Source organism: Arthrobacter sp. Z4-13 (genome assembly GCF_054792705.1).
Map to the genome: position 1 here is coordinate 3,476,757 of NZ_CP096459.1, position 54,214 is coordinate 3,530,970.

At 63.4% G+C, this 54,214-nt stretch carries 58 protein-coding genes and 1 pseudogene (1 of these 59 running past the window's edge); 34 read left to right on the forward strand and 25 right to left on the reverse strand.

From position 1 onward, the window contains the following. The 7 genes from M1E07_RS17835 to M1E07_RS17865 all read left to right on the forward strand — a co-directional run. On the forward strand, positions 1-576 hold the 3' portion of the coding sequence (locus M1E07_RS17835) for a nucleotide kinase domain-containing protein (protein ID WP_461187956.1). The gene continues 435 nt to the left of window position 1, outside the view; only the last 576 of its 1,011 coding nucleotides appear in the window; its start codon lies beyond the left edge, outside the window; it ends in the stop codon at positions 574-576. Between the two features lie 182 nt (positions 577-758). Beyond that, positions 759-1,127 (forward strand): hypothetical protein, encoded by a 369-nt coding sequence (locus M1E07_RS17840; protein WP_461187957.1) that lies wholly within the window; start codon positions 759-761, stop codon positions 1,125-1,127. 260 nt (positions 1,128-1,387) lie between these two features. After that, positions 1,388-1,990 carry a hypothetical protein gene (locus tag M1E07_RS17845; protein WP_461187958.1) on the forward strand — a complete coding sequence of 201 codons (603 nt, stop codon included), beginning with the start codon at positions 1,388-1,390 and terminating at the stop codon, positions 1,988-1,990. Between the two features lie 32 nt (positions 1,991-2,022). Continuing rightward, complete coding sequence (locus M1E07_RS17850) at positions 2,023-2,382, forward strand: holo-ACP synthase (RefSeq protein WP_461187959.1); 360 nt, start codon at positions 2,023-2,025, stop codon at positions 2,380-2,382. Continuing rightward, positions 2,369-2,743 carry a helix-turn-helix domain-containing protein gene (locus tag M1E07_RS17855; protein WP_461187960.1) on the forward strand — a complete coding sequence of 125 codons (375 nt, stop codon included), beginning with the start codon at positions 2,369-2,371 and terminating at the stop codon, positions 2,741-2,743. The genes M1E07_RS17850 and M1E07_RS17855 overlap by 14 nt, the downstream gene beginning before the upstream one ends. Positions 2,744-2,835: 92 nt before the next feature. Next, complete coding sequence (locus M1E07_RS17860) at positions 2,836-3,807, forward strand: protease inhibitor I42 family protein (RefSeq protein WP_461187961.1); 972 nt, start codon at positions 2,836-2,838, stop codon at positions 3,805-3,807. Positions 3,808-4,138: 331 nt separating this feature from the next. After that, positions 4,139-4,486: a C1 family peptidase gene (locus M1E07_RS17865; RefSeq protein WP_461190430.1), complete on the forward strand. Its 348-nt coding sequence runs from the start codon at positions 4,139-4,141 to the stop codon at positions 4,484-4,486. Positions 4,487-4,640: 154 nt separating this feature from the next. Here M1E07_RS17865 and M1E07_RS17870 read toward each other — a convergent pair whose 3' ends face one another. The 3 genes from M1E07_RS17870 to M1E07_RS17880 form a co-directional block, all read right to left on the reverse strand. Then, a complete protein-coding gene (locus M1E07_RS17870) occupies positions 4,641-4,922 on the reverse strand; it encodes a DUF4031 domain-containing protein (protein ID WP_461187962.1) in 282 nt (93 codons plus the stop codon). Positions 4,923-5,085: 163 nt separating this feature from the next. Then, complete coding sequence (locus tag M1E07_RS17875) at positions 5,086-5,229, reverse strand: hypothetical protein (protein WP_461187963.1); 144 nt, start codon at positions 5,227-5,229, stop codon at positions 5,086-5,088. An 11-nt stretch (positions 5,230-5,240) separates the two neighbouring features. Next, positions 5,241-5,393: a hypothetical protein gene (locus M1E07_RS17880; protein ID WP_461187964.1), complete on the reverse strand. Its 153-nt coding sequence runs from the start codon at positions 5,391-5,393 to the stop codon at positions 5,241-5,243. A gap of 319 nt (positions 5,394-5,712) precedes the next feature. Between M1E07_RS17880 and M1E07_RS17885 the strand changes: the two genes are divergently transcribed. Further along, positions 5,713-6,972, forward strand: coding sequence for a prolyl oligopeptidase family serine peptidase (locus M1E07_RS17885; RefSeq protein ID WP_461187965.1), 1,260 nt, complete (start codon positions 5,713-5,715; stop codon positions 6,970-6,972). Between the two features lie 161 nt (positions 6,973-7,133). On the opposite strand, the gene M1E07_RS17890 is transcribed toward M1E07_RS17885, so the two are convergent. Together M1E07_RS17890 and M1E07_RS17895 are read right to left on the reverse strand one after the other, a co-directional pair. Then, positions 7,134-9,185, reverse strand: a complete 2,052-nt coding sequence (locus M1E07_RS17890) for an ABC transporter ATP-binding protein (RefSeq protein WP_461187966.1) — start codon at positions 9,183-9,185, stop codon at positions 7,134-7,136. After that, entirely contained in the window at positions 9,182-10,930 is a 1,749-nt protein-coding gene (locus tag M1E07_RS17895; protein ID WP_461187967.1) for an ABC transporter ATP-binding protein, read from the reverse strand. Before M1E07_RS17895 ends, M1E07_RS17890 begins: the two co-directional genes overlap by 4 nt. A gap of 276 nt (positions 10,931-11,206) precedes the next feature. On the opposite strand from M1E07_RS17895, the gene M1E07_RS17900 reads away from it, so the two are divergent. Continuing rightward, positions 11,207-12,712, forward strand: coding sequence for an MFS transporter (locus M1E07_RS17900; protein ID WP_461187968.1), 1,506 nt, complete (start codon positions 11,207-11,209; stop codon positions 12,710-12,712). Positions 12,713-12,737: 25 nt separating this feature from the next. Here M1E07_RS17900 and M1E07_RS17905 read toward each other — a convergent pair whose 3' ends face one another. The 4 genes from M1E07_RS17905 to M1E07_RS17920 form a co-directional block, all read right to left on the reverse strand. Further along, complete coding sequence (locus M1E07_RS17905; protein ID WP_461187969.1) at positions 12,738-13,013, reverse strand: hypothetical protein; 276 nt, start codon at positions 13,011-13,013, stop codon at positions 12,738-12,740. 72 nt (positions 13,014-13,085) lie between these two features. Then, positions 13,086-13,727, reverse strand: coding sequence for an RraA family protein (locus tag M1E07_RS17910; RefSeq protein ID WP_461187970.1), 642 nt, complete (start codon positions 13,725-13,727; stop codon positions 13,086-13,088). 28 nt (positions 13,728-13,755) lie between these two features. After that, entirely contained in the window at positions 13,756-14,745 is a 990-nt protein-coding gene (locus M1E07_RS17915; protein ID WP_461187971.1) for a hydroxyacid dehydrogenase, read from the reverse strand. A 10-nt stretch (positions 14,746-14,755) separates the two neighbouring features. Then, positions 14,756-16,072, reverse strand: coding sequence for an MFS transporter (locus M1E07_RS17920; protein WP_461187972.1), 1,317 nt, complete (start codon positions 16,070-16,072; stop codon positions 14,756-14,758). A 161-nt stretch (positions 16,073-16,233) separates the two neighbouring features. Here M1E07_RS17920 and M1E07_RS17925 point away from each other — a divergent pair, with 161 nt between their 5' ends. Beyond that, entirely contained in the window at positions 16,234-17,832 is a 1,599-nt protein-coding gene (locus M1E07_RS17925; protein WP_461187973.1) for an IclR family transcriptional regulator, read from the forward strand. 62 nt (positions 17,833-17,894) lie between these two features. On the opposite strand, the gene M1E07_RS17930 is transcribed toward M1E07_RS17925, so the two are convergent. Then, on the reverse strand, positions 17,895-19,001 hold the full coding sequence (locus M1E07_RS17930; RefSeq protein WP_461187974.1) for an LLM class flavin-dependent oxidoreductase: 1,107 nt from the start codon (positions 18,999-19,001) through the stop codon (positions 17,895-17,897). 96 nt (positions 19,002-19,097) lie between these two features. Between M1E07_RS17930 and M1E07_RS17935 the strand changes: the two genes are divergently transcribed. Next, entirely contained in the window at positions 19,098-19,685 is a 588-nt protein-coding gene (locus tag M1E07_RS17935) for a CGNR zinc finger domain-containing protein (RefSeq protein ID WP_461187975.1), read from the forward strand. A gap of 85 nt (positions 19,686-19,770) precedes the next feature. Here M1E07_RS17935 and M1E07_RS17940 read toward each other — a convergent pair whose 3' ends face one another. From M1E07_RS17940 to M1E07_RS17955, 4 genes are all read right to left on the reverse strand, one after another. Continuing rightward, positions 19,771-21,171: an MBL fold metallo-hydrolase gene (locus M1E07_RS17940; protein ID WP_461187976.1), complete on the reverse strand. Its 1,401-nt coding sequence runs from the start codon at positions 21,169-21,171 to the stop codon at positions 19,771-19,773. A gap of 143 nt (positions 21,172-21,314) precedes the next feature. Continuing rightward, on the reverse strand, positions 21,315-21,689 hold the full coding sequence (locus M1E07_RS17945) for a rhodanese-like domain-containing protein (RefSeq protein WP_461187977.1): 375 nt from the start codon (positions 21,687-21,689) through the stop codon (positions 21,315-21,317). Positions 21,690-21,714: 25 nt separating this feature from the next. Then, the gene (locus M1E07_RS17950) at positions 21,715-22,608 is read right to left on the reverse strand and encodes a sulfite exporter TauE/SafE family protein (RefSeq protein ID WP_461187978.1); all 894 of its coding nucleotides are present in this window, start codon (positions 22,606-22,608) and stop codon (positions 21,715-21,717) included. Beyond that, positions 22,605-23,225, reverse strand: a complete 621-nt coding sequence (locus tag M1E07_RS17955; RefSeq protein ID WP_461187979.1) for a rhodanese-like domain-containing protein — start codon at positions 23,223-23,225, stop codon at positions 22,605-22,607. Before M1E07_RS17955 ends, M1E07_RS17950 begins: the two co-directional genes overlap by 4 nt. 121 nt (positions 23,226-23,346) lie before the next feature. On the opposite strand from M1E07_RS17955, the gene M1E07_RS17960 reads away from it, so the two are divergent. The 3 genes from M1E07_RS17960 to M1E07_RS17970 all read left to right on the forward strand — a co-directional run bounded on the left by M1E07_RS17960 (position 23,347) and on the right by M1E07_RS17970 (position 24,496). After that, positions 23,347-23,604 carry a metal-sensitive transcriptional regulator gene (locus M1E07_RS17960; RefSeq protein ID WP_461187980.1) on the forward strand — a complete coding sequence of 86 codons (258 nt, stop codon included), beginning with the start codon at positions 23,347-23,349 and terminating at the stop codon, positions 23,602-23,604. Between the two features lie 233 nt (positions 23,605-23,837). Continuing rightward, a complete protein-coding gene (locus M1E07_RS17965; protein ID WP_461187981.1) occupies positions 23,838-24,050 on the forward strand; it encodes a YegP family protein in 213 nt (70 codons plus the stop codon). 74 nt (positions 24,051-24,124) lie between these two features. Further along, positions 24,125-24,496, forward strand: a complete 372-nt coding sequence (locus tag M1E07_RS17970; RefSeq protein WP_461187982.1) for a hypothetical protein — start codon at positions 24,125-24,127, stop codon at positions 24,494-24,496. Between the two features lie 77 nt (positions 24,497-24,573). Here the strand turns inward: M1E07_RS17970 and M1E07_RS17975 are convergent, their stop codons facing one another. Both M1E07_RS17975 and M1E07_RS17980 read right to left on the reverse strand, forming a co-directional pair. Beyond that, complete coding sequence (locus M1E07_RS17975; protein ID WP_461187983.1) at positions 24,574-25,173, reverse strand: hypothetical protein; 600 nt, start codon at positions 25,171-25,173, stop codon at positions 24,574-24,576. Between the two features lie 114 nt (positions 25,174-25,287). Then, positions 25,288-26,241, reverse strand: coding sequence for a GlxA family transcriptional regulator (locus tag M1E07_RS17980; RefSeq protein ID WP_461187984.1), 954 nt, complete (start codon positions 26,239-26,241; stop codon positions 25,288-25,290). 134 nt (positions 26,242-26,375) lie between these two features. Between M1E07_RS17980 and M1E07_RS17985 the strand changes: the two genes are divergently transcribed. From M1E07_RS17985 to katG, 4 genes are all read left to right on the forward strand, one after another. Next, positions 26,376-27,014 (forward strand): isochorismatase family protein, encoded by a 639-nt coding sequence (locus tag M1E07_RS17985; RefSeq protein WP_461187985.1) that lies wholly within the window; start codon positions 26,376-26,378, stop codon positions 27,012-27,014. Between the two features lie 117 nt (positions 27,015-27,131). Then, positions 27,132-27,488 (forward strand): DMT family transporter, encoded by a 357-nt coding sequence (locus M1E07_RS17990; protein WP_461187986.1) that lies wholly within the window; start codon positions 27,132-27,134, stop codon positions 27,486-27,488. Continuing rightward, positions 27,485-27,805 (forward strand): DMT family transporter, encoded by a 321-nt coding sequence (locus tag M1E07_RS17995; protein WP_461187987.1) that lies wholly within the window; start codon positions 27,485-27,487, stop codon positions 27,803-27,805. Before M1E07_RS17990 ends, M1E07_RS17995 begins: the two co-directional genes overlap by 4 nt. Before the next feature lie 166 nt (positions 27,806-27,971). Next, complete coding sequence (gene katG, locus M1E07_RS18000) at positions 27,972-30,266, forward strand: catalase/peroxidase HPI (RefSeq protein WP_461187988.1); 2,295 nt, start codon at positions 27,972-27,974, stop codon at positions 30,264-30,266. A gap of 108 nt (positions 30,267-30,374) precedes the next feature. Here the strand turns inward: katG and M1E07_RS18005 are convergent, their stop codons facing one another. Next, positions 30,375-31,517: a LacI family DNA-binding transcriptional regulator gene (locus tag M1E07_RS18005; protein WP_461187989.1), complete on the reverse strand. Its 1,143-nt coding sequence runs from the start codon at positions 31,515-31,517 to the stop codon at positions 30,375-30,377. 189 nt (positions 31,518-31,706) lie between these two features. Between M1E07_RS18005 and M1E07_RS18010 the strand changes: the two genes are divergently transcribed. From M1E07_RS18010 to M1E07_RS18030, 5 genes are all read left to right on the forward strand, one after another. Beyond that, a complete protein-coding gene (locus M1E07_RS18010; protein ID WP_461190431.1) occupies positions 31,707-32,537 on the forward strand; it encodes an ABC transporter substrate-binding protein in 831 nt (276 codons plus the stop codon). 106 nt (positions 32,538-32,643) lie between these two features. Continuing rightward, positions 32,644-33,432 carry an amino acid ABC transporter permease gene (locus M1E07_RS18015; protein WP_461187990.1) on the forward strand — a complete coding sequence of 263 codons (789 nt, stop codon included), beginning with the start codon at positions 32,644-32,646 and terminating at the stop codon, positions 33,430-33,432. After that, positions 33,429-34,211: an amino acid ABC transporter ATP-binding protein gene (locus tag M1E07_RS18020; protein ID WP_461187991.1), complete on the forward strand. Its 783-nt coding sequence runs from the start codon at positions 33,429-33,431 to the stop codon at positions 34,209-34,211. Before M1E07_RS18015 ends, M1E07_RS18020 begins: the two co-directional genes overlap by 4 nt. Continuing rightward, entirely contained in the window at positions 34,211-35,254 is a 1,044-nt protein-coding gene (locus tag M1E07_RS18025; RefSeq protein ID WP_461187992.1) for a Gfo/Idh/MocA family protein, read from the forward strand. The genes M1E07_RS18020 and M1E07_RS18025 overlap by 1 nt, the downstream gene beginning before the upstream one ends. Before the next feature lie 82 nt (positions 35,255-35,336). After that, positions 35,337-36,518: an NAD(P)/FAD-dependent oxidoreductase gene (locus tag M1E07_RS18030; protein WP_461187993.1), complete on the forward strand. Its 1,182-nt coding sequence runs from the start codon at positions 35,337-35,339 to the stop codon at positions 36,516-36,518. A 71-nt stretch (positions 36,519-36,589) separates the two neighbouring features. Here M1E07_RS18030 and M1E07_RS18035 read toward each other — a convergent pair whose 3' ends face one another. Both M1E07_RS18035 and M1E07_RS18040 read right to left on the reverse strand, forming a co-directional pair. Then, positions 36,590-37,693, reverse strand: coding sequence for a LacI family DNA-binding transcriptional regulator (locus tag M1E07_RS18035; RefSeq protein ID WP_461187994.1), 1,104 nt, complete (start codon positions 37,691-37,693; stop codon positions 36,590-36,592). 136 nt (positions 37,694-37,829) lie between these two features. After that, positions 37,830-38,672, reverse strand: coding sequence for a PfkB family carbohydrate kinase (locus M1E07_RS18040; protein ID WP_461187995.1), 843 nt, complete (start codon positions 38,670-38,672; stop codon positions 37,830-37,832). A gap of 319 nt (positions 38,673-38,991) precedes the next feature. Here M1E07_RS18040 and M1E07_RS18045 point away from each other — a divergent pair, with 319 nt between their 5' ends. After that, on the forward strand, positions 38,992-39,822 hold the full coding sequence (locus M1E07_RS18045) for an ABC transporter substrate-binding protein (RefSeq protein ID WP_461190432.1): 831 nt from the start codon (positions 38,992-38,994) through the stop codon (positions 39,820-39,822). Between the two features lie 101 nt (positions 39,823-39,923). Continuing rightward, positions 39,924-40,940, forward strand: coding sequence for an SIS domain-containing protein (locus M1E07_RS18050; protein WP_461187996.1), 1,017 nt, complete (start codon positions 39,924-39,926; stop codon positions 40,938-40,940). 145 nt (positions 40,941-41,085) lie between these two features. On the opposite strand, the gene rlmN is transcribed toward M1E07_RS18050, so the two are convergent. Further along, positions 41,086-42,327 (reverse strand): dual-specificity RNA methyltransferase RlmN, encoded by a 1,242-nt coding sequence (gene rlmN / locus M1E07_RS18055; protein ID WP_461187997.1) that lies wholly within the window; start codon positions 42,325-42,327, stop codon positions 41,086-41,088. Positions 42,328-42,521: 194 nt separating this feature from the next. On the opposite strand from rlmN, the gene M1E07_RS18060 reads away from it, so the two are divergent. The 5 genes from M1E07_RS18060 (at position 42,522) to M1E07_RS18080 (ending at position 46,695) form a co-directional block, all read left to right on the forward strand. Continuing rightward, positions 42,522-43,508, forward strand: coding sequence for an aldo/keto reductase (locus M1E07_RS18060; RefSeq protein ID WP_461187998.1), 987 nt, complete (start codon positions 42,522-42,524; stop codon positions 43,506-43,508). Positions 43,509-43,717: 209 nt separating this feature from the next. Further along, positions 43,718-44,194: a hypothetical protein gene (locus M1E07_RS18065; protein WP_461187999.1), complete on the forward strand. Its 477-nt coding sequence runs from the start codon at positions 43,718-43,720 to the stop codon at positions 44,192-44,194. Next, the gene (locus M1E07_RS18070; RefSeq protein ID WP_461188000.1) at positions 44,191-46,080 is read left to right on the forward strand and encodes a glycoside hydrolase family 15 protein; all 1,890 of its coding nucleotides are present in this window, start codon (positions 44,191-44,193) and stop codon (positions 46,078-46,080) included. Before M1E07_RS18065 ends, M1E07_RS18070 begins: the two co-directional genes overlap by 4 nt. Continuing rightward, complete coding sequence (locus M1E07_RS18075) at positions 46,080-46,262, forward strand: DUF2231 domain-containing protein (RefSeq protein ID WP_461188001.1); 183 nt, start codon at positions 46,080-46,082, stop codon at positions 46,260-46,262. Before M1E07_RS18070 ends, M1E07_RS18075 begins: the two co-directional genes overlap by 1 nt. Positions 46,263-46,518: 256 nt before the next feature. Continuing rightward, positions 46,519-46,695: a CsbD family protein gene (locus M1E07_RS18080; protein ID WP_461188002.1), complete on the forward strand. Its 177-nt coding sequence runs from the start codon at positions 46,519-46,521 to the stop codon at positions 46,693-46,695. A 305-nt stretch (positions 46,696-47,000) separates the two neighbouring features. Here M1E07_RS18080 and M1E07_RS18085 read toward each other — a convergent pair whose 3' ends face one another. The 3 genes and pseudogenes from M1E07_RS18085 to M1E07_RS18095 form a co-directional block, all read right to left on the reverse strand. Beyond that, positions 47,001-47,171 (reverse strand): hypothetical protein, encoded by a 171-nt coding sequence (locus M1E07_RS18085; RefSeq protein ID WP_461188003.1) that lies wholly within the window; start codon positions 47,169-47,171, stop codon positions 47,001-47,003. Positions 47,172-47,382: 211 nt separating this feature from the next. After that, a complete protein-coding gene (locus M1E07_RS18090; RefSeq protein ID WP_461188004.1) occupies positions 47,383-47,571 on the reverse strand; it encodes a hypothetical protein in 189 nt (62 codons plus the stop codon). Between the two features lie 192 nt (positions 47,572-47,763). Further along, positions 47,764-47,845, reverse strand: a pseudogene (locus tag M1E07_RS18095) (YkvA family protein); the annotation flags it as partial. Between the two features lie 424 nt (positions 47,846-48,269). Here M1E07_RS18095 and M1E07_RS18100 point away from each other — a divergent pair. Then, a complete protein-coding gene (locus tag M1E07_RS18100) occupies positions 48,270-48,743 on the forward strand; it encodes a sensor histidine kinase (protein WP_461188005.1) in 474 nt (157 codons plus the stop codon). A gap of 80 nt (positions 48,744-48,823) precedes the next feature. Here the strand turns inward: M1E07_RS18100 and M1E07_RS18105 are convergent, their stop codons facing one another. Then, positions 48,824-49,435 carry an NADPH-dependent FMN reductase gene (locus tag M1E07_RS18105; RefSeq protein WP_461188006.1) on the reverse strand — a complete coding sequence of 204 codons (612 nt, stop codon included), beginning with the start codon at positions 49,433-49,435 and terminating at the stop codon, positions 48,824-48,826. Between the two features lie 209 nt (positions 49,436-49,644). Here M1E07_RS18105 and M1E07_RS18110 point away from each other — a divergent pair, with 209 nt between their 5' ends. The 3 genes from M1E07_RS18110 (at position 49,645) to M1E07_RS18120 (ending at position 51,783) form a co-directional block, all read left to right on the forward strand. Then, entirely contained in the window at positions 49,645-49,794 is a 150-nt protein-coding gene (locus M1E07_RS18110; protein WP_461188007.1) for a hypothetical protein, read from the forward strand. Positions 49,795-49,978: 184 nt separating this feature from the next. Beyond that, positions 49,979-50,680 carry an SRPBCC family protein gene (locus tag M1E07_RS18115; protein ID WP_461190433.1) on the forward strand — a complete coding sequence of 234 codons (702 nt, stop codon included), beginning with the start codon at positions 49,979-49,981 and terminating at the stop codon, positions 50,678-50,680. Positions 50,681-50,865: 185 nt separating this feature from the next. Beyond that, positions 50,866-51,783 carry an SRPBCC family protein gene (locus tag M1E07_RS18120; RefSeq protein ID WP_461188008.1) on the forward strand — a complete coding sequence of 306 codons (918 nt, stop codon included), beginning with the start codon at positions 50,866-50,868 and terminating at the stop codon, positions 51,781-51,783. A gap of 123 nt (positions 51,784-51,906) precedes the next feature. Here M1E07_RS18120 and M1E07_RS18125 read toward each other — a convergent pair whose 3' ends face one another. After that, positions 51,907-53,904, reverse strand: a complete 1,998-nt coding sequence (locus M1E07_RS18125) for a rhamnogalacturonan lyase (RefSeq protein ID WP_461188009.1) — start codon at positions 53,902-53,904, stop codon at positions 51,907-51,909. Between the last annotated feature and the right edge of the window lie 310 nt (positions 53,905-54,214).

Sequence of the window (54,214 nt, forward strand, 5' to 3'; positions counted from 1 at the left end):
AAGCATCTGAACCACGTGGACCTCTTCACCGATATGTTTGTCAAAAATTCCTTGGCTAAACAAGTACTGGAAGCCCCAAGTTTGAAAAGCATTTATGGATTGCTTCATTCCTATCCGCTCATGGGCGATTTCATGTCATATCAGACGGCAATCGATATCAACTACTCTGAATTGATCAACTTCTCGGAGAACGATTTCACGCAGCCAGGTCCGGGGGCCCTACGAGGCATTGCAAAGGTCTTTGTCGATACAGGCGGTCTTTCACCTAGCGATATAGTCATGTGGATGGTCGACCGCCAAGACGAAGCGTTCGAGAGACTCGAACTCGACTTCCATGGCCTCTGGGGACGGCCCCTACAGGCAATCGACGTACAAAACCTCTTTTGTGAAACTGACAAGTACTGTCGAGAGGCTCTTCCTCACCTTACTTCTGCAAGAACCCGTATCAAGTCAAAGTACGTTCAGACGCCCGAAGAAATAGCCTGGTACTTCCCGCCCAAATGGGGAATCAACGGTCGACTGCCGCAGAATGAGTTGGGTGAATTGCGGAAGAACCCCCAACTTACGTCGGCGTGAGCTACAGAGGCGCATCTTGTGGCGTAGCGAAACATGCTTCCGTGGAGACTGCGAGGTCAAGCCCGCGAAAGGTGTTAGGGGGTATCCCAGAACCTGCGTGACCGTTGGCCTTCGTCCGAGTGACCTGGAATGAGGAGAGCTAACACCTTGACAGCGATGTTGGAATATCGGACACTGATGTCATGGATCCTGACAATGCGGTGGACGACATCAGTACTACCTCCGACTTTGACGACCGCGGGGTGCCCCTGACGCTGCAGGCTGCTCAGTTGATGAGCGAGGACGAACTCGTTCAGGCTGTCACGGATGTCATCGCGGAATTAGAAGCCACTAGCTTCGAAGACGTGAAGTCTTGGGAAAAAGCCGATGACGGAACCGTTTCCCTCGACAGCCACCTAGCTGTGGACGTTTTCAACGAATTTACCGCGCATCTGTCAGCATTTTCCATAGATCTGGCCAATGTGGCCCAAGAAAAATGGACAAGTATTGGCGGGGTTGTGCAGGTCATTATGGAGGCCTATCGCAGCCTTGAACCCGGTGCCGTACGGTGAGCGTGTACATTACTCCTCAGCCAAACCTTTCGCTCGCCTGGCTCGAGACCCTAGATGTTGTTTCCGGCACTGGAGGACGTGCCATAAACGTCCTCACAACTGTCACTGACCCTGGGGCAGCAGAGACGCAAGGGATTCGTGACGTCTTGGACCGGCACCTCGTCCCTCTCCGAACAGGTATCCAACCTGTTCAAACCGTGGCCAATACGATCTTTCCGCAGGCAAGATATAGGTACTCAGGCCCAGACTTTTCCCCCAGCTTGTCGGCAAGCGATGTCGAACAGCTCGATGACGCGGCACAGCGACTCTACGAGGGTTATGCACGCGCCCTGCCGACCCTTCGTAAGTTCAACGGCAACAAAAGCGGTACCTATTTCTCTCGCATGATTTCATGGCCAGGAAAGACCTCCGGGGGACGCAACCAATTGGCCGACCGCATCCGAGCATTGAGGGGGCAACATGGGAATTCCGCATACAACGCGAGTGACATCGTCATTGGCGGGGAAGCGATGCACGAAAGTGCTGAACCAGAAAATCTCCGCGGGGTGCAGGTGTACTCGGAGACGGACGGTCGTACCCGAGGTTTCCCCTGCATGGTCCATATTGACTTGACCCTGCATGATGGAAAACTCAGTCTCATCGCCACGTACCGGCACCAATACTTGGTGACCAAAGCCTACGGAAACTTGCTCGGCCTGGTGCGGCTGCAACGGTTCTTAAGCCAGCAAACGGGTTTCCCCATGGGTGAACTAGCTGTTATGGCTACCCTTGCTGATGCCGAACATGGCGGAGCTTGGAGCAAGACCAAAGTCAAAGCGATTATTCAATCAGCGTCCGCCGCTAATGGGGGCGGCCTGTTTTGAGTGCTCCTCTTAAGGTCTGTTGCGGGACGGATTTGGTTAACATAGAGACGTTCGGTCGCCGGGTTAATAGGTCCCGAAACGATTTCATTGCTCGCTATATGACCGCTGTCGAACGCCGTGATGCTGCCGGGCGCATCAGCAGTCTGGCAGCGCGCTGGGCGGCCAAGGAAGCGACGATGAAGGCGTTGGGCATAGGGATCGGAAGGCTTGACCCTACCGATGTAGAGGTAGTTTCAAAGAACGGACAGCCAACGCTCAGACTGCATCGGAATGCTGCACACCGGGCGGCTGCGCTCGGTCTTGACCGCTGGAGCGTATCCCTGACGCACGAGTCCGGGTGGGCAATGGCATTCGTGGTCGCCATCGGAGGTATGGAAAATGGAAGACACTGAACACAGCCAAGACGCGAGGCAGGAAGACCAGCGAGATATCGGCCGGCGGGTGAGGATCGCGCGGGAGACGCTCGGCCTAACACAGGAGGAGGCTGCGGCCGCCTTGGGCATGAAACGCACGAGCGTCACTCAAATGGAGCTCGGAAAACGCAGCATTACTGCTACTGAACTCGTTCACCTTGGGAAGCTGTACCGCCGGAGCGTCGAATGGCTGCTGGGGCAGGAAGATGACTCGGTGACATCGGCGGCCGCGCTATTTCGGGCCACGAGAGAGCTCTCGGACCACGACAAGGAGCAGGTCCTCCGCTTTGCCCGGTTCCTCGGTTCCGCCGGCCCCGCTCCCGACGGGAAAGCCCAGTGATGGCGCGGCAAAGCCGGCGAGCGGAGGTGTTAAGGGCAACCACCGCAGCTTCAAATCTCCTGTCGGAGCTGAATATCCCGAAGGACGAGCGTGTGGACGTCTTTGCCGCGATTCGCAAGCTCGGAATATGGCTCACGTTTCAACCACTGGATAATCTTCTGGGAGCCACTGTCCGCCATGGTGTGGGTGGCATGCTGATCACCACGGAAAGGCCGCTGAGTATCCAGCGGTATACGGCTGCACACGAGCTGGGACATTGGGTCCTGCACGATGACGAGTACACGTGGGATACGGACGCGACAGTTATTCACGGATCGTATTCACTGCGGGAGCACATGGCGCAGGTGTTCGGAGCCGCCTTCCTGATGCCGCGTCAGCTCGTCCAAACAACTCTCCGGCGTCTTGGCTTGGAACGGGGCGGCTCGGTCTCGCCCGCGATCGCATATCAGGCTTCCCGTGATATGGGTGTCAGTTACGAGGCGGCGCTCACTCAGATGATGTTGTTGAGAATCATCAACGAGTCTGAGTACGCCTCGCTCAAGTCCGTTACTCCAATATCCATAAAGACGGAACTTACGGGTGGCCGACGACCTGCGAATGCCAACGCTAATGTTTGGGTGCCCGATCCAAACCAATTGGGCGGGTTGAACATCGGCGTAGGTGACGAAGTTGTCGTTGTCGTCCCCGAGAATCGCACTACTGGTTACCGGTGGAGCATCCCAAATTCAGTTGAAAGTGTCGACTTCACGCTGAACCGAGGTGACAAAGCAGGGGGAGTCGAGTTGGTGCAAGACGACTTTACGCTTGGAAAAGCGAGTTCGGCAGGTGAAGCGGTCATCGGCGGCCAGGGCCGCAGACGCATGATCCTTCGTGCCAACTCTCCCGGAGAGTGGGCGCTGCCGCTGACCCTCACCCGTTCCTTCCAACCGGGTTCGACCCCGATAGACCAAATCACTGTTGGCGGACGGGTACAGCTGGATGCGGCCCGCGTCCAAGCTAGAATCAACGCCGGCTTGGATCCTGATGTGTTGTCACCTACTCCGACTGGGGCCGCTGATGCTTAGCCGTCTGACAACCAGAGTCGACCTTCGACTAGTGAGCCCTTTTCCTGTCTCAGACCAAGGCATCCGACCAATTTGTGTCGCAATGGCGGTGACGGGCGCCCATGAGATTGTTCGTATAAATGCTTACGGGCCTCCGCTGAATCAGTTGGCACCCGACGCTCTCTGGACCCACGCTTGGAACCGACGGCTAGCTGGACCAGCCGGTGCGTACCTTTTCGCCATCGGTGACGCACTTGAGGACCAGGGTCAACCCGAGCTGGCAAGTTGGCCCTTGGACAGCCAAACTATGGAAGCATCTGCAACGCCTTTCGGCGCGGGTTCGCCTCCATGGATGCGTGCCACACTAACAGAGCACAACTTGGACCGGGTGGGGCTGTTTACTGAGCTATCGGAGGGACGCCCCGTCGTACTGCTTGTGCACGTGACCGACGAGTTCCACTATGCGGACCCAACCACGGGAAGAATCAAGTCGCCAGAACCGTCCACCGCCGGACAAGGCCTACACGCGGTCCTGTGCATGGGCTTCGCTGAGGACGAAGATGCGAAAGTGCATTTTCTTATCCGCAACAGCTGGGGCGAAGGTTGGGGGGCGCAAGGCTACGCTTGGCTTCCTGACGACTACATTGATAATTTCTGCCTGCAAATGGGATTCCTAAGCAATCCCCTTAGTTTTCCTTGAGCACAACAGAGTCCCCATCACGCACGTACATAGCTTCGCTAAGGGGATCGCCGTAAACTGATGTCCCCTCCCTATTGCCCTGTCCCGAGCTGCCACCAGCTGCGATTTGAGATACGAATAGATCGTAGTGACGTTTCGGGCTTACTCAGCATGTTCAGCCGGGATTGCGGACTCCTAGGAGCCTAGCCGTGACGACGGGGAGGTCGGTATAACTGATTTGCTCGGCCCCGAGGATTATGGCTTTCGCACGGACCGCATCTGTGACATCAAAGTGTTCCGTCCTCGTACCGGCTTTCTGTATCCAGGAGGCGGACAGACCCAGCCGGGTTCCGAATTCACGAAGCTCCTCGGGAGTGTCGGCAATGAGATGCGACCAGCGCCGACGTAACCCCCGAACAGTAGCTGTTCGTCGCATGTCGTCTACATAGACCGTCACGAGCTTCCTTTCTCGACCGAGCTGTATAAAGTGTGGAGGCCATCGGATATCCACGCAAGGGCGGTAACAGCGCCCGAATCAGCATAGTAAATAAAAAATGTACCGGGTCGTTCTAAGGAATATCGGCTCGAGGATTCTCGCCGTCCAGTAGGGCGCTGGGGCCCTACATCTCCGCAACCGGAGCCGCGAACTTGGCCTCGTACAGCCGCGCATACGCACCGCCCGCCGCCAGCAATGAAGCGTGCGTCCCCTGCTCCACGACCCACCACGGCGATCCCACGTACACCAGGTTCCCGATGAACGTCATGGCCAGCATGATCAGCCCGGAAATGAACTGCGCGCCAAGCTCAATTGGGCCCGGCGGGGCTCTTCCTCGCTCATGTCGTCCGGTCTGGGGGCGCAGCTCAGGCCGATGACCTCGACGCCGAGCGGCTCGAGCGCGGTGAGCGCCGGAACGATCTTGGAACCCATATGCATGGGTTCAGTGGTCTGTACGTCCCTTAAACGAAGATTGGGAGCCGGGCTTCACCCGACACGTCTAAGCAGCGCTCTATGCGGCACAACAGCGGTTTTCGCTGTTAAAACCTCCTGCCGACGATTCCTCTGCGGTACCGGCCCTCTGCGGGTTGTCGCGTCATCGACAGGCAATAAACAAGTTTATGACCGACTTTGTTTACTCAGTAAACAAAGTGGTGTTAGCCTCATCACTCAGGAATCGTTTGGCCGTCCTACCCCATTTTCGAATCGCCCACTCAAAGCCACTATGCCGTGTCTGAACAAAGGAGTTCCGTTGACTAACCCCGTGTCCCGCCGCACGTTCCTCACAGCTGGCACCGCCGTCGTTGTCGCCAGCCTCGCTCCCACTGCTGCCTTCGCCGATGATGGAGGTAATAACTCGTCCGTTGGCTCCGCGCCCTTCACCCTTAACGCGAGCGTGCTCGATGGCGGAGAGCAAGTCACCTCGCTGACCATCGAAGCCTCGCGACAGGGCGGCCTGATGGAAGGCGATCTGCCCACTTCCGCATTCACCGTCCACGCTCGCGGAACCAATCCGCTCACTGGCACAGTGGCGTACGACTTGGACCGCACCGTCACGGCAGCACGGGCTGACAGCCGTGGTCGGATCGTCCTCGAACTCGAACACGGTGTGGGTGTCCTGGGAGGCGCCACCCTTGGTTACATCGGCAGCGCAGGCCGCAACGTCATGCTTGACCTCGAATACACAATCACGCAGGTCCAACCGCTCCCGCGGCAGGGAAAGGGTGCACCTAAGATCGCGTCGTTCACCCAGGGCACCCTCGTGGACCCCGAAGTGGATGCTTTCACCCACCATGTGGCAGCCTCCGGCACCAAGTATCGTCTGTTCACCCCTCCGGAGCGGGGTCGCTCCCAGAACCGTCCGCTCATCGTGTGGTTGCATGGCGGCGGCGAAGGCGGCCTTCTGACCGGCGGGTACAACTACTACGACAACGAAACCACTCTCCGTGCCAACCGCGGGGCCCTGGGGTTCATCACGGACGAAGCGCAGGATCTCTTCGGCGGCGCATACGTGGTGGCCCCGCAATGCCCCGCGTACTGGCTGGCGGACGGACCCGCATACGCACCTCTTATCTCAGAAGTTATCGAGGAAGTATGCGCGGCAAATTCCGTGGACCGCGACCGCATCCACGTGGTGGGCTGCAGCAATGGCGGCTATATGACCCTAAAGATGATCGTTGAGAACCCGAGTGCTTTTGCATCCGCGGTGCCAATCTGCCCCGTGGTCGTCCCGTTCAACTCCACCGCCCCAATGGTGACCGACGAACAGCTTGCCGCGATCGAAACCCCCACTTGGCTGATCACCGCTGCCGACGACACAACCGTTGACCCGCAAGCTAACACGGTACATGCCCACGAACTGATCCCCGGGTCGATCATGAGCCTGTACGAGAACGTCACTTGGGACGGGAACAGGTTCCCGGGGCACTGGTCGTGGATCTACCCCGCTCGCAACGACCCGTCGCACCAGGGTGTCGACCTGTGGACATGGATGGCTGAGCAGCAGCGTTAGGAGCCTTCTCGAAAATTATGGTCATTCCTTAGCGACGCTTGGCTTTAGGCCAGAAGGAAGGATCCCGTCGGCAGATGCCTGCGGGATCCTTCTCTGCTCACGGCATAACTGTGACATCAGGCAGCGGTGTTAGCGCCTAGCCCTATGCTGTGATTATGCCCTTAAAGTTCCGCCGCAGGCGCCGCGAACTGCGCCTCATACAGCCGCGCATAGGCCCCGCCGGCAGCCAGCAGTGAAACGTGCGTCCCCTGCTCCACGATCTGGCCGGCCTCCATGACCAGAATGAGGTCGGCGTCGCGGATGGTGGACAGGCGGTGCGCGATCACAAAGGAAGTCCGGTCGGAACGCAAAGCACGCATGGCCTTCTGCACCAGCACCTCGGTCCGGGTGTCCACAGAAGAAGTCGCCTCGTCCAATATCAAAACAGAGGGCCGCGCCAGGAACGCCCGCGCAATCGTCAGCAGCTGCTTCTCCCCCGCGGACACATTCGAGCCCTCGTCGTCCAGCACCGTGTCGTACCCGTCGGGCAGTGACCTCACGAACCGGTCCACGTAAGTCGCCCTGGCAGCCTCAAGAATTTCGGAGTCGGTAGCCCCAGGCCGCCCATATGCAATGTTGTCCCGGATGGTCCCGCCGAACAGCCACGTGTCCTGCAGCACCATCCCCAGCCGCGAGCGCAGCTCGCGCCGCGGCACCGAGGTGACGTCCACGCCGTCGAGCGTTATCCGCCCCGCATCAATCTCGTAGAACCGCATCATCAGGTTCACCAGCGTGGTCTTCCCCGCCCCGGTGGGCCCCACGATCGCCACCGTCTGCCCCGGCTCCGCCACCAACGAAAGAGAAGAAATCAGCGGCTGCTCCGGCGAATACGAGAACGACACATCCGAGAACACCAGCCGTCCCCGCCCAAACACAGGCCCGTTGGAAGGAGCAGGTTCAACAGACTCCTCGTCCTCATCCAACAACGAGAACACCCGCTCGGCCGACGCCACCCCGGACTGCAGCAGGTTCGCCATGGACCCCAACTGCGCCAACGGCATGGTGAACTGCCGCGAGTACTGGATAAACGCCTGCACATCGCCCAGCTGCATCGCCCCGGACGCCACCTGCAGCCCGCCCACCACGGCGATCCCCACGTACACCAGGTTCCCGATGAACGTCATGGCCGGCATGATCAGCCCGGAAATAAATTGGGCGCCAAAACTGGCCGAGTACAGCTCCGCGTTCTTCTGCCGGAACCGCTCCCCCACCTCCTGCTGCCGGCCGAACACCTTCACCAGCGCATGCCCGGTGTAGGTCTCCTCGATCTGCCCGTTCAGCTCCCCCGTGTGCTTCCACTGCGCCACAAACAGCTTCTGCGAGCGCTTGGCGATCAGCGCCGTCAGCCCCAGCGTCAGCGGAATGGTCACCAGCGCGATCAGCGCCAGCGTGGGCGAGAGGATCACCATCATCACCAGCACGCCCACCACGGTCAGCACCGACGTGACCGCCTGGCTGATGGTCTGCTGCAGGCTCTGCGAAATGTTGTCCACGTCGTTGGTCACCCGGCTGAGCAGCTCGCCGCGCTGGATCGAGTCGTAATACCGCAGCGGCAGCCGGTTGATCTTCGCCTCGATCCGCGCCCGCAGCCCGAACACCGTCCGCTGCACCACCCCGTTAAGCACATACGCCTGCACCCACATAAACGCCGACGACAGCACATACAGCACCAGCGCCCACGTCAGCACGCTGCCCAGCGCCGTGAAGTCGATCCCCTGCCCCGGCACCAGGTCCATGGCACTGAGCATGTCCGCGTGCTGCCCCTCCCCGGACGCCCGCAGCTGCGCAATCACCTGCTCCTTGCTCACCCCGGCCTGCAGCTCCCGGGACACCACACCGGCAAAGATCAGGTTGGTGCCCTCCCCCAGCAGCCGCGGCCCGATCACGGACAGTGCCACCCCCGCCACCGCCGTCGCGAACACCAGCAGCAGCCACGCCCGCTCCGGCCGCAGCGTCCCCATCAGCCGCTTGGCCGAAGGCCAGAAGTTCATCGCCTTCTCCGCCGGGACGTTCATCCCCGCAAACGGCCCGCCGCGCCCCGGCCCGCCTGCCGGACGGGGAATGCGGACGACGTCGGCGCTTGCCGTCTTGGCCCCGGGTGCGGTCCCGGAGCTGGTTCCTGGAGCGCCGCTTCCGGAAGAGGCGGACGACGGCGGGCGGTGCGGTGCGCTCATACCGTTTCCTCCGCCGCCAGCTGGGAGGAGACGATCTCGCGGTACGTCTCCGAGGTCTCCAGCAGCTCACTGTGCGTTCCGCGCCCGACGATCCTGCCGTCGTCGAGCACTAAAATCTGGTCCGCGTCCACGATGCTGGAGACGCGCTGGGCGATGATCACCATTGTGGCGCCGGAGGTTCTGCGCTTGAGGGCCTGGCGGAGGCGGGCGTCGGTGCCGGTGTCCAGGGAGGAGAACGAGTCGTCGAAGATGTACAGCTCGGGGCGTTTCACCAGCGCCCGGGCGATGGCCAGCCGCTGCCTCTGCCCGCCGGAGACGTTGGTGCCGCCCTGGCTGATGGGCGCGTCCAGCCCCTCCTCCGTTCGCTCCACAAAGTCGCGGGCCTGGGCGATCTCGAGCGCGGTCCAGAGCTCGTCCTCGGTGGCGTCCGGTTTGCCGTAGAGCAGGTTGCTGCGGACGGTGCCGCTGAACAGGTAGGGCCGCTGCGGCACCAGGCCGATGTGCCCCCAGAGCAGGTCCGGGTGCAGCTCGCGGACGTCCACGCCGTTCATCCGGACCGAGCCTTCCGTGGCGTCGAAGAGCCGGGGCATGAGGTTCACCAGGGTGGTTTTGCCGGCGCCGGTGCTGCCGATGATCGCCGTCGTCTGCCCTGCTTTGGCGGTGAAGCTGATCCCGGTGAGGACGGGCTGATCGGCACCCGGGTAGGCGAATCCGACGTCGCGCATCTCCAGCTCGCCGCGGCGGCGGCCGTCCTGTCCCGCCGTCGTACTCACGGGATGAAGCGGCGGCCGGACGCTCGACTCCGTCCGCAGCACCTCCCCAATCCGGTCCCCGGACACCGCGGCGCGCGGGATCATCACGGCCATAAACGTGGCCATCATGACGGACATCAGGATCTGCAGCAGGTAGCTCAGGAACGCGATGAGCGTGCCCACCTGCATGGAACCGTCCTGGATGCGGAACGAGCCGAACCAGATGACGGCCACGCTCGAGACGTTCAGGACCAGCATCACCACCGGGAACGCGAGCGCCATGAGCCGGCCGGCGCGCAGGGCGGTGTCCGTGACGTCCTCGTTGGCGCGGGCGAAGCGCTCGGCCTCGATGTCCTCACGCACGAAGGCGCGCACCACGCGGATGCCGGTGAGCTGTTCGCGGAGGACGCGGTTCACGGTGTCGATCCGCTTCTGCATCTTGCGGAACAGCGGCACCATCCGGACGGTGATCAGGCCGACGCCGATCAGCAGCACCGGGACGGCGACGGCGATCAGCCAGGACAGCTGCGCGTCCTGCCGCACGGCCATGATCACCCCGCCGATGCTGAGCATGGGCGCGGTGACCAGCATGGTGGCGGACATCAGCACCAGCTGCTGGACCTGCTGGACGTCGTTGGTGGACCTTGTGATGAGGCTTGGTGCGCCGAACTTGGTGACCTCCTGCTCGGAGAAGTCCCCCACCCTTGTGAAGATGGCATCCCGGAGGTCCCGGCCCACGCCCATCGCCGCCTTCGCCGCGAAGTAGACCGCGATCACCGCGCAGACGATCTGCAGCAGGGTGATCCCCAGCATCACCCCGCCCAGGCTGAGGATGTACCCGACGTTGCCCTTGGCCACGCCCTCGTCGATGATGTCCGCGTTCAGGGTGGGCAGGTACAGGGACGCGATGGACTGCGCCAGCTGGAAAACCACGACGGCGGCCAGCAGCTTCCGGTGCGGCCGGACGTATTCAACAAGCAGCTTCCAGAGCATGGGCGGCTCCTGGTCCTTGGCTCACGGGACGTGATGCGAAGGTCAGTTTACGTCCGGCGGCTGGGGTGGGGCCGTGCCTGTGGAGGAGAAGTTGGGCCGGTTCTCGGACAGCATCGGTCTGGATCTTCGCTCCGGGTCACAGTGCGGCGGAGACCGTGGTGCTCGCCGAATTACTGCAACCTCCGCTTTGACACAGATACCCCGCGGGGGTATAAAAGTTCCTGGCAGATACCCCAAGGGGGTATCAGTATGCCTACCAAAAATTAGGGAGAATCCATGTCAAGGGCAGTTGCCTCCATTGGGACCAAAGCGATAGGGCAACCAGCAGAACGGCGTCTGGGCGTCGCGCTTCTTGTCATTGCGACCGCCCAACTGATGCTGGTGCTCGATGACTCCATCGCCAACATCGCTTTGCCGACCATCCAGAACGAACTTGGCATCCCGGCCGCAACCCTGCCGTGGGTCATCAACGCCTACATCCTCGCCTTCGGCGGGCTGTTGATCTCTGGCGGCCGGGTCGGGGACCTGATGGGCCGCCGTCGGATCCTCCAGCTCGGCATCCTGCTGTTCACCGCTGCCTCACTGGCCGCAGGCCTGGCACCGACCGGTCCCGTGCTGATCGTGTCACGTGCCCTTCAAGGCATCGGCGCCGCGCTGGTTGCACCAAATGCGCTGGCACTGATCGCCACGACTTTCCCTGCCGGGGAAGCCCGCAACAAGGCCTTGGCCATTTACGGGGCCATGTCGGGGCTGGGCATCACCGTCGGACTGCTGCTGGGCGGAGTCCTGACCGGAACCCTGGGCTGGAGGTGGGTGTTCTTCATCAACGTGCCCATTGGACTGGCCCTGCTCGCCGGAAGCCGCATCCTTGTCGACGCCCAGAGGCACCAGGGCCGGCTGGACCTCGCCGGGGCACTGACTGGAACGGGAGGCCTCACCGCCCTCGTCTTCGCGATCATCCGCGGTGGTGAGCACGGCTGGACCGATGCCCTCACTGTGGGCAGCTTCGCCCTCGCAGTCGTCCTGATACCTGTCTTCGTCAGGCTGCAGGCCCGCAGCAACGATCCCCTCCTGCCATTGCGGCTGTTCCAGGACCGGAACCGCTCCGGCTCCTATTTGGCAATGCTCCTGGTGTCCTTCGGCCCCATGGGAGCCTTCTACCTGCTCACCCTCTTCATGCAGCACATCCTCGGCTACAACCCGATCCAGACCGGTCTCGCCTGGCTCCCGTTCGGCGTCGGAATCGTGCTGGGAGCGGGGGTGGCGTCCAAACTCGTAGTCCGCTTCGCCCCCCGCATCATCTCCACAACCGGGATGCTGATCGCCAGCGCCGCGATGCTCTGGTTTTCCACCATCCACAGCGGCACAACCTACCTCGAGCTGCTGCCGGGCACCTTCGCTTTGGCCTTTGGCTTCGCCCTCAGTTTCATACCGCTGACCCTCACCGCGGTGAACAAAGTTCAGGCCCAGGATTCCGGCATCGCGTCAGCGCTGCTGAATTCCGCGCAGCAAGTCGGCGTGGCCCTCGGCATTGCAGTGCTCTCCACCATCTCGGTAAGCATCACGGAATCCAGCTTCCCCGGAGCATTAACGGCGCTTTCCGCATCCCGCGGGTCAGGAAACGGCGCAGCGACCGCGGCGGCCAGCGCCGCGTTGACCACCGGCTATGCCACGGCGCTTTTCATCGCAGCCGTGCTCCTGGCGCTCTCCGCACTCATCACCGCGCTGATCATCAACGCCCGCCCGCAAAAGGAAACCACCCAGCAATCGTCCGCTGGCTAGCCCAGGTTGGCCAGCACTTTCTGTCCTAGGCAAAACCGAAAATTTGTCGTGTTGTCATTCGAAAGTGCAGGTCTCCGGAGAGCTCCCGCGGGGTGACCCAGACTTCGTGGTCCTGGCACACCTCAAACAACTGGCGAGGATGTTCTGCGTCGGCTGCCAGCCAAAGAGCCGATGAATCCGGCATGACGTCCTCCACGATGCCGGTCCTGAGCACCTGGCCGTATTGCCGGACTTCGACCAAGACGTCGAGGAGGAGACTCCACTGGAGGTGTTGGCGTGCGGGAAGGGGGCGTGTTGTCATCTGTTTCTCCAAAAGGAAAGGGAGGCTGCGGCAATGGGCCGCAGCCTCCCTTCGTGGCGGGGTTGCCGAGGGCTAATGCGTGAGGGCTTCCTTGATCCGTGACCGGATCTGCCGTTCGATATCTTCCTGGCCGGGCAGGGCCTGGAGGGTTTCGTTAAGTTCAGTCTGGGGTATGACGACGACGCCGTCCCCGTCGCCGATAACGACGTCACCGGGGTTGCAGACGACGTTGCCGCAGGCGACGGGTTTGCCGACGTAACCGGGCCCGTTCTTGGAGGGGCCGGCTGGCACCGTGCCGCGGGCGAACACGGCGAGGCCCATGTCGTTCATCTCCTCTAGGTCGCGGACGGCGCCGTCGATGACGACGCCCTTGACGCCTTTGCTGAAGCAGATTTCCGCGAGGATGCCGCCGAACACCGACCGGTTCATGGCGGCGTTTCCTGAAATGACAAGCACGTCTCCGGGTTTGGCTTCGTCCAGGCCGCGGTGGATGGCGAGATTGTCGCCTTCCCAGACCTGGATGGGAAGCGCGGTGCCCGCCAGGCGGGCTCCGGGGGTGAGGCAGCGGATGTCGGCGGACATCATGTCCATGCGCTTGCGCACGTCACCGATCAGCGCGGGCGGGTAGGCCGCGAGGGACTGGACCAGGTCTTGTGTGGGGCGGGGCCATTCGGGGTAAACGGTGATGTTTTCGGCGGGAGCGTTGATGTACACGTGTGGTTCCTTGAGTTGGTGTGCCGGGTCAGGCGGGGACTTTGCGCAGGTCGTTGGCGTTCACCGGGAAGGCAGGGGGTTCGCCCGCGAGTACGGCGCGTACTTCCGACCATGAGCGGGTGCCGGCTTCCTGGAATGCTTCCTTGGTCTGGCCGGCGATGTGGGGGGTGACGAGAAGGTTGGGCACTTCGTGCAGGGGCACCTTGTTGTTGGAGAGCGGGTCCTTCATGTCGATGCTTTCGGCTTCGAGGACATCAAGGGCAGCGCCGGCGAGGGTGCCGTTGGTCAGGGCCGTGACCAGGGCGTCTTCATCGATCAGGCCACCGCGGGAGGTGTTGATGACGATCGCGGTGGATTTCATGAGGGCCAGTTCGCGGGTGGAGATCATGTGGCGGGTGCCGGGCAGCAGTGGTGCGTGCAGGGTGATGATGTCCGCCGCGCCATACAGGGCGTCCAGGTCAACCAGGTCCGCGCCTGCGGCCGCCACATCTTCGGCTCTGGCGATCGGGTCTGAGGCGAGCACCCGCATCCCGAAGGCCTGGGCAATGGCCGCTACTCGCTTGCCGATGGCTCCGAAGCCGACGATTCCGACGGTGCGGCCGGACAGCTCGAAGCCGACCAGGTCCCCCCGGCCTTCGGCCCAGGTTCCGGCCAGGACGCGGTTCGCGCCCGGGACGATCCGGCGGGTCAGGGAGAGCAGGAGAGCGAAGACGTGCTCGGCGACGGCGTTGCTGTTCGAGCCCGGGGTGCTGGTGACCCAGACTCCGTTTTCGGACGCTGCAGGAATATCAACATTGTCGGTGCCCACTCCATGACGGGCGATGATCTGGAGGCGGGGGGAGGCTTCGATCATGTCGCGGGTGAAGGTCTCTGCCCGCAGGATCACTGCGTCCACGATCTCGCTGACGTCGAGATAGCTGACCTTGTCGGGGCCGTAGCCAAGGTGCACGCCCGCGTTCTTGCGGATATCTGCCAGGACGTCCTCGTGGATGACGTCGGAGATGTAGATTTCGGTCACGGTGCCGGTCCTAACGGTAGAGATGGGAAGAAGGATCGGAGTTGGCCCTGACCGTGAGGCCGACCACCAGCAGTCCGAGGGCGCCGGCGCCAACCAGGATGAAAGCGGGCACGAAAGTGTTGCCGGTCTGGTCGATGAGGTACGTGGCCAGGTAGGGGCCCGCGCCGCCGCCGATGACGGCCCCGACGCTGTGGCCGAAGGCGACGCCGGTGTGGCGGACGCGGGTGGGGTAGAACTCGAGCATGGCGCCGTAGGTTCCGGCCTGGCAAAGGGCGTAGGGGATGATGCCCATGCCCAGGCCCAGGAGGGCCAGGACGAACGAGCCCTGGTTCATCATGGCGAAGGAGGGGATGGTGATGGCGACGTAGGCGACGTAGGACCAGAGCAGGACCTTCCTGCTGCCGATGCGGCTGCCGAGCTGGCCGGCCATGGGGATCAGGAGTGCGGCGAAGAGGACCGCCAGGAGAACGATCGTGGATGCTTCTCCCTTGGTGAAGCCGAGGACTTCGCTGAAGTAGACGGCGACGAACACGGTGCCGATGTAGGTTCCGAGGTTCTGCACGAGGGAGATGGAGGTGACCTTGGCCAGTGCCTTGGGGTATTTGGTCAGGACTTCCTTGAACGGAGCCTTGGAGGTACCTTCAGTGGTTTTGTTGATGGCCTGGAACTCCGGGCTGTCTTCGACCTTCAGTCGCATGACCAAGCACAGGATGCCCAGGGGCAGGGCGAGGAGGAACGGGATGCGCCAGCCCCACGCTGCCAGGTCAGCTGCCGGCATCATTGCCGCGGCCAGGGCGGCGAGACCGGCGGCCAGGCCCTTTCCGAGCTGGGCGACGGACGGGATCAGGGAGACGAAGAGGGAGCGGCGGTTCGGTGCAGCCCACTCATGGATATAGGCGGCGGCGCCGCCGATTTCACCTCCGGTTGAGAAGCCCTGGAGCATGCGCAGCAGAACCAGCAGGATCGGTGCCAGGACGCCGATCTGGGCATAACCCGGCAGCAGGCCGGTCAGGGTCGCGGCGACACCCATGCAGGTGATGCTCGCGATCAGGCTCGTCCGGCGGCCCTTCCGGTCCCCAAGGCGGCCGAAGAAGACAGCGCCCAGCGGGCGGACGATGAATGCGGAGCCGAACACCAGCAGGGTGTTCAGGAGGCCGATGACAGGGTCGTCGCCGGGGAAGAACACAATTGCCAGCGTCGCAGCGACGTAGCCGTAGACGCTGAAGTCGTAGTACTCGATGAAGGTACCGAAGGCGGCTACACCGGTCGCCTTCTTAGCCTTGGTCCGCCTCGCAGCATCCGGCGTGGCAATCGTTGGGGTAGTCATCAAAAGACCTCTCTGTCTTATTCGGAGTTTAGAAAAATGGGACACTGTCTCATTTGGTGATTGATTCAAGAATGCATGTGTTCCAGGCCACTGTCAAGCGGAGGCGGGATCGCCGCCAGCCTCGAGAAAGAGGCCAGCCGATGCCGTGGGATACTTCAAATATGGGGCAACAGGACGAGGCGGCGGCGCAGCGGGACGGCTCTAAGGAGGTCGTCGCCGTTATAGAGGCAGTCATCGGCCGCACCGGCTACGGATGGGGTGTCCGGGAACTGGCCGAGGAACTTGGCGCGAGCCGAAGCACTGTCAACCGGATCCTTGGCCGATTGGTCGAGGAACGTCTGGTGTCCAGGGATGCGAGCGGCGCCTACGTCGTGGGGCCGCGGCTGAAGGTCCTGTCCGCTGCACTACAAAAAGGTCATCCCCTCTTCGCCGAGGGCACCACTATTCTGGCGCGCCTGAGCCGGGAGTCCGGGGCAACAGCACTGATGGCCGTGGAAACGGGGAACCCGGAGCAGTGCTTCGTCCTGGCATCCCTGGAACCCGATGCTCCAGTCAGGTACACCCTGCCAGCCGGGACAAAACTTCCAACCCATGCCGGCGCCCTCGGGCTCGCCATCCTTACCCGCCGCGGAACGGCAGGACTGCCGGAGGAACTCAAGAAGTACACCGAAGCCTCCATGGACAGCCGCACCCGGATAGAAAATGCCCTGCAGAGCTATGCCACCGTGGGCGCCGTCGTCAGTATTGGACAGCACATTCCCGACGCGGCAGGCATCGGCGTTCCCTTCACCGTGAACGACAGGCTGTTCGGTTCCCTGTCACTCTCCAGGCCGCGGAACGAATTCAAGGAATCAGACATCGGAGCCGGTGCAGAAATGCTCACCGAAGCCGCCGGAAAGCTCGAATCCCTGCTTACCCACCACGACGCCACCAGAACCACGGGACAGGACCTTCCTGGAACCGAGTCCTCCACACTCATTCATCGGATTGCTGCCATCATCACCGCGTTCTGTTCTGAGCCGTTGGCCGAACTGACACTGGCAGACCTTTCAGATTTGTGGGGCACCCGGTCGGTGGCTACCCGCCGACTTGCCGAATCCGCCCGCGACGTCGGACTGGTGATCACACTGCACAATGGGGCTTGGACGGCAGGACCGACACTGTTGCGCTGGTCAGCGTCACTCGGCGCCGCCCACAGCCTTCCCCAACTGGTCGACGAGGATCTGCGCGAACTCAGTGCAACAACAGGCGAAACCACCACCCTGGCGCTCTACAACCCGGACACGAGCGAGGCACATATCGGGCGGACAATCGCAGGAGCACGGAACGTCCGCTACGTCTTGGAGGAAGGGGAGGAGATTCCCTTGACCGCCGGAGCCGCAGGCAAAGCCATCCTCGCCTATCTGCCTGGGGACGTCAGCGCCCGACGTGGCAATGAGCCCGGAGCCTCAGCGCAGGAGCTTAGCCTTATCCGCTCCCAGGGCTGGGCAGCCACGGACAGCGAACGGGTCCCCGATGCGCACGGCATCGCCGCCCCCTTCTTCGTCAACGGGGCAGTTCGCGGATCGGTTACCGTCACGGTTCCCAACCACCGCGTAGCCGGAACGCCGCCCACGGAACTGACAAGCGCCGTCGTCTCCACAGCCCAAAGACTCTCACGCCTCCTCACCGTGAAAGGCTCAAGCCTCCCTGCCGCAGGCGGCGGCAACCCCGGCGGGCAGGAATCTGAACACGGCACGGCCTTCGCGGCCGCACACTAATCCTCCCTGGGTTCACAGCTACGACGGAACTTGGCCCCAGTTGAAGACCTGCCTTCACTTCACTACCCGCGGTTCAATGCGAGGCTCGCCTCAGGGCGTCCGATGCCAGCGGTCATGCCGTAGTGATCTGCAATTAATTCCAAGGTGCGTGCCTGAGCCCGGCGCGAATATCCCTGGACAACCAGCATCACCTCGTCGACACCTGTTTGGTGGTGAAGCTCCTCCAAGCCGGATGCTACCTCGGCCGCTGTTCCATGAAGTGCCCGGTTGGTGTATTCCTCAATGATCTCCCGTTCCTGGTGAGTGCCTTGGAAGGCCTCGACCTCCTCGGGAGGAAGCAGTGAGAAGGATTTGCGCTGGAACATTCGCAACATCGCCATGGCGGTGGAGGACGACTGACGACGGGCCTCTGCGGGATCCTCATCTGCTATCGCCCCCACGCTGACCAGGCTGTACGGTTCGTCAAGGAAGCGTGATGGGCGGAAGTTCTCGCGGTAGATCCGCATGGCATTGAGCACATCGGCACTGCCAAACTGCAGCGCAAAGGCATATGGCCGGCCAAGCCTGGCGGCAACCTGCGCGGAGTAGACCGACGATCCCAGAATCCAAATGTCAGCGCTGGTCTCAGAGTGCGGGACCCGATTCTGCTCGGCCTGCCAGGGGCCCGGCACCGCGTGGACGTGGCGGTAGGGGTGATCTTGCGGGAAGTCGTTATTCAGAAAGCCAAGCAATTCTGTGATTTGCTCGGGAAATTCGTCGTTCGCGGTGTGGTGACGGCGCAGGGCTGAAGCGGTTGCTCCGTCGGAACCGGGAGCCCGGCCCAGCCCCAGGTCAATCCGCCCAGGGGCCAGCGCGTCGAGCATGCCGATCTGCTCGGCAACGGCCAGTGGCACGTGGTTAGGCAACATGATTCCGCCCGCCCCGAGCCTGATGCGCTCGGTCTCGCCGGTTAGCCGGGCCACCATGAGATGCGGGGAAGGTATCGAGGCGCCGGGCATTGCATGGTGCTCGGACATCCAGAACCGCTGGAAGCCCCGCCGATCAGCCAGCTGCGCAAGGGCGATGATCTCGTCGAAGGTTTCCTGAACCGAGCTGCCAACCCCGGTGAAGGCGTTGTCGAGTACCGACAGGACGAATGGGGCGGTGCCGGAAGAGTGTGGACTGCTCATGAAGAAACCTCTTGAATCACGGGAAATAACATCTTTTGACGTGATAATCACCGTACGGGAATATCACGGCAAACTCCAACTGGTACCGTGAGAAGCATGAACGTCCCACTCCCTCCCGCCCCCGGAACCAGTGAGCACCCCTGCCTGGCGCTGGCCAACAGCATCGTTACCCTTCCCGGCGGGCAACGGGTCGATGAACTCGACAGCCCGGAAAACGCCACCGCCTGGCTGGTGGCGCAGGAACTCGCGCCTGAAGGGACGGGGTTGTTGGAGTATTGCCAACTAAAACTCACGAACGTGAGGGGGCACCTCCGACAGTTGCTGGAGTCGCACACCGAGGGCATCGCCCCCGATCCTGCGTCGTTAGCCGCCATCAATCGCGCCCTGACAGCGGTGCCAAGCGCGGCGCCTCTGAGTTACGACCCCGACGAAGGGCTGTCCCGGGTGGCTAACCACCCGCTGACACAGCTCGTCGATCACGCAATGGCGAGTATCACCGAAGATGCGGCTTCACTGTTGGCCGGACCGGATGCGCATCGCATCGCGCAGTGCGCCTCCAAGCCGTGCGATCGATTCCTGCTTCGGACTCACTCAAGGCGGCAGTGGTGCTCTGAACGATGTGGCGCCAGACAACGCGCCAATCGCGCCTACGCCCGCAAACAGGACAAGGCTTCGGCAGGATGACATTCGGTTCCAGGTCAAACCCCGGATAGGCAGGGCTGCCCGAGAGGGAGGGGGACCAGTCCGGGCGGTCTGGGGGGACGTCTGGTTAGGCTGCGGGTACGGAGTTCCGCCAAGCGGTCCAGGCTGCGTAGCTGCCGTCGAGTTCGACGACGTCGTACCCGGCCCGGCGCAGGGCGCTGGCCGCGACCGAGTTGCGTAACCCGCTCTGGCAGTAGGTGACGATGGTGCCGTGCGCGGGAAGCTGATCGAGGTGCCACATCAGGCGGCCGCCGCTGAGCTGGTACGCGCCGGGGATGTGACCGGCCGTGTGCTCGGTCTTGTTGCGGACGTCGAGGACCATGGCGGCGTCGAATCCGTCGAGTTCCTCGGGCTGGATCAGCTTCGGCGTAGTCATGGGGAGCCCTTCGATGCTGGTGACGTAACCGGCGACATTGTCGATCCCGACCCGGACCAAGTGGTCCCACATGTCCATAGCCTGTTCCTGGTCTGGGGCGAGGAGTACCAGCGGGTTCTTATCCGTCTCCGGGTTCACGACCCAGGCACCGTAGCTGGCCACGGACTTGCCTGCCGGCACGTTCAGGGAACGGGCAACAGTTCCTTCGTGGACCTCGCTGTTGGGGCGGGTGTCGATGAACGTGACTTTGTCCGCCGCCAGGTCCTTCGCGACGTCAGCGGTGTCCAGTTCCTCGAGCGGAGCGCGTTCTCCCATGACGGCGGGGCCTTCACGGTTTTCGCGCTTCATCCGGCCGAAGTAGGCATGGGCGTCGGGCTGGCCGTCGAGGAGCTCGTCGATGAAGCCCTGCTCGTCGTTTGCGGCGAGGTAGGGGCCCCACCAGGCGTAGAGCCGCTCGTAGCCGACGGTGGAGGACGGGATGGCGCCGAGGGCCTTGCCGCAGGCGCTGCCGGCGCCGTGGGCCGGGTGGACCTGGACGTAGTCCGGCAGGGTCAGGAACTTATCCCGCAGGCTCGCGAACAGCTGCTTGGCGCCTTCGAAGCGGGTGTCGATGCCGCCTGCTGCCTCGTCCAGCAGGTCCGGCCGGCCCAGGTCGCCGGAGAAGACGAAGTCGCCCGAGAGCAGGTAGCCGGGCTGGTCGCTGAACGCGCCGTCGGTGACCAGGAAGGACAGGTGCTCGGGGGTGTGGCCCGGGGTGTGCACGGCTTGGATGCTGATGTTGCCGATGGTGATGGTGTCGCCGTCGTAGAGGCGTTCGCCGTCGAATGCGTACTGCCAGTCCGGTCCGCCCTCGCCGGAGACGTAGATCTTCGCGCCGGTGGCTGCGGCCAGTTCACGGGTGCCGGAGAGGTAGTCGGCGTGAATGTGGGTTTCGGTGACGGCCACGATCTTCATGCCGTTCTTTGCAGCAAGATCCTGGTACACGCCGATGTCGCGTCGGCCGTCAACAACAATGGCGGTGCCGTTGGCCTGGCAGCCAATCAGGTAGCTGGCCTGGGCCAGGTCTTCATCGTAAATACGCTCGATAAGCATCTTGGGTGATCTCCTTCGGATAAGGGGTGGAGGGTGGTTTTGTCGTTCTCTATTTCGCAGTGCTGGGTGTGCCAGCGAATTTTGCTGTGGGTGTTAGGGCTGTTGCTGTGCATCGGCGCGGAGCTTGTCCAGGTCCAGGCTTTTCACGGCCTGGATGACTTCCTCGAGACCGGCGGCATTGAGGTGGAGAGGCCGGCGCGGTTCCAGGCGCTCATGCCGCCGCGCACGGAATAAGCCTCGTAGCCCTGCGATGCGAGGAACCGGGCCGCTGAAGCGGAGCGGACCCCGGACTGGCACATCGCGATCACCGGGCGGTTTTTCTGGATTCCGGCGGTGCTGGTTTGCAGACGGTCCAGCGGGATGTGTTTGGCCTGGAGTGCCCGGCCGGAGCGCCATTCCTGGGCGGAGCGGACCTCGATCAGCGAGGCGCCTGAGGACAGGAGATCCTTGGCCTCAGCGACTGAGACTGTTTTATAGGGCTTGCTGAAGGCTTCCTTCAGGGAGCTGATGATGCCCATGGTGTTCTCCTTGGCGGGTGTCAGTTCAGGCGGGTGAGGGTACGTTGCTCCGGCGGCCGCTGCGGTTGCGCAGGGGGCAGGAGCTGATGAAGAACCAGCAGATTCCCGCGGTGGCTGCCGTGAGGGCTGCGACTGCAGCGGCGATGAACAACCGCAGGTCTGCGGGTGCCTGCTGGATGAGGACAAAGGTTCCCATCACCAGGACAAACCAGCCGAAGGCTTTGCGCAGGGCGGCTTCCGGGATGCGGCCGGCGAGTTTGGAGCCGGCAAGGGTGCCGGCGATGGCTGCGGCGGTCACGCCGAGGGTGATGCCCCAGTCGAGCTGGACGGTGGTGAGGTATCCGGCGAGTCCCGCGAAGGACTTCATGGCGATGACCACCAACGAGGTGCCCACGGCGACGGACATCGGCAGGCCGCCCAGAAGCGCCAGGGCCGGGACCACGAGGAATCCGCCGCCCGCGCCGACCAGGCCGGTGATAAGCCCGACGACGGCGCCTTCCAGCAGGACCCTGCCAAGGGGCAGTTCATGCTTGACCGGTGCGGCGCCGTCGTCGTTCTTCTTTTTCCGGCCGCGAAGCATGGCCACGGAGGTGGCCACCATCATGACGGCGAAGGCGATGAGCAGGATCTGGCCGGGGATGTGCCCGCCCAGGAGGCCGCCGACGAGCGCGCCGGCCATGCCCGCGGCGCCGAAGATCAGGCCGGTCCGCCATATCACCCTGCCGCTGCGGGAGTGGCTGAGCACGCTGACCGCGGAGGTGACGCCGACAACGAAGAGGGAGGCTGCGATGGCTTCCTTGGTCTCGAACCCGGCGACGTAGACCAGGATCGGGACTGTCAGGATGGATCCGCCGCCGCCCAAGGCGCCGAGTGAGAGTCCGATGACCACCGACAGGGCAAGGACCAGGGTGGTGGTCATGAGGCCTTGGCCTCCTCCCGGGCGTCAGCGACGGGAAGGCTCAGGATCGCGCTTTCGCGGGTGGGTTCCTTGGCGGCCTTGTTCCAGGGCATAGCCGAGAGGGCCTGGCCCATGGCGCAGGTATTGGTGGCTGCGGAGAAGGTCAGTCCGGTGCCGATGGCGCCGGCGAAAATGCGGATCTTCGGGGAGACGAACCTGCCTCCAACCAGGCCCAGGACCACCAGGGAGCCTGCGGCGAGGCGGACCTGGCGCTCCAGAGCCCAGCGGTTTTTGCCCTTCACGACGTCGCCGCCGGCGGCAGCGAAGCCGGGTGCTCCGCCGGTGAGGACGTAGGCGCCGTCGATGCCGGACTTGGCAAGGCGCTGGCGTGCCTGCTCGGCGCGGGCTCCGGAGTGGCAGACCAGCACAACGCGGGAGCCCAGACGGGCAGCGAGCTCGTCGGTGTGCTCGGACAGCAGCGGCAGGGGCACGTTGTAGGAGCCGGTTATGTGCATCGACTCGAACTCTGCTGCGGAACGCACGTCGATGACCACGAGGTCCTCGTGCTGGTCAAACCAGGTGCACAGGGTCTCGGGATCAAGGGCGGTAACGGCCGGTGCTATGGAAGGGGAAGTCATTGCTGGCCTCTCAAAGGGGGTGAATGTGAATACCCACCGAGTATTACAGATACCCCCTGGGGTATGTCAAACACCCTGGGGGGTATACGATTGAGGGAAGCTATCGACTTTGGAGAATCCCTTGGAACTCAATCCCTCAGAACTGACGCCCGTGATCAACCGGCTCAAGCGCGCTCAGGGCCAGCTCGCCGCCGTCACCCGCATGCTTGAAGAAGGCCGGGACTGCAAGGACGTCGTCACCCAGCTCGCGGCCGTGTCCAAGGCGCTCGACCGGGCCGGATTCGCCATCATTGCCACGGGCCTGGAGCAGTGCATCGTCCAAAAGGACGCAACGATGGACAGGAAAGACCTCGAAAAGCTCTTCCTCTCCCTCGCCTGACCGATCCGCTTCGCCACATGAACTGGTCCACGCACCGCCGCTGGGAGCGGCAGCCGTTGTGGGGCAAGTTTGGCCGGTTACAGGAGCCAGTACTATCGCCCGTACTAGGTAAGTAACCGATTTCTCATCTACCGTTGAAGCATCGGGCGGCTGGGGGGCCGGAACGCAACGATGCGTTTGCATTGGTGAAAAGTAATCCCGAGGTCAAGGCCCCGGGGGTTTAGGGGTAAACCATGACCGGAAAATTCGAACTCTTTATTGACGAGCACGCGTCCTACGCGTTCAGGCTCAAGTCTCATGACGGGGCAGTCGTGGCGGTGTCGGGCCCGTATCCAAGCAAGGAATCAGCTGTTCAGGGCATCCGTGATGTGCGTGAATGTGCCGCCACCGGGCTAATCAGCGATCAGTGCTCCCCTTCGAGGCCGGTGCGCCCTCAAAACGACTGACCTCATTCTCGCCTTAGATCAAGACTCGACGGTTATGAAGCGGCCGGCGCCACCCTCCCTCTCGAAGTTGAAGCATGGTCCACAAATTACGACCTGTCCTCCGGGTGGACGCGGAGATGCGCTGTGCGGTTGTTGAACTGCACGGATGCCTGACCGCCCCAGCCACCGGTGCCCTGCTGAGAATCCTGGCCAAGGGCCGTTCCCTGAACCGGAACTTGGAACTTAGCCTCTATCTCCGCCCTGCCCTGTACCTTGAGCCAGCCTCGCTCGCCAACCTTCACCTTCCACCACCGGCAGCAGATACTCCCCCGTTCCATGCGGTGACAGCCGACTTGGAGCCCGTTGGCCCGGTCCGGGTCCTGCTGCCGCCGGTGTGGCCAACCTGCCCCGTCGAAAGGGCACTGGCCCGCAATCTGTACCGAAAGTCCGGCAACGACGCGGGATAACGTCAGGGTCCGGCAAGGGGCTGGGTTTAGAGCGCCAGCATCGGGCGGCAGCGCGTTCGTCCTACGCTTTGGCGCGCCTATCGGGACTGCAAAGCATCCAGTGCGACTGCCATAGCTGCGGCAACCCGGCCGTCGAGTCGTGCGCCGGGAAGGGTGATGAGGTAGCGGTCGCGCAGGGACTTCCCCCGTTCTGATGTCATGATCACTTCTCCGTTGGAGTCCACAAAGTCGAAGTGGAAACGGAAGGGCGAAGGGACCGCATCACCAATCGGCGTCGCTTCCCAAATGCGCCGGCCAATGGCGACACCAACGCTGCGTTCACTCCCGGTGAGTTTGAGTCCGGACGCTTCGAGGTGCCACGTCGAGCGCAGCAGGGATTTGGCAAAGTCCTTTCGGAAGCTGCCGATCGGTTGTCCACTGGCGTCCAGCACGTCGTAGGTCGCACCGAGGTCGAGGCGTTGCCGGGCCTTGAAGGAGAAGATGGGCAGGGTCCTGGACTCGTCCTGGTAGAAGGTCACCTGCTCCTTGAAAGCGGCCCGCTTCTGCTGGGCGACGGCGAGCAGGTGCCCGGCCTGCCCGTCTCCGGCCACGGAACGTATTTCATAGCGATTCACCATCAAGGTGAGCTTCTGTGTCACGGTGAAGCGCTCGATGCCCTGTAAAAGTTCTGCGGTCATGTCGGTCCTCGTGGTTGGAGCGGTCTCGGATAGTTTGACCTAACCAGCAGCTAGCGGGCTGGCCTGGACCATGATGTCTTACCCCAAAGATGGGTCGCGGGAACAGGGCCCTCGTCAGCCAACCCGGGCGTCAAAATGGCGCCTGTACTCCGTTGGCGTTGTGGAGAACGCAGCTGCGAAGTTTTGGCGCAGCGTTGCGGCGTTGGCGAATCCGCAGTCGGCGGAGATCTGGTCTATCGACAGATCCGTGGTCTCGAGCAGCCGCCGGGCTGCGTCAAGGCGGCGGGCGCGGATCCAGGCGGCCGGCGTCGTCCCAGTTGCTGCCCGGAATGCGCGGACAAAGGTGCGCCGGCTCAGGTGCGCCTGAGCGGCGAGCCGGTCGATGGTGAGCGGTTCACCCAGGCGGCCCAGGGTCCATTCGAGCAATTGGGAAATTGGATCATCGGTGGAGCGGGCAGGTACAGGACGCTCGATATATTGCGCCTGCCCACCCTCCCGGTGCGGCGCGATAACGAGGCTCCGTGCCACCTGGTTCGCGGCCTCCGCTCCAAGCTTGGTTCGCACAAGGTGCAGGCAGGCATCCAACGCAGAGGCCGTGCCGGCGGAGGTCAGGACATCCCCGTGGTCAATGTAGAGCACCGACTGATCCAGGGCGATATCCGGGTGCCGCCCGCCAAGGGAATCAAAAGCCTGCCAGTGCGTGACGGCCCGGCGCCCGGCGAGCAAGCCGGCGTCGGCAACGGGAATCGCACCAAGGCACAAACCCAAGATGGGCACCGCACGCCCATGCGCCCCTTGAAGCACCTGCCGCAGCGAATCGCTGAGGACGCGCCCGTCGTCGAACCATGAAGGCACCACCACGACGTCGGCCCCTTCCGCGGCCCCGGGCCCTTTCACCTCGCCCAGCCGGTAACCCTCAGCGGTTGTGACCTCACCTTCGTCATCAGCGAAAAGAAAGGTCTTCCACTCTGCAAGGCCTTGACGGGCCACTTCGTCAAAAACCATCTGCGGAACAGCAAGGTGAAACATCGTCGCCCCATCGAAGGCGTAGACCGCAATCCTCATCATGGCCCCTTCCGCTACTCTGGCCCGAATCCATCGTATATCTGCCTTCGTGCCACTGTTGGCGGAGATCAGCAGCGGGAAGACTGGAACAGTTGCCAGATGGCACCCAAAGAGAACATCCAGGGAGAACCAAGAACATGAGCACCCCCCGCCGCGCCCTTATCCTCATCGACGTGCAGCAGCAGTACTTCAGCGGCCCCCTCGAAATCCAGTACCCGCCGCACCAGGAGTCCCTGCCCACCATTGCGAAGGCAGTGGACGCCGCCACGTCCGCCGGCATTCCGATTGCCGTCATCCAGCACTCCGCCGGCGAAGGTGCGCCCGTCTTTGCACCCGGCACACCAGGCTTCGAGCTGCACCCCGAGATTGAACGCCGCAAAACCGGTGAATGGAAGTCACTTGTCAAGCAGTACGGCTCTGTCTACGCCGGCACGGACCTTGCCGATTGGCTGCGGAAGCACGACGTCGATACGGTCACCTTGGCGGGCTACATGACCAACAACTGCGTGCTCGCCTCCGCCGTGGAGGCAGAGTTCCTCGGCTTCACCACCGAAGTCCTCTCGGACGCCACCGGCGCCATCAACCTTGCAAACGATGCCGGTTCCGCCGATGCGAAGACCGTGCACACGACACTCCTCACGCTGCTGAACTCGAACTGGGCAGCAGTAGCGGATACTGACACGTGGACCGATGCCCTAACTGCACAGCAGGCCCTCACCAGGAGTGATCTCGGCAGCTCAGCGGTGGCCGGGTTGGAGCTCCTCCCCCAGGCTTAACCAGGCGTCCCGGGCTCCCATTGTTGTCGCCGGGGTGGGAAGCCCGGGAACACCAGCAGCATTGGCGCCGTTGCATTCACGGGGACCAAGCCCCAACGAATCTCAAGGACTAATTTCATGAAGTGGTTTCTCCTCGCCGGCGCGATCCTGAGTGAGGTGACGGCGTCCCTCTCCTTGAAAGCGGCGTTGGAAAACCCTGCATTCTTCATCGTGGTTGTTCTCGGTTATTCCGCTTCCTTTGCTTTCCTCGCGGCGGTCCTCCGCAAAGGCCTGGGACTCGGCGTTGCCTACGGTATTTGGGCTGCGTTGGGAGTGACACTCACGGTGCTGCTGGCCGCCCTCATCTTTGGCGAAGCGTTGACTCCGGTGATGATGATCGGCGTCGCCATGGTCATTGCCGGCGTCCTCTGCGTGGAACTCGGATCGCATAAAGAGCCTGCAAAAGAACCGGCAAAAGAAATGGCCCGCTCATGATGTGGCTGTTGCTGGCTGGGGCAATCCTCACCGAGGTGACCGCAACTCTGTTCCTGCGCGTCGCACCCACAGGTAAGCGGCGCTGGTACGTACCTGTCGGCGTCGGGTACTTCCTGGCGTTCACGCTCCTCACCCTGACCTTGGACCAGGGAATGAGCCTCGGCGTTGCCTACGGCATCTGGGCCGCGGCCGGCGTCGCGCTGACGGCCCTTGCCAGCCGCGTCTTTTTCAAGGAGACGATCACCCCCATCATGATGCTCGGGCTGGGGCTCATCATCGGCGGTGTCCTTCTCATCGAGCTCGGCGCAGCACACTAGCGGCCCCCGTAACGGGAGCTGGGAATTACTTAAGTGCAACGGCAATGCGGCCGTTTCTCTCATGGCGGACGGGCTCTCCCACCTCCACGCCTTCCATGTTCAAATGGGAAGGTTGAACCGGCCGCCCGAGTCCGCTCCACGGCCTCGGCCTTATGGAAGGAAGCACATGACCGATCGTCCGGAACACCCCCCGATCCCCACCCCCGGAAGTGCCCAAGGCCTGGACAGCAAGGTTGAAGGCGGATGCCCGGTGGCGCATGGCAGCGTCACCTCGCACGGCAGTGAGAGTGAAAACCCGGCCATCGATTCGCCGGAACCGAAGGGGCACCGGCCGAGGACCGTCGCGGATTGGTGGCCCAACCAGCTTGACCTCTCGGTGCTTCACAGCCATAACTCCAAGGGCAACCCGCTTGGCCCCACGTTCAGCTACCGTGAGGAGTTCCAGAAGCTCGACGTCGAGGCGCTCAAGCAGGACATCATCCAGGTCCTCACCACGTCCCAGAACTGGTGGCCGGCGGACTTCGGCCACTACGGCGGCCTGATGATCCGGTTGAGCTGGCACGCCGCCGGCACCTATCGCGTCCACGACGGGCGCGGCGGCGCCGGGGACGGCAGCCAGCGGTTCGCGCCGCTGAACAGCTGGCCGGACAACGCCAACCTGGACAAGGCCCGCCGGCTGCTGTGGCCCGTCAAGCAGAAATACGGCCAGAAGCTTTCGTGGGCGGACCTGCTGGTCCTGGCCGGGAACGTTTCCCTCGAGTCCATGGGATTCAAGACCTTTGGCTTCGCCTTCGGCCGCGAAGACGTGTGGGAGCCGGAGGAGATCTTCTGGGGACCGGAGGACACCTGGCTCGGCGATGAACGCTACATCGGTGAGGGCCAGATGTCGGAGGAGGTCGGCTCCACGGAAATGGGCCTGATCTACGTCAACCCCGAGGGCCCGATGGGCAACCCGGATCCCAAACTCGCTGCAGCATTCATCCGCGAAACCTTCAAGCGGATGGCCATGAACGACGAAGAGACCTTTGCGCTGATTGCCGGCGGCCACACGTTCGGCAAGACCCACGGCGCCGGTGACGCGGACGCGCACGTAGGTCCTGAGCCGGAAGGCGCCAACCTCGAGGCGCAGGGGCTGGGCTGGCTCAGCACCTACGGCAGCGGCAAGGGGGCGGACACGATCACGTCGGGTTTGGAAGTGACCTGGACCGACCGGCCCACGCAGTGGAGCAACCGCTTCCTGGAGATCCTGTTCGAGTACGAGTGGGAGCTGGTCAAGAGCCCTGCCGGCGCGCATCAGTGGGTGGCCAAGGATGCCCCGGAGATTATCCCGGACGCGCATGATCCCAACAAAAAGCACCGGCCCACCATGCTGACCACGGACCTGTCGCTGCGCTTCGACCCGGTCTATGAGGAGATTGGGCAGCGCTTCCTGAAGAACCCGGATGAGTTCCAGCTCGCCTTCGCCAAGGCCTGGTACAAGCTGCTGCACCGCGACATGGGCCCGGTTGGCCCGCACATGCTCGGGCCGTGGGTCCCGGAAGCCCAGCTCTGGCAGGACCCGGTCCCGGCAGTGGACCACGAGCTCATCGACGAACAGGACATCGCCTCACTCAAGGCCCAGCTCCTGGACTCAGGCCTGTCCGTCTCACAGCTCGCCGGAACGGCATGGGCCGCGGCGTCCACCTTCCGCAAGACCGACCGGCGCGGCGGCGCCAACGGTGCCCGGATCCGGCTGGAGCCGCAGAACGGCTGGGAGGTCAACGAACCAGAGCAGCTTACGACGGCGCTGCAGGCGCTTGAGACGGTCCAGCAGCAGTTCAATGCAGCCCAAGCCGGGGGCAAGAAAGTCTCGCTGGCGGACCTGATCGTACTCGGCGGCTGCGCCGCGGTGGAAAAGGCTGCGCGGGACGCAGGCTTCGCCGTCACCGTGCCGTTCCGGCCCGGCCGCACCGACGCCGCCCAGGAGCAGACCGACGTCGAGCAGTTCCAGTACCTGAAGCCGCGGGCGGACGGGTTCCGGAACTACGTGCGCCCCGGCGAGAAGCTCCAGCCGGAGACCCTCCTGCTGGACAAGGCGTACCTGCTGGACCTCTCCGCACCGGAGATGACGGCGCTCATCGGCGGCATGCGCGCCCTCGGCACCAACGTGGGCGGTTCCAGCCACGGCGTCCTCACGGACCGGCCGCAGGTCCTGACCAACGACTTCTTCGCCAACCTGCTCTCACCGGGCACCAAGTGGAAGGCGTCGGAGAACGAGGAGAACGTCTACGAAATCAGCGACGTCGCCACCGGTGCACTGAAGTGGACCGCCACACCGGTTGACCTGGTCTTCGGCTCCAACTCCCAGCTCCGGGCGATCGCCGAGGTCTACGCAAGCGATGACGCCAAAGAGAAGTTCGTCAACGACTTCGTGGCGGCCTGGGTGAAGGTGATGGAACTGGACCGCTTCGACCTGCGCTGATCCCGGTTTACTGAGCGAGCGTCCGGGCCGGCTGCAGATGCGGCCGGCCCGGACGCGACCTGACAACGTACGTTGTCGACAAAATGGGCGGGTTCCGTGCGGATGATTTCATTCATTGTGCAGCTCGCCGACGTCGGGAACGAGCACTTCTTGTGCCTCAGTTTCCGGACGGGAGAAGCGTACTGCGACGCGAGGTGACCCTACGGAGCCCCGCTTTATCAGTCGCGCTTCGAGGATGGGCGCGGCGTGAGGTACTTTCCGTCCTTCAATCTGCCGTATCAAAGCAGTGGCAGCGGCGACGCCCATGTCATAGACGGGTTGGGCAATGACTGTCAGGGGCGGCGTAGTGAGGCGTGTCCAGGCGAAGTCGTCGTACATCAGGAATGAAACGTCCCTGGGGATGGAGAGTTCAAGTTCCTGCATGGCACCCAGAACGCTGAGGGCGATGAGTCCATCTGATGCCACGACCGCCGTGGCCGGGTCCGGCAGGATGAGGAGTTCACGCGTGATGTTTCGGATGGAGTCTGCATCGCCGGCATTGAGCCGTACCAGGTCGTGGGGGAACGCCAGTCCTTTATCCGAAAATGCCCGCCGCATGCCGTCCAGGCGATCAGAAATCTGTGATGAATCCACCTCCGCCGCCGCGCTGAACGGCGAGTCGGACTTCAATGTGGAGATGAAGGCAATTCTGCGGTGGCCGGAGTCAATTAAGTACCTCGTTGCCTCGTAGGAGATATCAGTCATGTCGACTGCGACGGTTACTGCCGAGAGTCCGTTCGCAGCCCGGTCCAGCAGGACCAAAGGCCGCCCCGACTCGTAAACACGCTGTAAATGCTCAGTTTCAGTCGATGACGCAGGAGCCACTATTAGGCCGTCCACCCGCTTGTCCAGCAGGACCTGGACCGCATCGACCTCCGCAGCCTGTTCCTCGTCGGTGTTCACGAGGATGACGTTGTAGCCGCTCTTCTTTGCAGTGTCGGTGATACCCCTGGTGGCCAGACCAAAGTGCGGGTTTTCAATGTCACCGACCACCACGCCTATCGTGTGCGATTTTCCGGTGTTCATGCTGCGCGCGAGCTCATTCGGCCGGTAGGAAAGTTGCTCGGCGGCGGCCAGGACGCGCTCCCGGACTTCGTCGCTCACGGCCCCGTAGTTGCCCAGCGCCCGCGCGGCTTGGGCCTTGGACACCTGGGCCGCTTTGGCCACGTCCGCGACCGTGACGTCGCGGCGCCTGGAATTGTTGCTGCTCATTTCTGCCTTTCCAAAGGGGCCTTGACGGCCGATGTGGCTTGAGTTACATTTTTACCAACCCCAATGTGAGTCCGGTCTCAACCCTAGCGCTTGAGACCGGACTCAGCAAGCAATTATCAACGAAGGCCGAAGGGCCACCCACGATTGGAAAGAACCTTGAGCAAACGATTCAACTTCCGCCCAGCGGCAATGGTCGCCGCCGCCGTCGCGGCTCTTTTGGCACTGTCGGGCTGCGGGGGGTCAACTCCTGCCTCGTCAGCTGACAACCCTTACGGACTGATTGAGCCTGGCACTGTCCGGGTTGCCAGCCTTGGTGACTCCAAGCCATACACTTTCACCGACGCGCAGGGTAACTTCACGGGTTTCGATGTTGAGCTTTTCAAGGACGTAGCCAAGCGGGCCGGAGTGGACAATGTCGTCTTCACCGGCCAGGACTTCTCCGCGATCCTGCCCGCTGTGGCCAACGGCCAGTTCGACGTCGGGGTGGCCGCCATCGGAATCACCGAAAAGCGCAAGGAAACCGTGGACTTTTCCGAGGGTTACCTCGCCGGCTACCTGACGGTCCTGACCACCAAGGATTCCGGAATCAAGGACGTGGACGGCCTGTCCGGCAAGCGCCTTGGCGTGGTGCAGGGAACGCTGCAGGAAGCCTACGCGGTGAAGAACTTCACCACCGCGAACCTGGTCCGGTTCCCGGACAACAACTCAGCAATCGCAGCGGTGAACAGCGGATCAGCTGACGCCCACTTCCTGGACTACGAAGCCGCCAAGGATTACCAGGAGCAGCACGGCATGGTCAGTGTTGCGGACATCCCGTCCTTCGACGCGCCCGCCGGTTTCGCCGTAGCCAAGGACAAGACCGCCTTCAAGCAGGCCCTGAACAAAGCCCTGGCAGAAGCCATGGAAGACGGCACCTGGAAGACGCTGTACCAGAAGTGGTTCCCGGGCTCCCCGATGCCTGAGCAATACCTGCCCAAAGCCGAGCAGACAGCCACACCGGCCCCGGCCGCAAGCAAGTAAGCCCCTCAATAAACCAGGCCGGGAACCAGCCGGCTGCACCTAACCGGGCGGACCGCCGTTCGCGGTCCGCCCGGGATTCATAAGCCAACTACGTCTGAGAGCAACCATGGACTGGTTCAACACCATTATCCGCACCTTCTTCGACTTCAAGGCGATGGCCGAAGTCCTCCCGCAACTCCTCGGAGTCGGGCTCCTGAACACGCTGATCATTTCCATCGCGGCAACCATCCTGGGTGTTTTCCTGGGCATGGTGATCGCCGTTATGGGCATCTCCCCCTCGAAATGGCTGCGCGTTCCGGCGCGAATTTACACCGATCTGTTCCGCGGCCTTCCCGCGATCCTGACCATCCTGCTCATCGGTCAGGGCTTTGCCCGGCTGAGCCAGTCGGTCTTCGGGCCCTCGCCCTATCCGCTGGGCATCATCGCCCTGAGCCTGATCGCCAGCGCCTACATCGGCGAAATCTTCCGCGCCGGCATCCAAAGCGTGGACAAGGGCCAGGGTGAGGCCTGCCGCGCCCTCGGCATGAGCTACGCCAAGTCCATGGCCCTGGTGGTAATCCCGCAAGGCATCCGCCGGGTACTGCCCGCTCTGGTGAACCAGTTCATCGCCATCGTCAAGGACTCCTCCCTCGTCTACTTCCTGGGCTTGCTGGTCAGCGAACGCGAACTCTTCCGCGTTGGACAGGACGCCGCCGTACTCTCGGGCAACCTTTCGCCCCTGGTCATGGCAGGCATCTTCTACCTCGTCATCACCGTGCCCCTGACCCACTTGGTCAACTACTTCGACAACAGGTTCCGCACCGGCCGGCGCCGCCCCACAGCGCCTACAAGCGGCCTGAAGGAAGTCACAGAACTCGACGCGGCCTCGCCGCTGATTACCGGGAGCAACACATGAGCCTCGCCAGCAACACCTCACGCAGCAACGCAGCCCCAGACATCGAGACCTTCCACGGCTCCAGCCTGGAACTGAAGAACCTCACCATGGCCTACGGGGACATCGAGGTCCTTCGCAACGTCAACCTCACCGTCAAACCGGGAACCACCACCTGCATCATCGGACCGTCCGGTTCGGGCAAGTCCACTCTCCTCCGGGGAGTCAACCGCCTGCATGAACCCAAAAGCGGAGACGTGCTCCTGGCGGGCGAGAGCGCGCTGAAAGTCAACCCCGACATCCTGCGCGCCCGCATCGGCATGGTGTTCCAGCACTTCAATCTCTTCCCGGACCACACCGCCCTGGAAAACGTGGCCCTGGCTCTGTGGAGCGTGAAGGGCATGCCCAAAGCCGAAGCGCGCGAACGCGCCCGACGCCGCCTTGCCGAAGTCGGACTCGCCGAACGCGCCGACCACCGCCCACGGGACCTGTCCGGCGGCCAGCAGCAGCGCGTCGCCATCGCCCGCGCCCTCGCCATGGAACCGGAAGTCATGCTGTTCGACGAAGCCACCAGCGCACTGGACCCGGAACTCGTCAAAGGCGTCCTGAACCTGATGGCAGGACTCGGCCGCCGCGGAATGACCATGCTCGTGGTCACCCACGAAATGGGCTTCGCCCGCAAGGTCGCAGACCAGGTTGTCTTCATGGACGAAGGTGAAGTCGTCGAAGCGGGCACCCCCGGCGACCTCTTCGACAACCCCAAGAGCGAACGCCTCCAGCGCTTCCTCTCGGAAGTACTCTGATGCGACAAGTTACAGCGTCACCCATTCGGACCGCAGTCGTCGGATTCGGGGTCTCCGGCAAAGTCTTCCACGCGCCGCTCATCGCAGCGGGTCCTGGCTACTCGCTGGACCTGATTGTCACGGCTGATCCAGCCCGCGCTGCGGAGGCGGCCAGGATTTATCCTCAGGCCCGGGTTGTTCCAACGCCGGAGGACCTGTTCGCCCTCTCCGGCGATCTTGACCTGGTAATCCTCGGAACCCCGCCGCTCACCCACTTCGACCTTGCCTCGACGGCGATGGCCCACGGCCTTCACGTGGTCGTGGACAAGCCGTTCGTCACCACATCCGTTCAAGGCGAAGGCCTCATCTCGCAGGCAACTGAAGCCGGTGTCCAGCTCACTGTCTTCCAGAACCGCAGGTGGGACGCGGATTTCCTGACGCTCCAAAAGCTGCTGAGGGACGGTGCGCTGGGCGAAGTCCGCAGCTTCGAGTCGCGCTTCGAGTGGTGGCGGCCGGAAGGCTTCGGGAATTGGCGTGACACCGCCTCCCTGCCGGAAGGCGGCGGAATCCTCCACGACCTTGGTGCCCATCTGATCGACCAGGCCGTCCAACTGTTCGGTGCGGTCGAAGAAAGCTACGGGGAGACGGCGAACCGTGGCCCGCATCCGGAGGGAGCTGACACGGAGGCCTTTGTGTCACTGCTACACGAATCCGGTGTCCGGTCCAGGCTGTGGATGAACGGCATGGCAGCGCAGGTGGGCCCACGCTTCCACGTCCTGGGTTCCGAGGCCGGCTACACCAAATGGGGCCTGGACAGCCAGGAGCCGGACCTTGCAGCGGGTATGTCCCCGTTGGACCCCTCCTATGGCATGGAGCCCCAGGTCGCTTGGGGGGTCCTGGGCATCGACGGTGCCACGACGCCCGTTCGACCAGAAACCGGGGCCTACCCCCAGTTCTACGCAGGACTGGCCGCCGCCCTTCGCGGCGAGGGCACGCTGCCCGTCAACCCCGCCGAGTCCCTTGAAGTCCTTAGCACCATCGAAAAAATTCACGCCTTCGCCTAGCCAGGGCCGAGCAGCTCAGGTGCAGTGCCATTGCACTCCTGCGCGAATCACCGTTTTTAAACACACCCAGAAAGGGAGAACCATGTCCTCCACAACCCCAGCCAAACACGTCGCCGTCATCGGCGGCGGCATCCTCGGCGCATCGACCGCCATGCACCTCGCACGGGGCGGGGCGCAGGTGACACTTGTAACAGCTGGGCCGCTCGCGAACGGGGCTTCGAGCCGTTCCATTGCATGGCTGAACTCATCGGGTGCCCGCTCCGCCGAATACCACTACCTGCGAATGCTCGCCATTGACCGCTACCGCACCTGGAGCGCGCACCACCCCGAGAGCCGCGGCTACATCCGGTTCGATGGTGCAATGAAGTGGGCAGGCCCCACCGAAACCTTCCGTGAGACCTTCGCCTTCGAACGTTCAACCGGGTACAACTCCGTCTGGATCGACCGCGCCGACGTGCCGCAGATCGCGCCCGACGTGAACGCCGATGCCGTGGCCGAAGAAGGAGCCATCTACAACCCGGGCGAAGGCTGGGTGAACATGCCCGATTTCATCCCGGCACTCGTGGCCGAGGCCGTGGCCAGCGGCGCGCGCATCGTCGAGCACGCCGGCGATGTGCGGGTTGACGTGCAGAACGGTGCCGCAGCCGGCGTGGTACTCGGCGACGGGACACGGTTGGCTGCCGACCAGGTAGTGCTGGCTACCGGCGGCCAGGTTCCAGCCCAGCTCGCCGCCCTGGGCGTAACGGTTCCAGATGCCACACCTGCCGCCTTCGTGCTGTTCACCGATCCGATCGACATCAAAGTAAAAACCGTGCTCAACACCCCGCGCGTCGCGGTGCGGCCCACGCCCGACGGCCGGCTCGTGCTCGACGCCGATTGGGCAGAGCAGTCGGTGATTGTTGAGGATGACGGTTCCTTCACTGTTCCCAATGAATCGGTGCAGGGCTTGCTCGACGAGGCATCGAAGGTGCTCGCCGGGAACCCCCGGCTGACCGCGCAGCAAGTGGGAGCAGGACTGAAACCCATTCCGGGCGACGGCGAACCGGTAGTGGGTCCAGTGCCTTCAATCCCGGGACTGCACACCGTGTTCACCCACTCGGGCGCAACGCTCGGGCTGATCCTCGGTGAGCTCCTCGCCGAGGAGATCCTCACAGGAACCCCGTCTCCGGTGCTGCAGTCGTTCCGCCTCGACCGCTTCGACACCGGTGTCGCCACGCCGGAGGCCGTGAGCACGGGTGCCTGGGCCCCCGTGCCCCAGAACTAGCAGGCCGGGAAGTGGTGGACGCCGCCGCATCCACCACTTCCCCGATTGCCCGGCCGTCCGGACCGTGTGCCCTAGTTCTCTGCCTGGTGTGGAGGAGGTCCCACCGAGTCTCGGATATTAAGCCGTGCTTCCAAGACATTGTGCCTTGGAACGGATGTCTCGCCGGCGATCCTGGCAAGGAGAAGCTCGGCTGCCATTGAGCCGATGCGGTGCACCGGCTGGTGAACGGATGTTATCGCCGGTTGCATGAATGTCATCCAGTCGAGGTCATCGAAGCAGACAACGGAAAGTTGGCTGGGGACCCTGATCTTGAGGTCGGCGACGGCCTGCATGAGTCCTTGGGACATGGTTCCGTCGGCGGTGAAGACGGCGGTAGGCCGGTGATCGGACTCGAGGAGCTGGATGGCTTCGTGGCGTGCGGCTTCCGAGGAGTAAGCTCCGGCGCGGCTGATCAGTTGGGTCTGCACGGGGATGCCTGCGTCCCGGTGGGCGTCGAGGTAGCCGAGTAGCCGCTGCCAGCTTGGATAGAGCGTTTCCGCGGTCACCGGGGAAAAGGCCGCCTTAGCTACAAAGTCCTCCAGGCTGCCATTGTCGATTTGCTCAAGTTCAGCGATGATTCCTATTCGCCGGTGGCCGGCTTTCAACAGGTGAGTGACTGCTTCACGGGCGGCGCCGCGGTTGTCGACTGTCACTGAGTCTGCCGTCAGGTCGTAGGCTGCCCGGTCTATTTGGACTGTTGGGCAGCCGCCGGCGATGAGACTGCGCAGATGTTCGGATCCCTGAACATCGCAGGGAGTGATGATGAGGCCATCAACGCGTTTTTCGAGGAGAAGCTGAACGGCTTCCTTTTCGCGTTCAAGATTTTCATCGCTGTTGGTGAGGATGACGCCGAACCCCCGTGATCTTGCCACGTCGCCGATCCCGCGCAGGACCCGGGCGTAAAAGGCGTTGTCGATGTCAGCGGCGACTACGCCTATGGTTTGGCTTCGGCCCGTGACGAGGCTGCGGGCAACCATGTTGGGCTTATAGCCGAGTTTCCGGGCCGCAGCTTGAACCCGCGCCGTGACCTCATCGCTGGCGTAACCGTAACCACCGAGGGCGCGCCCGGCTGTAGCCGTGCTGACACCGGCTTCAGCTGCAACCTGGGTGATGGTGATCCGGGGAGGTGGCGGCATGGGAGTCTTTCCGTGATTGGGAGTGCTCCGGGTGCTTGTGCACAGCCCGGAGCCGGGGCTCAGTAGCTTACCTGCCTCGTGCAGCGGCACCCTTCCAAGACATAACCCAGGGTTCGATTCGGGCCTTCCAGGCTACTCAGGCAGTGCGACCTACGCCAGGTGTGGGCAGAGGCATGGCGGTGAGGAGTTCTCCTTCCCCGAAGGCTCCGAGCCTGCTGCATGTGAGGGCAGAGGCTTCTGACGCCTTTGTCATCGCCTCATGCGGGTTATTTGCTTGCAGCAGCCCAGTCAAAAGGGTGGCGATATATGTGTCACCGGCGCCCAGAGTGTCCACCAAGGTGGTGTTTGCCGCCGGGGCTTGGTAGGCCTGTTCCCGGCCCACCAGGACAGCACCGTCTGCTCCACGTGTTACCAGCGCCCAGGTGGCACCGAGTGCGATGGCATGCCGCGCCAGATCGAGTCCCTCGGGTCCGGTGAGGTCTCCTCCCGAAAAGGATGCGAGATAACAGTGCTGCGCGACCGTGCTGAGAAGACCGGTATCCCTGTTGGTGGAGAAGTCGAAGGACACGCGTGAGACGGATGCGAGGTCCGGCGCCAAATCCTCCAGGAGACTGGAGACGCTGAGGTGGACCGCATCAAAACCGGACGCCGGTGAAACGAACCCGCCATCGAATTCGGCCCGGGAGACTCCGAGTCCGACTTCCCGGAACACTCTGTCCCCGTTGTTCCGGCCAATCACGCAGTAAGCGGTACTGCCGGGCCGGACCTGCAGTAAGTCCGTGGACACCCCTTCACGGATCAGGGCATCCCGGATGAGGGCTCCGGCAGCATCTGTCCCCACGGTGCCGGCGTAGGCCGCTCTTGCTCCCGCGCGACGTGCGAAAACCGCCGCGTTCAGGGCATTGCCGCCCGCAAAAACCTGCCCCTCATCCAAGTAGCAGTCAACAACGTTGTCCCTAGCCGTCAGGATCGAAACCATCGCGCCTCCCAAGTAGTCATCCTAACGAGGATAAGAGAACGTTCGCAGAAAGTCGAGCCACAAATTTCCCACGCCAGATGGTCCGCCGCCTGCCAAAAGATGCGCAAGCCTTGGAATCCGCGCTCTAACAGCGCGGGGAAACGTCTCGGAAGCATCTCTTGACGAGCCCGAACCGGTGACTGTAGCTTTGCCGTATCTGAAAACGCTCTCACAACAGCTGCGGCGAATCATCGTCGAATACGGCCTCGTGACGACTACCTTTTTCGCAGATCGGAAAGCAATGCGCACTTATTCAAAAAAGTTCCGCCTCGGCGTGCTGATGGCCTCAGCGGCTGTGATCGCCAGCGTTGTCACTGCCTGTGGCGGCAGCCCCTCGTCATCCCCTTCAGAGGACAACTCGTACGGTCTGATTCAGCCGGGCACTGTCCGGGTTGCCAGCGTCGGGGATCTCAAGCCTTATGCCTTTGCCGATGCGCAGGGCAACTTCACCGGTTTCGATGTGGAGCTTTTCAAGGATGTGGCCAAGCGGGCCGGGGTGGACAATGTGGTCTTCACCGGCCAGGACTTCTCCGCGATCCTGCCCGCTGTGGCCAACGGCCAGTTCGACGTCGGGGTGGCAGCGATTGGGATCACTGATAAGCGCAAGGAAACTGTGGATTTCTCCGAGGGCTACCTCGCCGGTTTCCTGACAGTCATTACCACCAAGACCTCCGGCATCACCGGCGCGGAGGACCTGGCGGGCAAACGCCTTGGCGTGGTGCAGGGAACGCTGCAGGAAGCCTACGCGGTGAAGAACTTCACCACCGCGAACCTGGTCCGGTTCCCGGACAACAACTCAGCAATCGCAGCGGTGAACAGCGGATCAGCTGACGCCCATTTCCTGGACTATGAAACGGCCAAGGATTACCAGGAGCAGCACGGCCTGGTCAGTGTTGCGGACATCCCGTCCTTCGACGCGCCCGCCGGTTTCGCTGTCGCCAAAAGCAAGACCGCCCTCAAGGAGGCCCTGGACAAGGCCCTGGCAGAAGCCATGGAAGACGGCACCTGGAAGACGCTGTACCAGAAGTGGTTCCCGGGGTCCCCGATGCCTGAGCAATACCTGCCCAAAGCGGAGCAGTCAGCAACTCCGGCCCCGACCACAGGCAAGTAACCCCCTCAAGGAACCAAGCCGCTGCACCTAACCGGGGCGGACCGTTCGCAGTCCGCCCCGGAATGCTCACGGCCTTCATACGAAAGTACAGGAACAAAAAAATGACCGACGGCACCTTCATTGGAATCCAGCCTGTCAAAGAAATCCCTGACAATATCCGGGAATCCCAGGAGCACGCCTTGACCCTCTGGCCTGAAATCAGGTCGTACGTATTGGGTCTGTCGGAGCTCAGCAGGGTCTACCTTGTCGGCGCCGGGGGCTCGCTCTCCGGCCTGCACGCGGCCCAGTACTTCCTGGACCGGCGGGCCACAACGCCCGTAACATCGGTGAACTCCGACGAGTTTTACTACCGCGCATCACCCGGAGTGGGGCCAGGTGCGCTCGTTATCTCCTTCTCGGCGGCAGGCATGACGCCCGAAACCGCAAAGGCAGCCTCCTGGGCGCAGGCGCGGGGGGCGGCCGTAGTGGCAGTGACCCTGAACGCTGAAGGCACCCTGGCAAAAGCAGTCAACACGGCTTTTGTGGCCAAAACCGGGGACGGCAACCAGATCCTCCTGCAACTGCTCGCCCTCGCAATTCTGGAACGCGAAGGCCAGAACGCCTCCGAGGAGCTCTCGGCCTTGGCTGCACTGCCGGGCGCCACCGAAACCGCGGTGCGCGCGTTCGAGCCCTACGCGGCCAAGATCGCCGAGAACATGAAGGACGTCCCCGTAACGTACCTCATCGCTTCGGGATCACTGGAGGGTATGGGAAGCACCTTCACCAGCTGCTTCCTGCAGGAAATGCAGTGGATGCACGCGGCAACCCTCAACGCGAACGAGTTCTTCCAGGGCCCGTTCGAGGTCTTCGACAAGGACACCAAAAGCATCCTGTACTTAGGCGAAGATGAGAGTCGCCCCATGGCGGAACGCGCCGACCGCTTCCTGGAGGAATACAGCGGTGAGACGTTCCGGGTGGACAGCCGCGAACTCGAGCTTCCCGGTATCCCCCAGAAACTGCGCGCTTTCGTCGCCCCGCTGGTCTTTTACACCATTTCGTTCCGGCTCGCAGCCCACTACGCAGCGGTGCGGGGATATTCGCTTGAAGGACGCCGCTACATGTGGCAGTTCGCGTACTAGCAATACGGCATCGAAGCTGGGAGGGGCCTCAGCCGCCCCTCCCAGCCAGCCGATGATTCTCAAAAATGGTTGGCCCAGGGGCGCTGCGCCCATCGCCTGCCGTTAGGAATCGGGCTAGCCTGACGTCCATGGCCCAGCCAGGCTCCTAGTCTGCGGCAGCGAGCTGCCCGCAGGCGCCGTCGATCTCCTTGCCACGGGTGTCGCGCAGGGTGCATGGCACCCCCGCGGCGCGGAGCCGTTCTATGAACTCCTGCGCTACCGGCTTGTCCGAGGCGGTCCAGATGGAGCCGGGGGTGGGGTTGAGCGGAATTGGGTTCACGTGCACCCAGCCGCGGCCACGCTGGTTGAGTTTCTTGGCCAGCAGGTCTGCACGCCAGGGGTGGTCGTTCATGTCCTTGATCAGCGCGTACTCGATGCTGACCCGGCGGCCGGTCTTGCGGTAGTAGTGGTAGGCCGCGTCGAGTGCCTCGTCCACCTTCCAGCGGTTGTTGACCGGGATCAGCTCGTCGCGGAGCTCGTCGTCGGGGGCGTGCAGTGACAGCGCGAAGGTGACCGGCAGGTCCTCGTCCGCAAGCTTGCGGATGGCGGGGACGAGGCCCACCGTGGAGACGGTGATGTTCCGGGCAGACATGCCCAGGCCCTCGGGCGAGGGGTCCACGAAGCGGTGGAGGGCGGCCATTACGCGCTTGTAGTTGGCCAGCGGCTCGCCCATACCCATAAAGACAATGTTGGTGACCCGCTCGCCGTCGTGCTCGTTTTCGCCCAGCTCGCCGGCCGCGATTGCCCGGTTGGCAGCGACCACCTGGTCAACGATCTCGGCGGTGGACATGTTGCGGGTCAGCCCGGCCTGGCCGGTGGCGCAGAAGGGGCAGTTCATCCCGCAGCCGGCCTGCGAGGACACGCAGAGGGTGATGCGACCGGGGTAGCGCATCAGCACGGACTCCACCAGCGCCCCGTCGAAGAGCCGCCAGAGGAACTTGATGGTGTCCCCCTTGTCGGTGCGGAGGCGGCGAACCTCGGTGAGCAGCGGCGGGAACATCTGGGAGACGAGCTCCTCGCGGCCGGCCTTGGGCAGATCGCTCATGGCTTCCGGGTCCGTGGTCCAGTGCTGGAAGTAGTGCGTGGAGAGCTGCTTTGCCCGGAAAGCAGGGACGCCAAGCTCCTTCAGCTTCGCGGCGCGCTCGGCCAGGGTCAGGTCCGCCAGGTGCGCCGGCGGCTGCTTCACCCGCGGGGAGGCGAACTGGAGGAGCGGACGGCCCTCGACAGTACGCGCCTGCTCCCAGCCCTCCGCCGTCGGGAGGACCTGGGGGCGGGTGCTGTCGGCTGGCACGCCGTCCTGTTGGCGGGCGCGGGCGGGCGATGGGGAGGAAGGAGTGGGGGAAGTCATCCTTGCTATTGTCCCATGCCGGTTTTCACTTTGGGGAATCGGGGCACTATGATGCCGCTCCCATCCAGGATTTCGACGAAACGGTCCACGCCTTGTCACGACCGGACCGCTGGCTGCCGGGGTTTCGTTGACAGCACCAACGCTCCCTCTTTAGGCTCCTGCCAGCGTGGATGCCAATGCGAAAGGACAGTGTTGTGGACCAAAACAGTGGGCAGTTGCGGGAGCATCTAGGCCTCCTTGGCTTTGGCGGCACAGGGGTTGGCAACCTGTACCGCGCCATACCCGATCAGCAGGCGGCAGCAACGGTGGAAGCAGCCTGGGATGCCGGTATCCGCTACTTCGATACGGCACCGCACTACGGACTGGGCCTGTCCGAGCGGCGGATCGGCGAAGTCCTGGCGGCCAAGCCGCGCAACGAGTTCATCCTTTCCACCAAGGTGGGACGGGTCCTCGTCCCGTCACCTGCCACCAAGGACACCAAGGACCCGGACGGTTTTGACGTGCCCGCTGGACTGCGACGTGAATGGGACCCCTCCGAAGCAGGAGTGAGGCACAGCATTGAGGATTCCCTGGAACGGCTGGGAACCGGCTACATCGATATCGCCTATCTGCACGACCCCGATGTGTACAGCATGGAAGATGCAGTGAAGTCTGCGCTTCCTGCCCTGGAGAAGGTCCGCGCCGAGGGCCTGGTGCGGGCCATTGGCGTAGGCACCAATACCGCCGGCGCCGCCCTGCAGTGCATCGAAGCGGCCGATCTGGATCTCCTGATGCTGGCCGGCCGGTTCACCATGCTGGAACAGCCGGGCTCGGATGGCCGCCCTGGCGAAGGACTGCTGGACCGCTGCCTGGAGCTGGGGACGGGGGTGGTGAGCGTAGGCGTCTACAACTCCGGCATCCTCGCCAAGCCCACACTGCCTTCCGATGCACACTACAACTATTCCCAGGCCAGCGAAGAGATCCTGGAACGGGCCCGGCTGCTTTCCAGGATCTGCGACGAACACGGCGTGGAACTTCCCACCGCAGCCATCCAGTTCCCCTTCCGCCACCCCGCCGTCGTCAACGTCACGGTGGGTGCCAGCAGGCCGGAGCAAATCAGCGAAAGCGCGGATCGCATGTCCAACCAGGTTCCGGATGAGTTGTGGCAGGACCTGCGGGAGCGTGGACTGATTCCGGGCTGATATTGGCTCCAATCTGCCTCAGCCGCCGCAACCGCCGCGCTCCCCCTGCTACAGCAAATCCTTCTAAAACAACTTCTCTTGTTTAAACACGCTTGCCCTTCTAAAGTTATTAGACCTACTTTTAGAAGGGGTCCACGATGCGGTGGTCAGTGAGGCGCTGCGGGGTTGCCTGCATTCACGCTCTTAGCGCTTGGGTCACGTGACCCGGGATGGACTGGCAGGGCTGGGCCTTGTTCGGGCTCGTGGCAACCTCAGTGCTGACAGCGGTGATGATCGCCGCGCAGATGGCAGGCCTGACCCGGCTGGACCTGCCGCTGGTGCTGGGAACCCTGGTAACGCCTGACCCGGACAAGGCCAGGGTGGCGGGCTTCTTTATCCATCTTGCCGCTGGGCAGGGCTTCGCGTTGGGTTACGCTGCGGTCTTCGCCCTCCTGGGGCAGGCGACGTGGTGGATCGGCGCCCTGCTGGGACTCCTGCACGTCGCGATGGCACTGACGGTCATCCTGCCCCTGCTGCCGGGCATCCATCCGCGAATGGCCTCCACCAGGGCCGGGCCCGCCACAACCGCAGCGCTTGAACCACCGGGCCTGCTTGGCCTGAACTACGGCATCCAGACGCCGGCCGTTGCCGTGGTTGCCCATGTGATCTACGGTGCGGTCCTTGGACTGCTTCTGGGGGCACGATGAGCGTGCATCAACTGGATCCGGCCCAGCAGCAGCGTGAACAGCCCACGCCATTTGCGGCGCAGCAGAAACCGACGCCCATTGGGGACTACGGGCTCCTTGGTGATACCCGGACCGCCGCGCTTGTCTCGGCTGCGGGGTCAGTGGACTGGCTCTGTGCTCCCGCGTTCGACGGCGACCCACTCTTTGGTGCCTTGCTGGGAGGACCGGAGGCGGGCAGGTTCCTCGCTGGGCCGGCCCAGCCCGCCCCCGTGATTTCCCGCCGGTACCGGCCGGATACGGCAACCCTGGAAACGGTATGGGCGCAAGGGCCCGGGCGCCTCGTCCTCACCGAGGCCATGATCTCAGAAGTGGCCGGCGAGCTCCTGCCCACAACCGTCCTGGTCAGGCGCCTGACCGCGGAACACTCACCCGTCCGGGTGACTGTACTTTTCGACCCGAGGCTTGGCGAACAACACCGCCGTCCGCGCGTGCGCCGCGGCACGCAGCTCATCTGCGACTGGGGTCCGCTGGCAACCTCCCTGGGAACGAACCCGCATCTCAACGTTGTGCCCGGCCGCACCCTCGACATCACCATCAATCCCGGCCAGCCCCTCACGCTTGTCCTGGCGCTGGCCTACGGTGAACCCCTGATCCACGTAGACCCGGGGACGGCCTGGAACCTTGTTGAGAAAGACGAGGCGCGCTGGCGGGTATGGACGGACGAGATTGACAGCACGATGCCGTTCCGGGAGCACGTGGTGCGGAGCCTGCTCACCCTCCGCCTCCTCACGTACTCCCCGTCCGGCGCCCCGGTGGCTGCCCCCACCACCTCCCTGCCGGAGGAGCCGGGAGGCATCCGCAACTGGGACTACCGGTACGCCTGGCCCCGCGACGCAAGCATCGGCGTCGGCGCCTTCCTGCGGTCCGGCAAGACGCAGGAAGCTGAAGACTTCCTGGGATGGCTCCTGCATGCCAGCCGGCTGCAGCGGCCGCATCTTCCCGCCCTTCTCACCCTGGCCGGCGGACACGTTCCGAAGGAACGGAACCTGCCCAACTGGCCGGGCTATGCCGGAAGCAGCCCGGCGCGGACCGGCAACCTCGCTGCAACCCAGCACCAGCTCGACGGCTACGGCTGGGTCCTGGACGCAGCCTGGGCCTTCGTGAACAGCGGCCGCAAGCTGAACTCTGAGACGTGGCGTGCCATGCGGGGGTTCACCGACCTGGTAGCCGAAACCTGGCAACAACCCGACGCCGGCATCTGGGAAGTACGCGGCGACGCGGCCCAGCACGTCCACTCCAAAGTCATGGCCTGGCTTGCGCTGGACCGGGCCCTTCGAATCGCCACCACCCACCGCCTCAGCACGCGCCGCCGGCTCCGCTGGGAAACGGCACGCAACCAGATCGCGCACAAGGTGCGAATGAAAGGCTTCGACTCTGCCAGGAATTCGTACACACGGACCTACGGCTCCAACGACCTTGACGCCGCCCTGCTGGTCCTGCCGCTCACCGGCCTGGAAGAATCCGGCTCGCCCCGCCTGACAGGAACAATTGAAGCGGTCCGCGCGGAGCTTTCGGCCGGATTTCCGCTCCTTTACCGCTATCCACCCGGGCAGGACGGCCTCCCCGGGACGGAGGGGGCATTCCTGCCTTGCTCCTTCTGGCTCGTTCAGGCGTTGGCGTTCACCGGCCAGCACCAAGAAGCCACGGCCCTGTTTGAAGCCCTGCTGCTGAAAGGCTCCCCGCTGGGCCTCTTCAGCGAGGAAATCGACCCATCCTCCGGCGCGCTTCTCGGGAACTATCCCCAAGCCCTGACCCATTCGGCCCTGGTGCAGGCCGCACTCGCTCTCCGGGACAACCCTCCCGGCCCTCTTGCCACAACAGATAACGCACTGGATAAGGAGCAATAATGGAAAATCTCATGGCGCACCAACAGTCCAAGCACCCCAAAACCCCGCTGGCAGGGCCCTACGGACACCCGCTCCACCCGACCCTGGTGACGGTCCCCATCGGTGCCTGGACAGCGAGCCTCATTTTCGACGTCGTCGCGCTGCTGGGGAGCGATGACGCGCCCTTCCTGATCGGGTCCTGAGGCTTGGGGCGGACAAGCAGGAGTTCCTCCTCATTCCCTTTGTTCCCAGCCTCGTGGGCTATGCCATCGTCGGCGCCTCCGGCTACCTTGGCGGCAAGCTTGCCTATCACTACGGGGTGCGGGTGGCTGACGAAAAGACGCAAAGCCAAGGGTTTCTTTAAGAATTCGAGGATCCCGCAGGAAACCCGAGGATTAGGATGGTGGCGTAAAGCCGTCAGCGCAACGCGGGCGGATTCCGACCGAAGGGAGAAACACCATGGGTTTGGACGACAAGATCGGTAATGCAGCCGAGAAGATGGGCGGCAAAGGCAAGGAAGCCGCCGGAGAAGCTACCGGCGATGAAAGCCTGAGGGCCGAAGGGCAGGGCGATCAGGCCAAGGGAGACCTGAAGCAGGCCGGCGAGAAAGTCAAGGACGCCTTCAAGAAGGACTGACTTTCCGTGATGGGAAGGGCGCCGCTCCAAACGGGGCGGCGCCCTTCTCTTTCTCCCAGCCATCCCGCTAAAAAGTTGCTCCGACAACTCGCAGGTGGCGTCCCTACCGTTAACGAGTACCAATTACTCGTGTACCCGGGGTCGAAGCAAATTAGTGTTTTCAGCAGCGGAGATCGTAGATTCCGCTACTGAGGTCTCAGTCCATCGATTTCCCCGGCTGTTTGCCGGGGACCAGGCTGGGGCCGGCGACGATGGTGTCCGTCCTGAGACCGCGGGCACCGCCCCCCAGCCGTCGCCGGCCCCACTCACGCCCGTCGGGCCCCGCAAGAAAGAGGCGCGAGCAGCGCGTTCTTCAGGTCTTCGCTCAGGCCTTTCGGAACGTCCAGCTCAACGTTGAGGGCCAGCAACGCCCGGCTGAAGAAGTTACGTGCCGGGGCAGCCATCGTGATGTCGGCGATCTCTTGTACTGAACGCACATTCCAGCAAGGTAGCGGGTGATTGGAAGCCCCCGCGCGAGTCGGGCTCGAGCGCGGGGGCTTCCGTTCGCTTCCGCATTCGGGGGAAAATTTGGAAGCAACTAGAAATGTACCGGCTGGTAACCTGCCGTTAAGCCGGTTTAGGCCGGTCAGCGTGAATCTTGAGTGAACCTTGAGCCGGGCCGTTCAATCGGCATCAACCCGTCAGGTGTCACTCCGACTCCGGCCCGTCGGTTGCCTCGGGGTCCTCTTCGGGTTCGAAAGTATTGGGCTCCGCATCGGCACCGATGCCCACGCCGTCCCCGCCGCCGGGAACACCGCCGTCGTCATTGCCCTTGCTGGCCGCCCCATCCTCCTGCAGCTCGTCATCAGGCAGTGAATCAGGTGAGTTGATGGTCATTGCTCCTCCTCCAGTGGCCGGGCCTCCACGCTAACAGCCCCCGGAACGAAAGGCGCCGACCAGGCCAAAGAATTTACGGCCGACGGCGGACCGGGGCCGCCGCTTTCAGGATGATCTCCAGTCCGGGCCGGGTTCCCGGCCAGTGCCTTTCCAGCGCCCCTGGCCCCGCCCGCTTCAGCACCGACCGCAACACCAAAGCGACAATAACGGCATCGTCCGCATAGCCGATCACGGGAATGAAGTCCGGCACCAGGTCGATGGGCGATAGGAGGTACGCGAGCAGCAGTACCACCCGCACCCGAACCCCGACGGCGACTGTCCGGTCCGCGGCCAGCCTCCTGATCAGCCGGAGCAGGTCCGGCAGCAGGCGCAGCGCGTCCTTCATTGTGACGGTCTCGGGATGGCGGCGGGCGTACCACCACAGCAGGAGGAGCAGCACGGCGTACGCCAACAAAAGGCCCGCCACAGTGCCAAGTAAGGTCTCCCAGGACATCCGCACCTCCTAAGCGCCGGGCAGGCGCCAGCTCCTGCCCGAGGGTACTCCAGATGCGACTAATTGGGCCGGGTATCCAGCCAGATTGGCTCAGCCCCTTGCGGCACCAAGAATTGATGGGATCTTGAGGTAAACCTTGCCGCCCATTGCAGTTTGAGGTTCACGCTGGAGGTATCGGACAAACAGCTTGCGGGAGCAGGAAGTCATGGGAAACAAAGTAGTTTCAGACGAAGTAACAGCCGTAGAAGGCCTGCTCACGGATCAGCATCCGCTGGACTTTTACACCCTGGGGCTGGCCGGCTGCATCGACCGGCTTACGGTGCCCCTTCGTCAGCGCGGGACCGCCGTCCGCTGGGACACTCCGCACTGGGGGATCGAAATACCGGCGGATTGCGCGTCCCTGCTGTACCAGTCGGCGCGCGAGGCGCTCAGCAACGCGTTCAAGTATTCGGAAGCGTCGCAGCTTACCGTCCAGCTCGCCGCCGTCGATCACGGGATCCGCCTGGTGGTGGCCGACGACGGCACAGGCTTCGACAGCAAGCTCGCCACATGCGGTCGTCACCACGGCTACGGACTCCGCCTTATGTCCATCGCCGTTCATGAGGCCAGCGGCTCCGTGGATATCTGCTCGGCCCCGGGGCAAGGCACCAGCGTGACGGTCACCCTGCCGCTGGACTAAGGCTGGGATGCTTCCTGAAGACCAGGATGCCCGCCGTCGCTGGGACGGCGGGCATCCTTATTTTTCGGCACTTGGTGGCGTTACCGCGTCAGCTTCGCGCTATCGTGCTCCAGGTCGCCGATATGGCCGGGCGCGTTGGCGGCCAGGACCCTGGCAACGAAGGCGGCGTACTCGTCCATAAAGTGCCGAAGGAACTTGGCAGTGTCCTCGTTCCTGACCTCCCCATCCTCACCGAACACCGCGGCATCGAAATGGATGTAGGCCTCAGGGGCGTTCAACTGTGGCGCGTCCAGGAAGCTCAGGACGCTGCGGAACGAGGACTGCATTACCGCCGTGCCGATGCTGCCCACGGAGGCGCCGATGATGCCCGTGGGCTTGCGGGCAAACGAGTTACTCCCCCACGGGCGGGAGCCCCAGTCGATGGCGTTCTTGAGGGCACCGGGAATGGATCGGTTGTATTCGGGTGAGACGAACAGGATACCGTCGGAAGCCTCGATGGCCTCCTTCAGGGCGCGGCCCTCCGGCGGGAAATCGGCGTCGTAATCGTAGCTGTAAAGCGGGAGGTCCCTGATGGGGATTTCCGTAAACTCGAGGTCCTCGGGTGCGAGTTTGATCAGCGCATTGGCAAGGACCCTGTTGATGGAGCCGGTAGCGAGGCTCCCCACGAAGTATCCGATCTTAAAAGGTGCCATGAGTGTTCCTTCCAAAAGCCGGTTAGACCGGCGGCCCTATTCTTTTTGGAAAAGATGCCGCCCGTCAGGCGGCTTATGGTGCCGCCTGCAGCACCAAGTCCAGCACAGAAGGCCAACAACGGCCAGAGCAGGCGGAAGGTCCTTGACAGGCCGGGCCGGGGAGCGCTGAATGATCTGTAGCGGAGTCCCCGGTGCGGTCAGGAGCAGCCATGAGCGAGAATCCATTGCAGGACGAGCGGGTCCACACCGAGGCACCCGCCGAGGGCGACCCGGACGCCGACGTCTCAGAGATCCGGGTCCACACCCAGGACCCGGCCGAGGGACCCGATACTCCGGAACCTGCGGCACCCGGCAAATAGCCCGCGCCTGGCAGGGAAGTCCGGGACGCCGCGAAGCCGGCCTCCCGCCGTCGGACGCCACCAGCGTCACACATCCCAGTTGGGCCTGGCGCCTGATCCAGAACATGGCGTTGATCGCCAAGCACCTGCGCCAGCTGTGATGACACTGTTTCTCATCGGATGCGGTTCAGTCGAAGGAGACATGATGAGCACGAAAGTGGAGAAACGGATCGTGGTCGATGTGCCGGTCAGCACGGCCTACAACCAGTGGACGCAGTTCGAGGATTTCCCCCACTTCATGAGCGGCGTGGAAAGCGTGACCCAGCTGAGCGACGACCGCCTCAAGTGGGTTGCGCACATCGGCGGCGTCCACCGGCAGTGGGAGGCGAAAATCCTGGAGCAGGTCCCGGACCGCAAGGTCGCTTGGGCCTCCACCGAGGGCGCAACAAACTCCGGCACCATTGAATTCAAGGACCTCGGCAACAACAGGACCGAACTCGCCCTGACGCTCGAGTACCAGCCCGCCGGCGTGGTGGAGAAGCTGGGTAACCTGCTCCACGTGGTGGGCCGCCAGGCGGACCACGACCTGAAGAAGTTTAAGGAATTCATCGAACACGAAGGCCACGCCACCGGGGCCTGGCGCGAATCAATTCCGGGGTCGGTGGCGGGAAGCCCGGCCAGCACCGTTGCGTCCGGCACGCCTCCAGCCGCTGCCGAGACCGCCTCGGAGCCGCGGCCCTACAACAGGTTCGAGCACCCGTTCGATCAGACCGGCGGCCTGGTGGACTTCGAGGGCGAGTCGGACGAGACAGCTGAAGGCGAGAATTACAGCGCTACGGCACGCCGGAACCGCCACAGCCAGGAGGACACCATCCCGCCCTACGGCGGCCTCTTCGGTGGGCCTTGAACTGCCCTGAGTCCCTCGTCAATGAAAAGGGCTCGACGGCGGCGCCTGGCCCGGCCATCCGGCGCCACGTGCCGCCGTCGTTTTTTCCTGCTCTGGAAACCAGCCAGCCCATTAGGTATGTTGGTAAGCATGCTGATGATTTTTTCCGACTCATCAGCTTCCGGTAACAAAGCGAAGGAGACGTTATGAGCACGAAGGTGGAAAAACGCATTCTGGTGAACGTACCGGTAAGCACCGCTTACAACCAGTGGACCCAGTTCGAGGAGTTCCCGCACTTCATGGGCGGCGTCAAGAGCGTTACGCAGCTCAGTGACGACCGGCTGGAGTGGGTGGCCGAGATCGGCGGCGTCCGCAGGCAGTGGGAAGCCAAAATCCTGGAGCAGATCCCCGACCGCAAGGTTGCGTGGGCCGCCACGGAAGGCGCCACGAACGCTGGCGCTATCGAATTCGAGGACATCGGCGGAGGCCAGACTTCCCTGCAGCTGACGCTTGAGTACGAGCCCGAAGGCATGATTGAGAAGGTAGGCGACAAGCTCAACGTCGTGGACCGCCAGGCCGAAGCTGACCTGCAGCGGTTCAAGGAATTCATCGAGGATGAGGGCTACGCCAGCGGCGCCTGGCGCGGCAGCGTCAGCTCTGGAGCACCAGCCGGCACTCCCGGCGTTGAGGACGCCGCAGGATCCCGCGGCGACTCAGGCAAGGCAGGCATCTCCGGCAAGATGGCGGCCGGCCTGGGCGTTGCTGCGGCAGCGGGTGCAGCGGCAGCCATGGCCGGGGCCAAGAAGGACACTTCCGGTGAAGTCGTGGATGTGACCGTCACGCCGGCAGAACCTGTCACCGTTACACCGGTCTCGCCAGAGCCGATCAGCACCGGCACGACCACGGGTACGGCGGCGGCTGCCGGCTCCACCGGTTCAGTCGCCGATCTGGGAGATGACAGGGTGGGCCACGCCTTCGACCAGACCAACGGCCTGGTGGACACCACCGGCGAGTCCGACGAAACGCTGGAAGGCGAGAACCTCAGCGCCGGGGAACGGCGCGAAGGCGACCGCCGGCCCGACGGCGGCCTGCCGCCAGTCGGCGGTAACCTCGGCCAGCACTGACGGACTTGCGGGCGCCGGGCTGACCGCCGCTGACTGAAGCCCGGACCGGCGTCGGACATTCCGGACACAACGAAAGCGCCGCCCGCCTCCTGTGAGAGGCGGGCGGCGCTTTGCTGCCTGGCGCTACTGCTCAGTGCCGGCGTACTTCACCGACGGCGCGGCCGGGGTTTCCATGCCCTCGCCGATGAAGAAGCTCGGGTGCGGCGGCTGGTTGTAGGCTACGTTTTCGCGGGCTACGGCGGTCCGGTAGACGGTGTCGTGCATGAGGGTGCGGAGCCGGACCTCGGTGGGTGAGGTGCTCGTGTAGATCCGCAGCTCGGTGCTGTCCGACGACGGGAATGCAAGTTCCTCGCGCCAGTCACCCAGGAGGTCCGCCTGGAGCGACGGGTTGCCCTTGGTGTGGTTGTTGGTCCTTGCGCCCGTGGCGGTCAGGAGCCTGTCGCTGGCTTCGGTTTCCCAGTTCCACTTGGAGATGGTGGGGACACCCACCCCGGCTACGGCGTCAAAGTCGTGGTCGACAACTTCGCGGAGCAGGTCCCCGTCCCACCAGGCCATGAAGTTGGCGGCCGGGATCTTTTCGGCGATCCTTTCGCCCTTCGCGGACATCAGGTTGCCGACAGGAGAGTTCCAGGCGGCGTCGCCGCCAACAGCCCAGCCTTCAGCGCCGGCGTAGCGGGGATCGATGTCCCCGATGACGCCGCGGCCGGTGTCGCGGGTGGCAGGAATGCTCCAGAGGACTTCACCGGTGGCGGAGTCGCGGAAGGTGGCGCCACGGTTTCCGCTCTGGCTCATGCTCTCGTGCACAGCGAAGGTCTCCAGGCCCGGGCGGGACGGATCCCAGTCGCTGGTGTGAATGGCGTCGCCGTGACCCAGCTTCGTGTTGTAGAGCGCTGTGCCGTCGTCGTCGATGGTCATGGAGCCGAAGACGAACTCGTCCTTGCCGTCCTGGTCCACGTCAGCCACGGACAGGTTGTGGTTGCCCTGGCCCTTGTACTCGGCCCCTTCAATGTCGGAATCGAAGGTCCAGCGCTTCACCAGCTTGCCGTCCACCAGGTCATAAGTGACCAGCACGGCGCGGGTGTAGTAGCCGCGGCTGAACATCATGGACGGCCGCTCGCCGTCGAGGTACGCCACGCCGGCCAGAAAGCGGTCCACCCGGTTGCCGTAGCCGTCACCCCACGAGCTGACGTTTCCACGGGGCGGGTCGTACGGCACGGTGTCCATGATGGTGCCCGTGGCACCGTTGAACACAGTGAGGAATTCCGGACCGGACAGGACGTAGCCGCCGCTGTTTCGGTAGTCGGCAGTGGCATCGCCGATGACGGTGCCGGCGGCATCCCTGGTTCCGTCCGCCGTCTTCATGGACACCTCGGCCTTGCCGTCACCGTCGAAGTCGTAGGCGAGGAGCTGCGTATAGTGGGCGCCGGCGCGGATGTTGCGGCCCAGGTCGATGCGCCACAGCTTGGTACCGTCCATCTTGTAGGCATCCACGTACACGTTGCCTGTGTAGCCGGACTTCGAGTTGTCCTGAGCGTTGGAAGGGTTCCAAAGCTGGATGATCTCGTAGCTGCCGTCACCATCGAGGTCTGCGACGCTGGCATCGTTGGCGGAGTAGGTGTACGGCTTTCCGTCCTTGCTGACGCCGTCCGCCGGCTTGTCCAGCTTGACGGCAAGGTAGTCCTGGGCCAGCGGCGTGACCTCCGCGCTGAGCTTGTCCTGCCCGCTGCCGTTGCCCACCGTTTTGATGACGTACTTGGAGGCTGCGGTTCCGGCCGGGTCCACAAAGGTGGTGGTGTTCCGGATGGGCTCTTCGGTGAGCCGGACGCCGTCGCGGATTATATGGAAGCCGATGCTGTCCTTGTCCAGGCCCAGCATGCGCCAGCCAAGGGTGACGCCCTGCTCTGTCAGCACGGCAACGGGTGCCCGGTCCAGGTTCTCCACCTGGCGCTGGAGCCCTGCCTTGCCGGACAACCCGGGCGCTGTTTCAGGGTTGGCCTGCGCCAGGGGTACGCCGGTGAATGCCAGCGCCGCAGCCGTAAGTGATGCCGCCACAGCAAGCGGGGCGGCTTTCCAGGCGCGGCCGTCCTTGGACGGACGGGAACATTTTGAGGGATAGAGCAAGAGGACATCTCCTTTGATGCGGCGGCAGCTGAGTCTGCCGCACGACAAATTGGAACGTTTCACTCCCAGCCAGCCGGCATTTCTGGGGAATGTTCAAAGTTGGCTGGCGGTGTGAGGAAAACGCTTTCTGCCCTACTGGTCTATCAGGGCCGCGGCGCGCGGGTCAAGGTTTTCGGCGGTGCAAAGTGGGCGAATTTGTTCCATTACGTTTCGTTATGAGCCGCGGCTTGCCACCCAAGCGCGCAGCCGTCCAGGGCCTACGCCCGGCCCGGACACGCGAAACCGGCCGACAGCAGACGTCGCAGTACTG

Bases quoted from the DNA above. Each gene is read 5' to 3' on its own strand.
- M1E07_RS17840 (WP_461187957.1), top strand. From the start codon at position 759: ATGGATCCTGACAATGCGGTGGACGACATCAGTACTACCTCCGACTTT.
- M1E07_RS17855 (WP_461187960.1), top strand. From the start codon at position 2,369: ATGGAAGACACTGAACACAGCCAAGACGCGAGGCAGGAAGACCAGCGA.
- M1E07_RS17865 (WP_461190430.1), top strand. From the start codon at position 4,139: ATGCGTGCCACACTAACAGAGCACAACTTGGACCGGGTGGGGCTGTTT.
- M1E07_RS17875 (WP_461187963.1), bottom strand. From the start codon at position 5,229: ATGACGTTCATCGGGAACCTGGTGTACGTGGGATCGCCGTGGTGGGTC.
- M1E07_RS17880 (WP_461187964.1), bottom strand. From the start codon at position 5,393: ATGGGTTCCAAGATCGTTCCGGCGCTCACCGCGCTCGAGCCGCTCGGC.
- M1E07_RS17890 (WP_461187966.1), bottom strand. From the start codon at position 9,185: ATGAGCGCACCGCACCGCCCGCCGTCGTCCGCCTCTTCCGGAAGCGGC.
- M1E07_RS17895 (WP_461187967.1), bottom strand. From the start codon at position 10,930: ATGCTCTGGAAGCTGCTTGTTGAATACGTCCGGCCGCACCGGAAGCTG.
- M1E07_RS17900 (WP_461187968.1), top strand. From the start codon at position 11,207: ATGTCAAGGGCAGTTGCCTCCATTGGGACCAAAGCGATAGGGCAACCA.
- M1E07_RS17905 (WP_461187969.1), bottom strand. From the start codon at position 13,013: ATGACAACACGCCCCCTTCCCGCACGCCAACACCTCCAGTGGAGTCTC.
- M1E07_RS17920 (WP_461187972.1), bottom strand. From the start codon at position 16,072: ATGACTACCCCAACGATTGCCACGCCGGATGCTGCGAGGCGGACCAAG.
- M1E07_RS17925 (WP_461187973.1), top strand. From the start codon at position 16,234: ATGGGGCAACAGGACGAGGCGGCGGCGCAGCGGGACGGCTCTAAGGAG.
- M1E07_RS17930 (WP_461187974.1), bottom strand. From the start codon at position 19,001: ATGAGCAGTCCACACTCTTCCGGCACCGCCCCATTCGTCCTGTCGGTA.
- M1E07_RS17935 (WP_461187975.1), top strand. From the start codon at position 19,098: ATGAACGTCCCACTCCCTCCCGCCCCCGGAACCAGTGAGCACCCCTGC.
- M1E07_RS17940 (WP_461187976.1), bottom strand. From the start codon at position 21,171: ATGCTTATCGAGCGTATTTACGATGAAGACCTGGCCCAGGCCAGCTAC.
- M1E07_RS17945 (WP_461187977.1), bottom strand. From the start codon at position 21,689: ATGGGCATCATCAGCTCCCTGAAGGAAGCCTTCAGCAAGCCCTATAAA.
- M1E07_RS17950 (WP_461187978.1), bottom strand. From the start codon at position 22,608: ATGACCACCACCCTGGTCCTTGCCCTGTCGGTGGTCATCGGACTCTCA.
- M1E07_RS17955 (WP_461187979.1), bottom strand. From the start codon at position 23,225: ATGACTTCCCCTTCCATAGCACCGGCCGTTACCGCCCTTGATCCCGAG.
- M1E07_RS17965 (WP_461187981.1), top strand. From the start codon at position 23,838: ATGACCGGAAAATTCGAACTCTTTATTGACGAGCACGCGTCCTACGCG.
- M1E07_RS17970 (WP_461187982.1), top strand. From the start codon at position 24,125: ATGGTCCACAAATTACGACCTGTCCTCCGGGTGGACGCGGAGATGCGC.
- M1E07_RS17975 (WP_461187983.1), bottom strand. From the start codon at position 25,173: ATGACCGCAGAACTTTTACAGGGCATCGAGCGCTTCACCGTGACACAG.
- M1E07_RS17980 (WP_461187984.1), bottom strand. From the start codon at position 26,241: ATGATGAGGATTGCGGTCTACGCCTTCGATGGGGCGACGATGTTTCAC.
- M1E07_RS17985 (WP_461187985.1), top strand. From the start codon at position 26,376: ATGAGCACCCCCCGCCGCGCCCTTATCCTCATCGACGTGCAGCAGCAG.
- M1E07_RS17990 (WP_461187986.1), top strand. From the start codon at position 27,132: ATGAAGTGGTTTCTCCTCGCCGGCGCGATCCTGAGTGAGGTGACGGCG.
- M1E07_RS17995 (WP_461187987.1), top strand. From the start codon at position 27,485: ATGATGTGGCTGTTGCTGGCTGGGGCAATCCTCACCGAGGTGACCGCA.
- katG (WP_461187988.1), top strand. From the start codon at position 27,972: ATGACCGATCGTCCGGAACACCCCCCGATCCCCACCCCCGGAAGTGCC.
- M1E07_RS18005 (WP_461187989.1), bottom strand. From the start codon at position 31,517: ATGAGCAGCAACAATTCCAGGCGCCGCGACGTCACGGTCGCGGACGTG.
- M1E07_RS18010 (WP_461190431.1), top strand. From the start codon at position 31,707: ATGGTCGCCGCCGCCGTCGCGGCTCTTTTGGCACTGTCGGGCTGCGGG.
- M1E07_RS18015 (WP_461187990.1), top strand. From the start codon at position 32,644: ATGGACTGGTTCAACACCATTATCCGCACCTTCTTCGACTTCAAGGCG.
- M1E07_RS18020 (WP_461187991.1), top strand. From the start codon at position 33,429: ATGAGCCTCGCCAGCAACACCTCACGCAGCAACGCAGCCCCAGACATC.
- M1E07_RS18025 (WP_461187992.1), top strand. From the start codon at position 34,211: ATGCGACAAGTTACAGCGTCACCCATTCGGACCGCAGTCGTCGGATTC.
- M1E07_RS18030 (WP_461187993.1), top strand. From the start codon at position 35,337: ATGTCCTCCACAACCCCAGCCAAACACGTCGCCGTCATCGGCGGCGGC.
- M1E07_RS18035 (WP_461187994.1), bottom strand. From the start codon at position 37,693: ATGCCGCCACCTCCCCGGATCACCATCACCCAGGTTGCAGCTGAAGCC.
- M1E07_RS18040 (WP_461187995.1), bottom strand. From the start codon at position 38,672: ATGGTTTCGATCCTGACGGCTAGGGACAACGTTGTTGACTGCTACTTG.
- M1E07_RS18045 (WP_461190432.1), top strand. From the start codon at position 38,992: ATGGCCTCAGCGGCTGTGATCGCCAGCGTTGTCACTGCCTGTGGCGGC.
- M1E07_RS18050 (WP_461187996.1), top strand. From the start codon at position 39,924: ATGACCGACGGCACCTTCATTGGAATCCAGCCTGTCAAAGAAATCCCT.
- rlmN (WP_461187997.1), bottom strand. From the start codon at position 42,327: ATGACTTCCCCCACTCCTTCCTCCCCATCGCCCGCCCGCGCCCGCCAA.
- M1E07_RS18065 (WP_461187999.1), top strand. From the start codon at position 43,718: ATGGACTGGCAGGGCTGGGCCTTGTTCGGGCTCGTGGCAACCTCAGTG.
- M1E07_RS18070 (WP_461188000.1), top strand. From the start codon at position 44,191: ATGAGCGTGCATCAACTGGATCCGGCCCAGCAGCAGCGTGAACAGCCC.
- M1E07_RS18075 (WP_461188001.1), top strand. From the start codon at position 46,080: ATGGAAAATCTCATGGCGCACCAACAGTCCAAGCACCCCAAAACCCCG.
- M1E07_RS18080 (WP_461188002.1), top strand. From the start codon at position 46,519: ATGGGTTTGGACGACAAGATCGGTAATGCAGCCGAGAAGATGGGCGGC.
- M1E07_RS18090 (WP_461188004.1), bottom strand. From the start codon at position 47,571: ATGACCATCAACTCACCTGATTCACTGCCTGATGACGAGCTGCAGGAG.
- M1E07_RS18100 (WP_461188005.1), top strand. From the start codon at position 48,270: ATGGGAAACAAAGTAGTTTCAGACGAAGTAACAGCCGTAGAAGGCCTG.
- M1E07_RS18105 (WP_461188006.1), bottom strand. From the start codon at position 49,435: ATGGCACCTTTTAAGATCGGATACTTCGTGGGGAGCCTCGCTACCGGC.
- M1E07_RS18110 (WP_461188007.1), top strand. From the start codon at position 49,645: ATGAGCGAGAATCCATTGCAGGACGAGCGGGTCCACACCGAGGCACCC.
- M1E07_RS18115 (WP_461190433.1), top strand. From the start codon at position 49,979: ATGAGCACGAAAGTGGAGAAACGGATCGTGGTCGATGTGCCGGTCAGC.
- M1E07_RS18120 (WP_461188008.1), top strand. From the start codon at position 50,866: ATGAGCACGAAGGTGGAAAAACGCATTCTGGTGAACGTACCGGTAAGC.